The sequence below is a fragment of the Mesorhizobium silamurunense genome (genome assembly GCF_014843905.1).
GTDB lineage: Bacteria > Pseudomonadota > Alphaproteobacteria > Rhizobiales > Rhizobiaceae > Mesorhizobium > Mesorhizobium silamurunense.
In genome coordinates, this window is sequence record NZ_LPVS01000047.1 from 57084 (window position 1) to 106672 (window position 49589).

At 64.6% G+C, this 49589-nt stretch carries 51 protein-coding genes and 1 pseudogene (1 of these 52 only partly in view); 23 read left to right on the forward strand and 29 right to left on the reverse strand.

The window, feature by feature from the left end; all coding sequences use genetic code 11:
* From hppD to AU465_RS13180, 3 genes are all read left to right on the forward strand, one after another.
* Positions 1-697, forward strand: the 3' portion of a protein-coding gene (gene hppD, locus AU465_RS13170; protein WP_192247717.1) for a 4-hydroxyphenylpyruvate dioxygenase. The gene continues 419 nt to the left of window position 1, outside the view; 697 of the gene's 1116 nt are visible here — the last part of the coding sequence; its start codon lies off the left edge, out of view; it ends in the stop codon at positions 695-697.
* A gap of 70 nt (positions 698-767) precedes the next feature.
* Entirely contained in the window at positions 768-992 is a 225-nt protein-coding gene (locus tag AU465_RS13175; protein ID WP_023813589.1) for a type II toxin-antitoxin system Phd/YefM family antitoxin, read from the forward strand.
* Complete coding sequence (locus AU465_RS13180; protein ID WP_192247720.1) at positions 989-1366, forward strand: type II toxin-antitoxin system VapC family toxin; 378 nt, start codon at positions 989-991, stop codon at positions 1364-1366. The genes AU465_RS13175 and AU465_RS13180 overlap by 4 nt, the downstream gene beginning before the upstream one ends.
* Here AU465_RS13180 and AU465_RS13185 read toward each other — a convergent pair.
* From AU465_RS13185 to hmgA, 3 genes and pseudogenes are all read right to left on the reverse strand, one after another.
* Positions 1363-1904 (reverse strand): annotated as a pseudogene (locus AU465_RS13185) (DinB family protein). The gene AU465_RS13180 and the pseudogene AU465_RS13185 overlap by 4 nt on opposite strands.
* 28 nt (positions 1905-1932) lie before the next feature.
* Positions 1933-2946, reverse strand: coding sequence for a fumarylacetoacetate hydrolase family protein (locus tag AU465_RS13190; protein ID WP_192247723.1), 1014 nt, complete (start codon positions 2944-2946; stop codon positions 1933-1935).
* A 105-nt stretch (positions 2947-3051) separates the two neighbouring features.
* Positions 3052-4365, reverse strand: a complete 1314-nt coding sequence (hmgA, locus tag AU465_RS13195; RefSeq protein WP_192247726.1) for a homogentisate 1,2-dioxygenase — start codon at positions 4363-4365, stop codon at positions 3052-3054.
* A gap of 132 nt (positions 4366-4497) precedes the next feature.
* Here hmgA and AU465_RS13200 point away from each other — a divergent pair, with 132 nt between their 5' ends.
* Positions 4498-4953 (forward strand): MarR family winged helix-turn-helix transcriptional regulator, encoded by a 456-nt coding sequence (locus AU465_RS13200; RefSeq protein WP_192247729.1) that lies wholly within the window; start codon positions 4498-4500, stop codon positions 4951-4953.
* Between the two features lie 9 nt (positions 4954-4962).
* On the opposite strand, the gene AU465_RS13205 is transcribed toward AU465_RS13200, so the two are convergent.
* Genes AU465_RS13205 through AU465_RS13215 form a run of 3 tightly spaced genes read right to left on the reverse strand, consistent with a single transcriptional unit; the run spans position 4963 to position 7659 of the window.
* Complete coding sequence (locus AU465_RS13205; RefSeq protein ID WP_246506062.1) at positions 4963-5391, reverse strand: hypothetical protein; 429 nt, start codon at positions 5389-5391, stop codon at positions 4963-4965.
* Positions 5385-6419 carry an L-threonine 3-dehydrogenase gene (gene tdh / locus AU465_RS13210; protein WP_192247733.1) on the reverse strand — a complete coding sequence of 345 codons (1035 nt, stop codon included), beginning with the start codon at positions 6417-6419 and terminating at the stop codon, positions 5385-5387. The genes AU465_RS13205 and tdh overlap by 7 nt, the downstream gene beginning before the upstream one ends.
* A gap of 52 nt (positions 6420-6471) precedes the next feature.
* Complete coding sequence (locus AU465_RS13215) at positions 6472-7659, reverse strand: glycine C-acetyltransferase (RefSeq protein ID WP_192247736.1); 1188 nt, start codon at positions 7657-7659, stop codon at positions 6472-6474.
* A gap of 289 nt (positions 7660-7948) precedes the next feature.
* Between AU465_RS13215 and AU465_RS13220 the strand changes: the two genes are divergently transcribed.
* Entirely contained in the window at positions 7949-10018 is a 2070-nt protein-coding gene (locus tag AU465_RS13220) for a putative bifunctional diguanylate cyclase/phosphodiesterase (protein WP_192247739.1), read from the forward strand.
* A gap of 208 nt (positions 10019-10226) precedes the next feature.
* Positions 10227-10952 carry a polysaccharide deacetylase family protein gene (locus AU465_RS13225; RefSeq protein ID WP_192247743.1) on the forward strand — a complete coding sequence of 242 codons (726 nt, stop codon included), beginning with the start codon at positions 10227-10229 and terminating at the stop codon, positions 10950-10952.
* 6 nt (positions 10953-10958) lie between these two features.
* On the opposite strand, the gene AU465_RS13230 is transcribed toward AU465_RS13225, so the two are convergent.
* Positions 10959-11357, reverse strand: coding sequence for a MarR family winged helix-turn-helix transcriptional regulator (locus AU465_RS13230; RefSeq protein WP_246506064.1), 399 nt, complete (start codon positions 11355-11357; stop codon positions 10959-10961).
* Positions 11358-11531: 174 nt separating this feature from the next.
* On the opposite strand from AU465_RS13230, the gene AU465_RS13235 reads away from it, so the two are divergent.
* A complete protein-coding gene (locus AU465_RS13235; protein ID WP_192247746.1) occupies positions 11532-11939 on the forward strand; it encodes a hypothetical protein in 408 nt (135 codons plus the stop codon).
* 112 nt (positions 11940-12051) lie between these two features.
* On the opposite strand, the gene AU465_RS13240 is transcribed toward AU465_RS13235, so the two are convergent.
* Positions 12052-14097 carry an FAD-dependent oxidoreductase gene (locus AU465_RS13240; RefSeq protein WP_192247749.1) on the reverse strand — a complete coding sequence of 682 codons (2046 nt, stop codon included), beginning with the start codon at positions 14095-14097 and terminating at the stop codon, positions 12052-12054.
* A 141-nt stretch (positions 14098-14238) separates the two neighbouring features.
* Between AU465_RS13240 and queF the strand changes: the two genes are divergently transcribed.
* Positions 14239-14700, forward strand: a complete 462-nt coding sequence (gene queF / locus AU465_RS13245; RefSeq protein ID WP_192247753.1) for a preQ(1) synthase — start codon at positions 14239-14241, stop codon at positions 14698-14700.
* An 11-nt stretch (positions 14701-14711) separates the two neighbouring features.
* On the opposite strand, the gene AU465_RS13250 is transcribed toward queF, so the two are convergent.
* The 4 genes from AU465_RS13250 to AU465_RS13265 form a co-directional block, all read right to left on the reverse strand.
* A complete protein-coding gene (locus AU465_RS13250; protein WP_192247756.1) occupies positions 14712-15305 on the reverse strand; it encodes a YqhG/Tai3 family protein in 594 nt (197 codons plus the stop codon).
* Positions 15306-15309: 4 nt separating this feature from the next.
* Positions 15310-15783 (reverse strand): DUF3828 domain-containing protein, encoded by a 474-nt coding sequence (locus AU465_RS13255; RefSeq protein WP_192247759.1) that lies wholly within the window; start codon positions 15781-15783, stop codon positions 15310-15312.
* Between the two features lie 100 nt (positions 15784-15883).
* Entirely contained in the window at positions 15884-17533 is a 1650-nt protein-coding gene (locus AU465_RS13260) for an ABC transporter substrate-binding protein (RefSeq protein WP_192247762.1), read from the reverse strand.
* A gap of 44 nt (positions 17534-17577) precedes the next feature.
* Complete coding sequence (locus tag AU465_RS13265; RefSeq protein ID WP_192247765.1) at positions 17578-19128, reverse strand: trimethylamine methyltransferase family protein; 1551 nt, start codon at positions 19126-19128, stop codon at positions 17578-17580.
* A gap of 90 nt (positions 19129-19218) precedes the next feature.
* On the opposite strand from AU465_RS13265, the gene AU465_RS13270 reads away from it, so the two are divergent.
* On the forward strand, positions 19219-20121 hold the full coding sequence (locus AU465_RS13270; RefSeq protein ID WP_192247768.1) for a LysR substrate-binding domain-containing protein: 903 nt from the start codon (positions 19219-19221) through the stop codon (positions 20119-20121).
* A gap of 45 nt (positions 20122-20166) precedes the next feature.
* Positions 20167-22053 carry a DNA mismatch repair endonuclease MutL gene (gene mutL, locus AU465_RS13275; protein WP_192247770.1) on the forward strand — a complete coding sequence of 629 codons (1887 nt, stop codon included), beginning with the start codon at positions 20167-20169 and terminating at the stop codon, positions 22051-22053.
* Positions 22054-22709: 656 nt separating this feature from the next.
* Here mutL and AU465_RS13280 read toward each other — a convergent pair.
* Positions 22710-23603, reverse strand: coding sequence for a DMT family transporter (locus tag AU465_RS13280; protein ID WP_192247773.1), 894 nt, complete (start codon positions 23601-23603; stop codon positions 22710-22712).
* A 90-nt stretch (positions 23604-23693) separates the two neighbouring features.
* Between AU465_RS13280 and AU465_RS13285 the strand changes: the two genes are divergently transcribed.
* Positions 23694-24620: a LysR family transcriptional regulator gene (locus AU465_RS13285; RefSeq protein ID WP_246506066.1), complete on the forward strand. Its 927-nt coding sequence runs from the start codon at positions 23694-23696 to the stop codon at positions 24618-24620.
* Between the two features lie 73 nt (positions 24621-24693).
* Here AU465_RS13285 and AU465_RS13290 read toward each other — a convergent pair whose 3' ends face one another.
* Positions 24694-25287: a hypothetical protein gene (locus tag AU465_RS13290; protein ID WP_192247776.1), complete on the reverse strand. Its 594-nt coding sequence runs from the start codon at positions 25285-25287 to the stop codon at positions 24694-24696.
* A gap of 114 nt (positions 25288-25401) precedes the next feature.
* Here AU465_RS13290 and AU465_RS13295 point away from each other — a divergent pair, with 114 nt between their 5' ends.
* A complete protein-coding gene (locus tag AU465_RS13295; protein ID WP_192247779.1) occupies positions 25402-25632 on the forward strand; it encodes a DUF2093 domain-containing protein in 231 nt (76 codons plus the stop codon).
* Between the two features lie 15 nt (positions 25633-25647).
* On the opposite strand, the gene lpxK is transcribed toward AU465_RS13295, so the two are convergent.
* From lpxK to epmA, 7 genes are all read right to left on the reverse strand, one after another.
* A complete protein-coding gene (gene lpxK / locus AU465_RS13300; protein WP_192247782.1) occupies positions 25648-26676 on the reverse strand; it encodes a tetraacyldisaccharide 4'-kinase in 1029 nt (342 codons plus the stop codon).
* Positions 26677-26750: 74 nt separating this feature from the next.
* Positions 26751-28067, reverse strand: coding sequence for a lipid IV(A) 3-deoxy-D-manno-octulosonic acid transferase (waaA, locus tag AU465_RS13305; RefSeq protein WP_192247785.1), 1317 nt, complete (start codon positions 28065-28067; stop codon positions 26751-26753).
* Positions 28064-28873, reverse strand: a complete 810-nt coding sequence (locus AU465_RS13310; RefSeq protein WP_192247788.1) for a lysophospholipid acyltransferase family protein — start codon at positions 28871-28873, stop codon at positions 28064-28066. Before AU465_RS13310 ends, waaA begins: the two co-directional genes overlap by 4 nt.
* Before the next feature lie 5 nt (positions 28874-28878).
* Positions 28879-29124 (reverse strand): DUF4170 domain-containing protein, encoded by a 246-nt coding sequence (locus AU465_RS13315; protein ID WP_192247791.1) that lies wholly within the window; start codon positions 29122-29124, stop codon positions 28879-28881.
* Positions 29125-29199: 75 nt separating this feature from the next.
* Entirely contained in the window at positions 29200-30009 is an 810-nt protein-coding gene (locus tag AU465_RS13320; protein WP_210325089.1) for a 3'(2'),5'-bisphosphate nucleotidase CysQ, read from the reverse strand.
* The gene (locus AU465_RS13325; protein WP_192247795.1) at positions 29996-31339 is read right to left on the reverse strand and encodes a TldD/PmbA family protein; all 1344 of its coding nucleotides are present in this window, start codon (positions 31337-31339) and stop codon (positions 29996-29998) included. The genes AU465_RS13320 and AU465_RS13325 overlap by 14 nt, the downstream gene beginning before the upstream one ends.
* Positions 31340-31498: 159 nt before the next feature.
* Positions 31499-32542, reverse strand: a complete 1044-nt coding sequence (gene epmA, locus AU465_RS13330) for an EF-P lysine aminoacylase EpmA (RefSeq protein WP_192247798.1) — start codon at positions 32540-32542, stop codon at positions 31499-31501.
* Positions 32543-32671: 129 nt separating this feature from the next.
* On the opposite strand from epmA, the gene efp reads away from it, so the two are divergent.
* On the forward strand, positions 32672-33241 hold the full coding sequence (gene efp, locus AU465_RS13335) for an elongation factor P (RefSeq protein ID WP_192247801.1): 570 nt from the start codon (positions 32672-32674) through the stop codon (positions 33239-33241).
* Between the two features lie 152 nt (positions 33242-33393).
* Here the strand turns inward: efp and AU465_RS13340 are convergent, their stop codons facing one another.
* Both AU465_RS13340 and AU465_RS13345 read right to left on the reverse strand, forming a co-directional pair.
* Positions 33394-34395 carry an NADP-dependent oxidoreductase gene (locus tag AU465_RS13340; RefSeq protein WP_192247803.1) on the reverse strand — a complete coding sequence of 334 codons (1002 nt, stop codon included), beginning with the start codon at positions 34393-34395 and terminating at the stop codon, positions 33394-33396.
* 119 nt (positions 34396-34514) lie between these two features.
* Entirely contained in the window at positions 34515-35330 is an 816-nt protein-coding gene (locus AU465_RS13345) for an oxidoreductase (RefSeq protein ID WP_192247806.1), read from the reverse strand.
* A 102-nt stretch (positions 35331-35432) separates the two neighbouring features.
* On the opposite strand from AU465_RS13345, the gene AU465_RS13350 reads away from it, so the two are divergent.
* Complete coding sequence (locus AU465_RS13350; protein ID WP_192247809.1) at positions 35433-36017, forward strand: TetR/AcrR family transcriptional regulator; 585 nt, start codon at positions 35433-35435, stop codon at positions 36015-36017.
* A 116-nt stretch (positions 36018-36133) separates the two neighbouring features.
* Here the strand turns inward: AU465_RS13350 and AU465_RS13355 are convergent, their stop codons facing one another.
* Positions 36134-36799: an ArsR/SmtB family transcription factor gene (locus AU465_RS13355; protein ID WP_192247812.1), complete on the reverse strand. Its 666-nt coding sequence runs from the start codon at positions 36797-36799 to the stop codon at positions 36134-36136.
* Positions 36800-36909: 110 nt separating this feature from the next.
* Here AU465_RS13355 and AU465_RS13360 point away from each other — a divergent pair, with 110 nt between their 5' ends.
* The 3 genes from AU465_RS13360 to AU465_RS13370 all read left to right on the forward strand — a co-directional run bounded on the left by AU465_RS13360 (position 36910) and on the right by AU465_RS13370 (position 40085).
* Positions 36910-37641 carry an MBL fold metallo-hydrolase gene (locus AU465_RS13360; protein ID WP_192247815.1) on the forward strand — a complete coding sequence of 244 codons (732 nt, stop codon included), beginning with the start codon at positions 36910-36912 and terminating at the stop codon, positions 37639-37641.
* Positions 37638-38894 carry an MFS transporter gene (locus AU465_RS13365; protein ID WP_312891249.1) on the forward strand — a complete coding sequence of 419 codons (1257 nt, stop codon included), beginning with the start codon at positions 37638-37640 and terminating at the stop codon, positions 38892-38894. Before AU465_RS13360 ends, AU465_RS13365 begins: the two co-directional genes overlap by 4 nt.
* A 102-nt stretch (positions 38895-38996) precedes the next feature.
* Positions 38997-40085, forward strand: coding sequence for an acyltransferase family protein (locus tag AU465_RS13370; protein ID WP_192247818.1), 1089 nt, complete (start codon positions 38997-38999; stop codon positions 40083-40085).
* Between the two features lie 13 nt (positions 40086-40098).
* Here the strand turns inward: AU465_RS13370 and AU465_RS13375 are convergent, their stop codons facing one another.
* The 3 genes from AU465_RS13375 to AU465_RS13385 all read right to left on the reverse strand — a co-directional run bounded on the left by AU465_RS13375 (position 40099) and on the right by AU465_RS13385 (position 42347).
* Positions 40099-40287: a DUF1059 domain-containing protein gene (locus AU465_RS13375; protein WP_192247823.1), complete on the reverse strand. Its 189-nt coding sequence runs from the start codon at positions 40285-40287 to the stop codon at positions 40099-40101.
* Positions 40288-40442: 155 nt separating this feature from the next.
* Positions 40443-41096 carry a Vgb family protein gene (locus AU465_RS13380; RefSeq protein ID WP_192247827.1) on the reverse strand — a complete coding sequence of 218 codons (654 nt, stop codon included), beginning with the start codon at positions 41094-41096 and terminating at the stop codon, positions 40443-40445.
* A 30-nt stretch (positions 41097-41126) separates the two neighbouring features.
* Positions 41127-42347, reverse strand: a complete 1221-nt coding sequence (locus AU465_RS13385) for a helix-turn-helix domain-containing protein (RefSeq protein ID WP_192247830.1) — start codon at positions 42345-42347, stop codon at positions 41127-41129.
* 118 nt (positions 42348-42465) lie between these two features.
* Between AU465_RS13385 and AU465_RS13390 the strand changes: the two genes are divergently transcribed.
* Both AU465_RS13390 and AU465_RS13395 read left to right on the forward strand, forming a co-directional pair.
* A complete protein-coding gene (locus AU465_RS13390; protein WP_192247833.1) occupies positions 42466-43215 on the forward strand; it encodes a DUF899 domain-containing protein in 750 nt (249 codons plus the stop codon).
* 83 nt (positions 43216-43298) lie between these two features.
* Positions 43299-43547, forward strand: coding sequence for a hypothetical protein (locus tag AU465_RS13395; RefSeq protein WP_376774853.1), 249 nt, complete (start codon positions 43299-43301; stop codon positions 43545-43547).
* Positions 43548-43710: 163 nt separating this feature from the next.
* Here the strand turns inward: AU465_RS13395 and AU465_RS13400 are convergent, their stop codons facing one another.
* Entirely contained in the window at positions 43711-44433 is a 723-nt protein-coding gene (locus AU465_RS13400; RefSeq protein WP_192247836.1) for a winged helix-turn-helix transcriptional regulator, read from the reverse strand.
* A 77-nt stretch (positions 44434-44510) separates the two neighbouring features.
* Here AU465_RS13400 and AU465_RS13405 point away from each other — a divergent pair, with 77 nt between their 5' ends.
* From AU465_RS13405 to AU465_RS13415, 3 genes are all read left to right on the forward strand, one after another.
* Positions 44511-45953: an FAD-binding oxidoreductase gene (locus AU465_RS13405; protein ID WP_246506069.1), complete on the forward strand. Its 1443-nt coding sequence runs from the start codon at positions 44511-44513 to the stop codon at positions 45951-45953.
* Positions 45954-46253: 300 nt separating this feature from the next.
* Positions 46254-47714 (forward strand): phospholipase D-like domain-containing protein, encoded by a 1461-nt coding sequence (locus AU465_RS13410; protein WP_192247838.1) that lies wholly within the window; start codon positions 46254-46256, stop codon positions 47712-47714.
* A gap of 25 nt (positions 47715-47739) precedes the next feature.
* A complete protein-coding gene (locus AU465_RS13415; RefSeq protein WP_192247841.1) occupies positions 47740-48537 on the forward strand; it encodes an endonuclease/exonuclease/phosphatase family protein in 798 nt (265 codons plus the stop codon).
* A 5-nt stretch (positions 48538-48542) separates the two neighbouring features.
* Here the strand turns inward: AU465_RS13415 and AU465_RS13420 are convergent, their stop codons facing one another.
* Positions 48543-48968, reverse strand: a complete 426-nt coding sequence (locus AU465_RS13420; protein ID WP_192247844.1) for a cupin domain-containing protein — start codon at positions 48966-48968, stop codon at positions 48543-48545.
* On the opposite strand from AU465_RS13420, the gene AU465_RS13425 reads away from it, so the two are divergent.
* Positions 48967-49560: a TetR/AcrR family transcriptional regulator gene (locus tag AU465_RS13425; RefSeq protein ID WP_192247848.1), complete on the forward strand. Its 594-nt coding sequence runs from the start codon at positions 48967-48969 to the stop codon at positions 49558-49560. The two genes, AU465_RS13420 and AU465_RS13425, sit on opposite strands and share 2 nt — an antisense overlap.
* The last annotated feature ends 29 nt before the right edge of the window (positions 49561-49589 follow it).

The following is a 49589-nucleotide window of genomic DNA, read 5'->3' on the forward strand; positions in this document are numbered from 1 at the left end:
CGAGAAGGGCTCGGCCTATGACGCCGAGTTCGAATGGCTGGGCGAACGCAATCCGAAGCCCGAAGGCGTCGGCTTCTATTATCTCGACCACCTCACCCACAACGTCTATCGCGGCAACATGGACAAGTGGTGGGATTTCTATCGCGACCTGTTCGGCTTCAAGCAGATCCATTTCTTCGACATCGACGGCAAGATCACCGGACTGGTCAGCCGCGCCATCACCTCGCCCTGCGGGAAGATCCGCATTCCGCTGAACGAGTCCAAGGACGAGACCAGCCAGATCGCCGAATACCTGAAGAAGTACAATGGCGAGGGCATCCAGCACATCGCCGTCGGCACCGACGCGATCTACGATGCCACCGACAAGCTTGCCGCCAACGGGCTGAAATTCATGCCCGGCCCGCCCGACACCTATTACGAGATGTCGCACGACCGGGTAAACGGCCATGACGAGCCGATCGAGCGGATGAAGAAGCACGGCATCCTCATCGACGGCGAAGGCGTCGTCGACGGCGGCACGACCAAGATCCTGCTGCAGATATTCTCCAAGACGGTCATCGGCCCGATCTTCTTCGAGTTCATCCAGAGGAAAGGCGACGAAGGCTTTGGCGAGGGCAACTTCCGCGCCCTGTTCGAGTCGATCGAGCAGGACCAGATCAAGCGCGGCGTGATCAAGCTAGGCGGCAAGGCGGCGTAGCCGACCTGATACGGATATCTTGCGGCGCGACCAATTATGACCTAAATTATGGTCATAAAGGATCGAGCCCATGAATGTTTCCATCGCCGAGGCCAAGGCCAAATTGTCGGAACTTGTAAGCCGTGCGGAAGCCGGTGAGGAGATTGTGCTCACGCGCCACGGCAAGGTGGCCGCGCGAATCGTACCGCCTGCGGCGGCGGAACCCCTACCGCGTATCGGCGCCTTGAAGGGTAAGATCTGGATTGCGGACGACTTTGACGAACTCGGCCCCGAATGGGACGAGTACGTGAAATGACGGTCGGCCCGTTTCTCGCCGACACTCATATGATCCTTTGGTCTATTTCGGACGATCGACGTCTCAGCGAGCATCACCGCGCCATCCTAGCATCGGACGCAGTGGTGTTCGCGAGCGCAGCAAGTGTTTGGGAAATTGCCATCAAGCGTTCGATTGGAAAGCTTGAAGCTCCCGACGACCTACCGGCGCTACTTCCAAGAATGCGATTTCAACCGCTCACCGTCACCTTCCAGCACGCGCATGCGGTCGGCGACCTGCCGCATCACCATGGCGATCCGTTCGACCGGTTGCTGATTGCACAAGCGCAGATGGAAAACCTGACCATCCTGACATCGGACCCGCATTTTGCGCGCTACGATGTAACGCTTGCCTAGCTTCCCAGGTTCAGCCTCTCAACCTCCGCCTTCCTGAGCTTGATGTCGTAGTCGAGCAGGAATTCATCCAGCTGCGGTGGCTTAACCGAGGTGCCGGAGAGCATGGCATGCACCTGGCCGCGGTGATGGATGTCATGCAGGAAGACATGGGCGAGAATGTCGCCGATCCGCTCGGGGATCATGCCGTCCTCGCGCCTATCGGTGATGACACGACGGTCGAGATCGGCGTCCGTCAGGCCATCGCAGAAGGCGATGAGCCTGCGGTCGAAATCGGCCTGCGCCGCCGCCAGGCTTGCCGCATCGTCGAAGGGCACGAAGTCGTCGTAGGCCACGGCGCCCCGGCCGCCGTCCGTCAGGAAATCGAGATAGAGATGGTCGACCGCGAGAATGTGGTTGAGCGTTTCCCTGATCGAGGGAAAGAAGCTGGTGCGCCCGGCCTCGAGCTCGCCGGGCTGAAGCGCCAGCACGGCACGGTAGATGGGTCGTTCGACCATAGATTGTTGCGCGCCATGCGACGCAGGTGCTCGAGCAGCGTCACCGTTTCGGCCTCCTCCCCCAGCCCGCGCTTATTTGGCGTATTTCTCGACCTTCTGCTCGATCGCGCCGAAGATCGAGTGGCCGGCCTTGTCCTTCATCTCGATGCGCACCGTGTCGCCGAAACGCAGGAAAGGCGTCTTCGGCTCGCCGCTTTCGATGGTTTCGATCATACGCAGCTCGGCTATGCAGGAATAGCCGGCGCCGCCTGCCGCCACCGGCTTGCCCGGGCCGCCGTCGAGCTTGTTGGAGACGGTGCCGGAGCCGATGATGGTGCCGGCGGCGAGCGGCCGTGTCTTCGCGGCGTGCACGATCAGCGCCGGAAAATCGAAGGTCATGTCGACGCCGGCATTTGCCCGTCCGAACGGCTTGCCGTTGAGGTCGACGAGCAGCGCGAGGTTGACCTTGCCGCCGTCCCAGGCGTCGCCCAGCTCGTCCGGCGTCACCGCGACAGGCGAGAAGGCGGAAGACGGTTTCGACTGGAAGAAGCCGAACCCTTTTGCGAGTTCCGGTCCGGTGACGGCGCGCAGCGTCACGTCGTTGACCAGCATGACGAGGCGGATCGCTCCCCTCGCCTCGTCCAGACCGGCGCCCATCGGCACGTCGTCGACGATGACGGCGACTTCCGCCTCCATGTCGATGCCGAAGGTTTCGTCCGCCATCCTGATCGGATCGCGCGGCGCGATGAAGGAGTCCGAGCCGCCCTGGTAGATCAGTGGATCGGTCCAGAAACTCGCCGGCATCTCGGCGCCCCGCGCCTTCCGCACCAGCTCGACATGGTTCACATAGGCCGAGCCGTCCGCCCATTGATAGGCGCGCGGCAAAGGCGAATGGGCGTCATGCTCGTGGAAGCGCGCCGAGGGAACGGCATTGGTCTCAAGCGATTCCGCCATGGCCGCCAGATGCGGCGAAATCCGCCGCCAGTCGTCAAGCGCCGCCTGCAGCGTCGGCACCAGGAAGGAGGCATCGGTGAACCGCGTCAGATCGCGCGAGACCACGACCAGCTTTCCGTCGCGCGTCCCGTTCTTCAATGTGGCAAGCTTCATGCGGTTTCCTCTCCTCGCGCGGTCTTGTGCCGCTGATCCACAACAAGGCCGTTGCGAGCGATCGTCAAGCCACCTGCTCGAGTTTTCCCGCTAATGGCAGCCCGATCAGGACCAGTCGCCCTCGGGCGTGCCGTTGAAACGCTTCTTCAGGTCGGCCCAGCAGTCGATGTAGTTCTCCTGCAGTGTGTCGAGCTCGGCGGCGTAGCGCGTCAGCATCTGCGGAAAGCGGGTCTCGAACATGAAGGTCATGGTGTTGTCGAGCTTGACCGGCTTCAGGTCGGCATTCGTCGCCTTCTCGAAACCGGACGCGTCGGGTCCGTGGGCCAGCATCTGGTTGTGCAAGCTGATGCCGCCGGGAACAAAACCTTCCTCCTTGGCGTCGTACTGGCCGTGGATCAGGCCCATGAACTCGCTCATGATGTTGCGGTGGTACCATGGCGGACGGAAGGTGTTTTCCGCCACCAGCCAGCGCGGCGGGAAGATGACGAAGTCGACATTGGCCGTGCCTTCCTCGCCGCTCGGCGCCGTCAGCACCGTGAAGATCGACGGATCCGGATGATCGAACAGAATGGCGCCGACCGGCGAAAACGTCGCCAGATCATATTTATAGGGCGCGTAGTTCCCGTGCCACGCGACGACATCGAGCGGCGAATGGCCGAGCTCGGTGACGTGGAAAGTGCCGCACCATTTGACGATCAGCCGGCAGGGCGTCTCCTTCTCCTCGAACCAGGCGCAGGGCGTCTTGAAATCGCGCGGGTTGGCCAGGCAGTTGGCGCCGATCGGGCCGCGGTCTGGCATGGTGAACTTGGCGCCGTAGTTCTCGCAGACATAGCCGCGCGCCTCCTTGTCGGCCAACTCGACCTTGAAGACCAGGCCGCGCGGCAGCACCGCGATCTCGCCGGGCCGGAGTTCGATGACGCCCATCTCGGTGACGAAGCGCAGCGCGCCGACCTGGGGCACGATCAACAATTCGCCATCTGCGTTGAAGAAATGGTCGTCGACCATCGAGCGGTTGGCGATATAGACATGCGCCGCCATGCCGGACTGGCCGACCGCGTCGCCGGCCGTGGTCATGGTACGCATGCCGGAAATGAAGTCGGTCGGCTCGCTGGGCATCGGCATCGGGTTCCAGCGGTATTGGCCGAGCGCGAGTTCATGGTCGCCGATGTTTGGTCCAGTCTTCCACAAGGGATAGTTGGCCCCCTTGAAGCGGCCAGTGTGTTTTACGCTCGGGCGGATGCGGTAGAGCCAGGAGCGCTCATTGGTGCCGCGCGGCGCGGTGAAGGGCGAGCCCGACAGTTGCTCGGCATAGAGGCCATAGGCCGGTCGCTGCGGCGAGTTGCGTCCCTGTGGCAGCGAGCCGGGCAGCGTCTCGGTCTCGAAATCGTTGCCGAAACCCGGCATGTAGGAAAAGGCCATCCGATCCTCCATGATCCCGGTATCCAGGCCTCACGAAGCTTGGCTTGCCGGCAATGTTGACCAAATTTGTTTCATTTGTAACCATTGAAAATGTAACTATCAACGGCGAACGCTGCCCCGATGGTGGTCCTGATGGAACCGGAAATCCTAGAACTCGAAAGATTCCTGCCGTACCGCCTCTACCGGCTGGCCGACACGGTGAGCCGCGAATTTTCGAAGATCTACAAGGAGCGCCACGGCCTGACGCGGCCGGAATGGCGCACGCTGTCGGGCCTCGGCCAGCGCGGCACGATGACGGCGACGGAGCTCGGCGAGCAGTCGGCGATGCACAAGACCAAGGTGTCGCGGGCGGTGGCCGAGCTCGAGCGACGGCGCTGGCTGACGCGCAATCCGGACAGGAACGACCGCCGTATAGAGCATCTTGCGCTGACCAGGGCTGGGCTCGCGGCCTATCGGGAGATGGTGTCACTGGCCAACGCGTTTGAACGGGAGTTGCTGGCGAGGCTTAGCGCGGAGGAGCGCGCTGCAATCGTCAAGGGCGTTGCTGCGTTGGAGGGTCGATTGGGTGGAGCCTGGGCCAAGTACTGAACAAGAAGTCTAGCCAGCGCCTGGCATTTGTCGAGCAAGCGACCAGTCTTCGGCTACAACTTCAATCGTGTCATCTCGAAAATAAAACAAGAACTGCAGCGACTTAGGTCCATCGGGCGACAGAACTTCCCAGTCGTCCTCACCGATTGGCCGACTATCGCCGATCACCTCGTAGAACTCACCCCATTTGGGAGCCTGCTTGCTGTAAAGGCCCCTGCCTGCGAACCAGGCGTGATCGTTCGTGGAGTCCCATCGCCAACGACTGCAACCGATGAAACGAAGCGTCCCCGTCTCTGCTTTGCGGGCGTCGTAGGCCCACGAGTTCAACAGAAAGGTAAGCTGAACCGTATTGCCCTCGACAGTCAGCTTTACATCGGGAGCGTTGGGTTCTGCGTTCCAGTCCGGATTCAGGTGACGGAAGGATAACCGGCCTACCAATCCATCACCACCTTACCCGAACTGCCGCTCCGCATCGCATCGAATCCAATCTGGAAATCGTCGATGCCGATGCGATGGGTGATCAGCCCCGAAACATCGAGCGGGCCCTGCACCAGGGCGATCATCTTGTACCAGGTCTCGAACATCTCGCGGCCGTAAATGCCCTTCAGATGCAGCATCTTGAAGATCACCTTGTTCCAGTCGATCTCGAAGCCGGTCGGCGCGATGCCGAGGATGGCGATCTTGCCGCCATTGTTCATGGTGTCGATCATGTCGCGGAAGGCGGGTGCTGCGCCCGACATCTCCAGCCCGACGTCGAAGCCCTCTGTCATGCCGATCGAAGGCATCACGTCGCGCAGCTTCTCCTTCGAGGCGTCGACGACATGCTGGACGCCGAGCTTGCGCGCCAGGTCCAGGCGGACCGGGTTGATGTCGGTGATCACCACCTTTCGCGCGCCGACGCATTGCGCCACCAGCGCGCCCATGATGCCGATCGGCCCCGCGCCGGTGACCAGCACGTCCTCGCCGACCAGATCGAAGGACAATGCCGTGTGGACGGCGTTGCCTAATGGATCGAAGATGGCGGCGATCTCGTCCGGCACGTCGTCGGGGATCGGCACGACATTGTGCTGCGGGATCGCCATGTATTCGCCGAAGGCGCCCGGACGGTTGACGCCGACGCCGAGCGTGTTGCGACAGAGATGCCCTCGCCCAGCGCGGCAGTTGCGGCAGTGGCCGCAGACGATATGGCCCTCGCCCGAGACGCGCTGGCCGACCTTGTATTCGGTGACCGCGGCGCCGAAATCCGCGACCGTGCCGACGAATTCATGCCCCGTCACCATCGGCACGGGCACGGTCTTCTGCGCCCACTGGTCCCAGTTGTAGATGTGGACGTCGGTGCCGCAGATCGCGGTCTTCTTGACCTTGATCAGCACATCGTTGGGGCCGATCTCCGGCACCGGCACCTCTTCCATCCAGATGCCCGGCTCGGCCTTGGCCTTCACCAGCGCCTTCATCATGTTGGACATTCTTTTGTTCCTCGAATCTCTTGATCCGGAGCAGCTTTTCGATGTCGGCCGTTCAGGAAATCACGCCCAGTTCCTTGCCGATCGCGCCGAATGCCTCGACCGCGCGATCGATATCGGCGCTGGAATGGGCCGCCGACATCTGCGTGCGGATGCGCGCCTGGCCCTTCGGCACCACCGGGAAGGAAAAGCCGATGACATAGATGCCGCGCTTCAGCATGCGCTGCGCCATCTCCTGCGCCAGCGCCGCGTCGCCCAGCATCACCGGGATGATCGGATGATCTGCACCGGCAAGCGTAAAGCCCAGCTTACCCATTTGAGAGCGGAAACGCTCCGCATTGGCATATAGGCGCTCGCGCAGCGCGCCGCCATTGCGGATCAGCTCGAACACTTTCAGCGAGGCACCGGCGATCGCCGGCATCAGCGTGTTGGAGAAGAGATAGGGTCGCGAGCGCTGGCGCAGCCAGTCGACCACCTGTTTCTTCCCCGACGTATAGCCACCGGAAGCGCCGCCCAGTGCCTTGCCGAGCGTGCCGGTGATGACATCCACCCTGCCCTCGACGCCGCAATGCTCCGCCGAGCCACGGCCGTTCTTGCCGACGAAGCCGACCGCATGGCTGTCGTCGACCATCACCATCGCATCGTATTTCTCGGCGAGATCGCACACCCCTTGCAGGTTGGCGATGATGCCGTCCATCGAGAAGACTCCGTCGGTGGCGATCAGCCGGAAACGGCAGTCCTTCGCCTCCTTCAGCCGCGCTTCGAGATCGGCCATGTCGTTGTTGGCATAGCGGAAGCGCTTGGCCTTGGAGAGCCTGACGCCATCGATGATCGAGGCGTGGTTCAGCGCGTCCGAGATGACGGCGTCCTCCTCGCCGAGCAGCGTCTCGAATAGGCCGCCATTGGCGTCGAAGCAGGAGCCGTAGAGGATGGTGTCGTCCATGCCGAGGAAAGAGGAGATTGTGGCTTCCAGCGCCTTGTGCTCCTCTTGGGTGCCGCAGATGAAGCGAACCGAGGCCATGCCGTAGCCGTAGCGGTCGAGCGCCTGCTTCGCCGCCTCGCGCAATTCGGGGCTGTCGGCGAGGCCCAGATAGTTGTTGGCGCAGAAATTCAGCACCTTCTGGCCGGCAACCTCGATCTCGGCCGACTGCATCGAGGAGATGACCCGCTCGGACTTGTAGAGTCCGGCCGATTTCAGGCCCTGAAGCTCGTTGTCGATGTGAGAGAGAAACGCTGCGCTCATGGTCCGGTCCTGTTCGTTTGACGCGGACTGTCGCGCCGCGGGCAAGAAAAATCCATCGCAAAAACGACCGCTTCGGTGGCGTAGCGAAAGCTTCCTGCTCACCGTGGGAGAACGATGCGCTCAAATGCCGACAACGCCTGAAAGGACGCGATAACCATCTTGTCAGCTTTGTCACGCCGTCGGGGTGAGCGCCGCACCGGCTTGCCGACCTGTTAACCCTTTCACGTCAAGGGTCTTCCCGCCACGAAATCCAGGGCAGGAATCCGTCGACCGGAGGGGTCACCGAATTATGTCGCAGCAGCCAGTGCAGAACGTTTCGCGCAAGCTGATTCTGCTCATCAAAACCGGCTACTGGCTGGCGCTCACGATCATTGCCGCCATGGTGATGGCCTCCTTCATTCTGCTGCAGCAGCTGATGGCGCAGCAGCAGCACAATGATGCGCTTCTCGATATCGTTTCCACGCAGAAGGCACTGTCGCAGCGCATCGTCTTCCTGGCCAGCGCCACCGGTGCTGCCTCGCGCGACAAGCAGCCGGCGCTCGTCACCGCGCTCAAGCAGGCAACGGGCGAGTTCGAGACCAATTACGACCGGCTGCTCAAGGAGACCGGCGCCGATCCGCTATCGCCTGCCCGCAACGATCCGAAATCGATCGAATATGTGCTGTTCAGCAAGCCGTTCCATCTCGACTATTTCTCGGTCGGCCTTATCGCCAACGGCGACCGACTGGTTTCGTCATTCGCATCCCAGCTCGGCATGCAAAGCGACGGCTACAAGGGCGGCGGCGAGCGTGTCGGCCTCGACGCCTCCGTCGCCAATGCGACCTTGTCCGGCTATGCCGCGCTCGGCCAGCGCATCAGCGCCTTTGCCACCGAGCGGTCGGATGAAATGCTCGACCTGCACCGCACGCTGTTCTTCGCCACCATCGGCGTCATCGTGCTGGTGGCGCTGTTCATCTTCCGGCCGATGTCCAAGGCCATCCTGCGCAAGACACATGAGCTAGTCGACGCCCGCAATTCGATGGCCTTCATCGCGGTGCATGACGGCTTGACCGGCCTGCACAACCGCACCTTCCTCACCGATCATTTCGACACGCTGATCAAGGGCGCGCATCGCCGCCGCGAGCGGCTGGCGGTGATCCAGCTCGACCTCGACCGTTTCAAGCAGATCAACGACACGCTCGGCCACCCCGCCGGCGACTATGTGCTCGTCGTCACCGCCCAGCGCATGCGCGATTCCTGCCGCGCTTCGGATCTTTGCGCCCGTCTCGGCGGCGACGAATTCGTGATGATCCTCAACGGCGCCGGGACCACCGAGGACATCCATGCGCTGGCCAAGCGCATCCTGGGCGAGATCAACGAGCCGATCACCTTCCAGGGCGCGACCATCATGCCTGGCGCCAGCGCCGGCATCGCCGTCTACCCGGTCGATGCCGACAATGCGCAGGATCTGCTCGTTCATGCCGACCTCGCGCTCTATTCGGCCAAGAAGCTGGGCGGCGGCAGCTTCTCCTTCTTCTCCGAGGAGCTTCGGCGCGAGCTCGACTATCGCAAGCAGCTCGAACAGGACATCCGCACCGCGATCGCGGAAGAGACCTTCGAGGTCTATTTCCAGCCGCAGGTGTCGCTCACCAGCGGCAAGATCAGCGGCATCGAAGCGCTGGTGCGCTGGAAGCATGCCGTGCGCGGCATGATCTCGCCCGGCGAGTTCATCCCGGTGGCGGAAAAGTGCGGCTTCATGCCGGACATCGGCCGCATCGTCATCACCAAGGCGATCAATGAAGCCGCCGAATGGGACCGCGCCGGCATCGATTTCGGGCGCATCGCCGTCAATGTCTCGGGCACCGAGCTTCGCGAGTCGGATTTCGACAAGTTCCTGTTCGGAACGCTGGAGCGGGCCGGGCTCGCGCCGCAAAAGCTGTCGCTGGAAATCGTCGAATCCGTCATCCTCGACGACGAGAAGACCGGCATCGCCGCCAAGCTCAGGCACATCCGCTCCGCCGGCGTCCATCTCGAGCTCGACGATTTCGGCACCGGCTATGCTTCGCTCAGCCACGTCAACCCCAACGAGATCGACCGGCTGAAGATCGACCGCCGCTTCGTCCAGAACATCAACGAGAACGGCGACAACACCAAGATCGTGCGCGCCATCACCGAGCTTGCCCGCGGGCTCGGCATTTCGATCGTCGCAGAGGGCGCCGAAACCGAGGCCGAACTCGATTCACTGATGGCGATCGGCTGCGACCAGGTGCAGGGCTATTCGATCGCCTTCCCGATGCCGCAGGACAAGGCGCGCGAATGGCTGCAGGCGCGCAGCCCGAAGAAGGCGAAGCTCAAAGTGCTGCAGGGCAGCCTCGCCTGAGATGCGCAGATATTCAGGTGAGGCCGGCCTTGCAAACGGCGGCTTCCTGCGCTTCCGGTCTCACCTACGTTAAGTACGTTTCGCTCCGGTTCTCGGAATTCTCGACTCGGCCTGACCAGGACCCCAGCATATCTTTGGGTAGATAACGCCCAACTTGACAACTTCTGATAGCCATGGCGGCCTTGTGCGATCGCAATCGGGATTTCGGATGCCGCTTCGCCTTGCCCATTTGGTGTTGCTTCTTTTTGCGTCTCCGGCGCTCGCCGCCGACCGGACGATCTATCTCACTTTCGACGACGGTCCGCTGAACGGCACCGCCAACATCCTCGACGTGCTGCAGGCCGAGCAGGTGCCGGCAACATTGTTCATGGTCGGCATGCATGCCGAGGCCAATGCGACCAATCGGGCGCTGGTGCAGCGGGTGCCGCTGGTGACGATCGGCAACCACAGCTACAGCCATGCCTACAACCACTACCGGCATTTCTACGGCGACACCGAGGGCGTGGTCGCGGACATGCTGAAGGCCAACGCAGTGCTTGGCCTGAAGCCCGCCGTGCATGCGCGGCTGCCGGGGCGCGACGTGTTCCGGCTGCCGTCGATGTCGAAGGACGACAACTCGCTCGGGCTGGCGCAGGCCGGCCGCGAGGATCCCGACTACGAGTTCGTCGCCGCGTCCGGGTTCTGGCTCTACGGCTGGGACCATGAATGGGTGCATGAAGACAGCGGCAAGCCGGTGCAGAGCGTCGATCATCTGGTGAGCGAGATCGACCACCTATTCGGCTACGGCCATTTCGCCAAGCCGGGCAGGCTGATCCTGTTGATGCATGACGAGATGTTCCAGGATGCCTTCGATGGCAAGGCCAAGTTCACGGCGCTGATCGCCGCGCTCAAGCTGCGTCACCACGCCTTCGGCGCCATCGCGACCCATGACTAAGGCTGTTTAACCCCCGACATTCCCGCGAAGTGCTGCAAGCACTTCCGCGAACTCGGCCAGCTTCTCGTCGGGAATTCCGGCCCGCAGCCGCCTGTCGAAGGCGATCGCGGCCAGCCGCAGCTTCTCGAACATCGTCTCGCCGGCCTCCGTCAGTTCGACCTGATGCACGCGACGATTTTGCGGATCGCGGCGGCGCGTCAGCAACCCTTGCGCCTCCATGGTGTTGAGATGATGGGTCAGCGTGGCGCCCTGGATTCCGATCATGCCGGCAAGCTCGCGCTGGTTGGCCAACTCCTTCGACTTGACGGAGAGCAAAGTCACCCAGACTGGTAGCGTTCCGCCGGCCTCAACCAGCGCGGCGTCGAAGGCCTGCGCCACGATCTTGGAGGTACGGGCGAGATTCATGCCGACTGGCGGGCGATCAAATGGCGTCATGGCCGGACAGTAGAGCAAGCAGTTGATGGACGAAACCATATGCCATGCATTGACATCTAATCATTAGATATCTAACTTTGTCTTATTGATGGCGTCGCGTCATGCTGCGACGCGCGGCGGCGGGCGGTAGAGAGGAATTCGGTCATGCAATATGTCTACATCGTCGTCATCGGCCTTCACGTCATGGCCGGCGTGTTCTGGGCCGGCACGACCGTCGCGGTTGCCCGCGATCCGGAGATCAAGGCGGAGCGCTTCATCCGGCCGCAACTCGGCGCCTCCGGTGTGGTGTTTCTGACCGGCATATTGCTCTGGTATTTCTTCCATGAGGGTGTTTTTGGCTCGATGGAAAAGGTGCTGGCTCTGGGCATCCTGACGGCGCTGATCGCCGCCGGCGTGCAGGGCGCGCTTGTGGGCTCCGCCAGCAGGCAATTGGCCGGCGCCGATGCGGCGATGCAAACCCAGCTGCGCGCAAAAATGACCAGGGGCGAACGGATCGCCGGCGGGCTGCTGGTCATCACCGTGCTCTGCATGGCAACCGCCAGGATGTTTTGAGATATCGCACGTCGCCGGCACCAGTCCGGCGCCATGCGCGGCGCGCAACCGACCGAAGCAGCAGGTGGCTCTCCTTGCGGAGGCCGGCTGCGCGCCACCCGACAAGCAGTGGTCAGATCCTGATCCCGAACCTGATGCCGTCATAGATGGCGGCGTGGATGTTACGCGAGGCGACCGCGTCGCCGATGCGGAACACGACGAAGCCGCCTTCGGGATTGCGCGCCGGGAAGATGTCACCGCCGCTCACCAGCCGCTCATAGTCGACCGCGCCGCCATTCTTCGACAGCGGCTTCAGCGCAAGGTAGAGGTCGTCGAGGGGTGCCGTGCCGTGCTCGACCACCACCTGGTCGACACGCCGCTCGCCGCGCCAGTCGTCGGCGAAGTCGGAGGCAAGCTCGGCGATGAGCTGGTTGCCCTCGCGCCGCACCGAGCGCAGGCGGGTGTTGATGGTGACGATGACGCCTTTCTCGTGGAAGGCGCGCATATAGGGCACGTGGTTCAGGCCGCCCATTTCCGGCGCGAAGAAGCGTTCGGGCGAAACCAGCTCCAGCTTCGCGCCGCTGTTGGCGATCAATTCCGCCGCGCCCATGCCCTGATGGCCGCCATTGTCGTCATAGAGCAGCACATTCTCGGCCGGCTTGACGCTGCCGGCCATGATGTCCCAGCTCGAGGTGACGAGATTGTCGCCCGCCGTCAACGGCGGGTTCTGCGGCAAGCCACCGGTGGCAACGATCACCACGTCCGGCGAGAGCGCCAAAACGTCGTCCTTCTCGGCCCATGTGTCGTAGCGCACCTCGACGCCGAGGCGATCAAGCTCGGCGAGCCGCCAGTCGATGATGCCGATCAGTTCCTTGCGGCGCGGGTTCTGCGTCGCGAGCCGCACCTGGCCGCCAGCCTGGCTCGACGCTTCGAGCACCGTCACCTGATGGCCGCGTTCGGCGGCGACCCGAGCCGCTTCGAGCCCGCCGACCCCGGCCCCGACGACGACCACCCGCTTCTTCGGCCCTTCGCTTTTGGCGATGACATGTGGGATCGTCGCTTCGCGGCCGGTCGCGGCATTGTGGACGCAGAGCGCCTCGCCGCCCTCATAGATGCGGTCGAGGCAGTAGGTGGCGCCAACGCACGGCCTGATCTCGTGCTCGCGGCCCTCCATCACCTTCTTCACGATATAGGGATCGGCAATGTGGGCGCGCGTCATGCCGACCATGTCGAGCTTGCCGGTGGCAATCGCATGGCGTGCGGTAGCGACATCGGAAATGCGCGCCGCATGGAAGGTCGGGAACTTCGTCGCGGCCCTAATCTCGCCGGCGAAGTCGAGATGCGGCGACGAGCGCATGCCGGTCACCGGGATGACCTTGGTCAGCGCCGCGTCGGTCTCGATCGAGCCGCGGATGATGTTGAGGAAATCGACCTTACCGGATGAGGCCAGCCGCCGAGCGATCTCGACGCCTTCCTCCTTCGGGAGACCTTTTTCGAAATCCTCGTCGGCGACCATGCGGATGCCGACGACGAATTTTTCCCCGACCGTCGCGCGAACCGCATCCAGCACCATGTTGGTGAAGCGCAGCCGGTTGTCGAGCGAGCCGCCGAAATCATCGTCGCGCTGGTTGGTGGCCGGCGACCAGAAGCTGTCCATCAGGTGCCCATAGGCCTCGAACTCGATGCCGTCGAGGCCGGCCGCCTGGCAGCGCTGGGCGGCGGCAGCATAGTCGGCGACGATGCGCTCGATATCCCAGTCCTCGATGGTCTTCGGGAAGGCGCGATGCGCCGGCTCGCGCACCGGTGAGGCCGAAAGCACGGGCAGCCAGTCGGCCTTGTTCCAGCCGGTGCGGCGGCCGAGATGGGTGATCTGGATCATCACCTTGCAGTCATGCTCGTGGCAGGCGTCGGCAAGCTCGGCGAGCCAGGGAACGATGTGGTCGTCATAGACATGCAGGTTGCCGAAGGCGGCCGGGCTGTCGCGCGACACGATCGCCGAGCCCGCCGTCATGGTCAGCGCCATGCCGCCCTTGGCCTTCTCGGCATGATAGAGCCGGTAGCGCTCCTTCGGCATGCCATCCTCGGAATAGGCCGGCTCATGGCTGGTCGACATCACCCGGTTCTTCAGCATCAGGTGCTTGAGCTGGTAAGGTTGGAGAAGCGGGTCGTTGCTGGTCATCGTCTTCCTGCCGTTTCAAATTGTGCTAATGAGCGGTCAAACGCGCTGCGCCCGAGAGGACTGCAACGCTTCTTTCAACCTTCGTTTCGCGCCCGCCGCCGTTGAATTGCGCTTCCAGCGGCTGGGAGCAAGGAGCCGCCCATGACTGATTCAAAGAACCTCACCCAGCTCGGCAAGCACGTCGAGACGCCGCAAAGCCCCGAACAGGCGGTCCTGGAGACCGTACCGTTCACTCGCGGCGACGGACCGCCGGCGATCGTGCGCTTCACCTGCCCGGAATTCACCTCGCTCTGCCCGGTCACAGGCCAGCCCGATTTCGCCCACATCGTCATCGACTACGCGCCGGACACGACGCTGGTGGAATCGAAGTCGCTGAAGCTGTTCATGACCTCGTTCCGCAACCATGGCGCCTTCCATGAGGAATGCACCGTCATGATCGGCCGCCGCATCGTAGAGGCTACCAAGCCGCTCTGGCTGCGCGTCGGCGGCTACTGGTTCCCGCGCGGCGGCATCCCGATCGACGTCTTCTGGCAGACCGGCGCGCCGCCGAAGGACGCCTGGCTGCCCGACACCGGCGTCGCGCCATACCGTGGAAGGGGCTGAGCTGGTCACCGTCATTCGCACTGGTATTGACTGAGCGCCCATTCCCCCGTCACCGACAGAAGGTCGGAGATCTTCCAGGCGCCGCCGATCTTCTTCAGCTTCCATTCGAGGCGATGCTGATGGCCTTCGACGACGAAGGCCACCACCACCTTGGCCTCGTCGCCATTGACGGCCTCGATGGTCCTCAGGCTCCCGTCGATGGCGAGCTTGTCGTAGTCGGCGTTGTCGAGCGCCATGTTCGGATCGAGGCATTCGCCCTGCCCCGAAGCTCTGAGTGCATCGCTCTTGTCGAGCACGCTCTTCGCCGGATCGATGAAATTCTTGCGCTGGGCCGGGTCCAATTCCAGCCCGAGATGCTCGTAGAAGGGCTTCACCACCGCTGTCGGCGAGCCAGGCAAGACGGGCGCGGCTGGCTTGGTTTCCGGCGGCGTTGTGGCTGGCGGCGACTTGTCGACCGCAGGCGGCGACTTGTCGTCAGCCGGCGCGTTGTCGCCTGAGGAAGCGTTCGGCGGCGGCGAACCGAACAGCCCCTGCGCCGAGGCGCCGTTCAGCCCCGCGACCAGCATCGATGGTATCGACAGCGCCAGGACGAGACGACGAAGCACGGGATCACTCCGTCGAGGAGCCGCATCCCAGCGCGCTGAGCGTCCAGTCGCTGGTCTTGGAGGCGATGTCGGCGATCTTCCACTTGCCGTCCACTTTCTTCAGCGACCACACCATTTCACGTTTGGAGTCATCGCCTTCCGGGAAAAGATTGAAGTTTGCCGTCACCTCGGCGGTGTCGCCATTGACGGCCTCGGTGAGCTTTAACGTCTTCGACACGGTCTTCTGATCGAAATCCTGGGCGTCGAGGCCCGGGTCGAAATCGATGCAGGATACCTCGTCGGGCTTCTCCTTCTGCGCCTTGTCGTTGGCCGCGAAGAGCTTGGTGACCGGCTCGGTGAAGCGGTCGCGGTAATTCGCGTCCGCCTCGAACTTCACTGACGGCACGTAGAAGAACTTCACGGCCTTGGAAGCCGGCCCGGCGAGCGCCGCGGCGGGCAAGGCAATCGACATGGCAGCGGCCAGCACTATCGGTCTCATGCAGGATCTCCGGATGTTCGGCGGCGTGGTGGCAAGATCACCACCACGCATCCTGCATATCGGCTTTTTCGCGGCGCATGAAGTCCTTGCGCTGCCTGCCTCAGCTCTCCAGCCAGACGTTCTGGAAGTCCATCTTGTAGGTCTGGTGCATTGCGTAGTTCTTCACCTTCTTGTTCATGTGGCAGTAGAGCTTCTGCCAGAACGGCTGGATGATGACGCCGGAATCCTGCAGGATCTGCTCGACGTCCTTCATCACCTCCTTGCGCTTGGCGGGATCGGCCAGCGACAGCGCCTGCTTGAGCTTGGCGTCGAAATCCGGGTTGGAAAAGGCCGTTTCATTCCAGGCCTCGCCGCTGCGGTAGCCCAACGCCAGCACCTGGACGCCGAGCGGGCGCATGTACCAGATGGTCAAGGAATAGGGATATTTCGTCCAATCGTTCCAGAAGGTCGAGCCGGGCAGCACCGTGCGCTTCACTTTGATGCCGGCATCGCGCAACTGGCCGGCGATCGCGTCGCCGGTGTTCTTCTGCCACTCGTCCTCGACCGTGATCAGCTCGTGCTCGAAGTCGGCCTGTCCCGCGTCCGCCATCAGCTTCTTGGCGCCGGCGGCATCCCGGGTCTTTTTGGGCAGCGGATAGTATTCGGGATGGATCGGGCTGACGTGGTGGTTTTCGCCGACCGTGCCGCGGCCGGCGTAGCCGAGTTGCATGACGGCGTTGTTGTCGACGGCCATCTGCAGCGCGTTGCGGACCCGTTGGTCGTCATAGGGCTTGTGCGTGATGTTGGTGCGGGCAACCAGCGTGGTCGCCGTCGCGACCTCCGATTTCACCAGATCCATCTTGTCGAGGGCGTCGATAAAGTCGGCCGGCGTTTCGAAATCGAGGTCGATTTCGCCGGAATCGAAGGCATTCAGCGTGGCGTTGAAGTCGGTGCCGTAGTCGATGAACTCGACGCCGTCGAGCGGCGCTTCGCCACCCCACCACTTGCCGTTCTCGCGGCGCTTGACGACCGCTTTCTGGCCGACATCGTAGGAGACCAGTTCGAACGCTCCGGTCCCGATCGGCTTCTTGATCGGGTCGGCGCCATCCTTGTCGAAGTCGCGATGCACGACCAGCGCCGGATAGTCGGTGAAGCCCGGTATGATCGCGATATCGGGTTCGGACAGCTTCAGTTTGACCGTGTGGTCGTCGACCTTGGTGATAGCGCCGTCCTTCGCCTTACCGGTCTTTGGGTCGACCAGCGCGCCGACGCGTGCCGCCATGGAATTGCCGGAAGCCCCCTTCTCGCACCAGCGGTTCAGATTGGCGACCACGTCGTCGGCGTTGAAGGCATCGCCATTGTTCCAGGTGACGCCCTTGCGCAGATGCAGCGTGTATTCGGTGGCGTCGTCATTGACGTCCCAGCTCTCGAGCAGCACCGGTTCGAAAGTGAACTGGTGGGTGTAACGCACGAGCGGCTCCAGCCAACTGCGGGTGACGTTTGCCATCTCTGTCCAGTCATAGGTGCGCGGATCCTTCTGCGCCTTGACCGACATGGAGACATGCAGCGTTCCACCCTTTTTCGGCTCCTCGGCCAGGGCTTTTGTCGGCGCGGCAAGGCCGATCATGCCATAGGCGAAAGCCGTCGATGCGCCGAAGGTGCTCGCCAACGCCAGGAATTCACGCCGGTCCATGCGGCCCGCGCGCGTCTCTTGCGCCATCGCCTCGATGGTGGCGGGGACTCGATCACCGTTGCTTCTGAAAAGTGTCATTTTCTTTCTCCCATTGGTTCGGCGGGTTCTTCGCCCGCTCTCTGTTAACTAACGCTGTCAGGCAGCTTTTCCTCGCGCCGCGCGATCAAATCCTTGAGACCTTCGGCGACGCCCTCGTCGAGCTTCGGCTCCTGATAGTCCGCAAGCATGTTGCGCGCCTTCTCCCGACCCCGCGTGTCGTGGTCCTTCGCCCCTTCGGCGCTCCACTGCTCGAAGGAGTTGAAGTCCATTATACTCGGCATGAAGAAAGCGCGCTCGAAATGCTCGAGCGTGTGCTGCGTGCCGAGGAAATGCCCTTGCGGACCGACCTCGCGGATCGCGGCAAGAGCGTCCTTGAAATCGTCGAACGAGACGCCGCCGGCATATTTGTACCAGCCGATGAGCTGCTCGCAGTCGGTGGCGAATTTCGAGTAGCCGCAGGTAAGGCCGGCCTCGAGCCAGCCGGCGGAGTGCCAGATGTAATTGGCGCCGGCGAGGATCGCAGCATGCATCAGCATGTTCGCCTCGTATCCGGCCTGGGCGTCGTTGAGCTTGGAGCCGACATGGAAGCCGGAGGTGCGCCACGGCAGTTTGTATTTTCTCGCCAGCGCGCCCATCAGATACATCATCTGGGCGGCTTCCGGCGTGCCGCCCATCGGGGCGCCGGTCTTCATGTCGACCGTCACCATGAACTGGCCGTAGATCTGCGGCGAACCGGGACGGATGAGCTGGGTGAAGGCGACGCCCGCAAGCGCCTCGGCGTTGACCTGCGCGACCGCGCCGACGGCGGAAGCCGAGGTCGAGGCGCCGCACAGCGCGAAGGGCGCCAGGATGAGCGGCTGGTTGTGACGCGCATAGACCCGCATGGCGTCGAGCATAGTGGCGTCCCACACCAGCGGCGAATTGCAGTTGGTGATCGCCACCAGCACCGGATTGTCGCGGACGAAGTCCTCACCGAAGACGATGCCCGCCATCGCCATCGTATCCTCGGCCCGCTCCTTCGACGTCACGATGCCCATGAACGGCTTGTCGGAGTGCCTGAGCGCCGAATGGATGATGTGGAGGTGCCGCTTCGGCACCGGGATCTCCATCGGCTCGCAGATGATCGAGCTCGAGGAATGCAGCGCCGGCGCCATGTAGGCGAGCTTATGGAAATTGTTGAGGTCGGCAAGCGTGCCGTAGCGCCGCTTGTTGTCGAGGTCGCGCACATAGGGCGCGCCATACATCGGCACGAAGATCGAGTTCTTGCCGCCGACGCGAACTGTGCGCTCGGGGTTGCGCGCGTTGAGCGTGAACTCCGGCGGGACCTTCGAGACGAGCTCCATCAGGAGCGCGCGGTCGATACGGACACGCGTTTCCTTGACATCGGCGCCCGCCGCCTTCCAGAGCGTGATCGCCTCGTCGTCACGGAATTCGCAACCCACCTCCTCGAGGATCTTGAGCGATTCCTGATGGATCAGTTCCACTGCTTCGTCGGGGACGATCTCGTAGGCGGGAATCTGCCGGACAAGGGTCGGAAACGATGCGACCGGCGCGCTTCTCAGCGCCTTGCGCCCAAGGCGGCCGCCGCCGCGACGGTGGGTCGGTTCAGTCAATTCAGCGGCCGGTGCGTTCATGGAGCCTCCTTCTTCCCGCTATGGCAAGTTAGCGAGACAAAATATGGCTGTGACGCTGGAAAATCCTGATCTCTTGTATAAGCTCTCCTTATGCGAAGCCTACGCCACCTCCTGCCCTCGGCCGGCAGCCTGATCGTCTTCGAGGCGGCGGGCCGACTGTCGAGCTTCACCGCCGCCGGGCGAGAGCTCGGCATGACGCAGGCGGCCGTCTCCTACGCGGTGCGCGGGCTGGAGGAACAGCTCGGCGCCAAACTCTTCCAGCGCCGCCACCGCCAGGTGATCCTGACGGAGGCAGGCGAGCGCTTCCATGCCGATGTCTCGCTGGGCCTGTCGCATATCCGCAAGTCGGCCGAAGACCTTCGCCTGCAGGCAACCGGCGGCCATGTGACGCTTGCCGCCTCGACCGCCTTCGGCTCGTTCTGGATGATGCCGCGCCTGCAGCAGTTCCGCGACGAGCTGCCTGGCATCGATCTGCGCATCCAGACCGCCGACCGCGACCTCGACATCATCGCCGAAGGCATCCCGCTCGGCGTGCGGGGCGGCGAGCCGCGGGGGTGGATGGACTATCACTCGCTGCCCTTGGCCGACGAGGAGATCTTCCCGGTCGCCGGCCCCAGCTATCTGGCCAAGTTCGGCATGCCGAGGACCGTCGCGGAACTGGCCACGCACCGGCTCATCCACCTCGAGGAGCCTTATCGCGAGGCCGCGAACTGGGACGAGTGGTTCGCGTCCGCCGGAACCAATCTTCGCAACGCCGAGCGCGGGCTGCGCATCAACGATTACGCCCTGGTGATCCAGGCGGTCATGGAGGGACAAGGCATCGCGCTCGGCTGGCGCCATCTCGTCGAGCGCCTCGTGGCCTCCGGCCTGCTGGTGCCGGTGACCGACCATGTGCTGAGGACCGGCATCGTGTTCTATGTGATTTGGCCGAAGAACCGCGAGCTCAGCGACAACGCGCGCAAGGTCAGGGACTGGCTGGTGGCGCAGGCGTGAAGTAGCCCCTCCCCCGCTGCACTCGAATCCGCCTATAATCGCCCAATGCCCATCCGCCAGCTTTCCGAAACAATGATCAACCAGATCGCCGCCGGCGAGGTGATCGAGCGTCCGGCGAGCGTGGTGAAGGAGCTGGTGGAGAACGCGCTGGATGCCGGCGCAAGCAGAGTCGAGATCGTCACCGCCGGCGGCGGGCTTTCGCTTATTCGCGTCACCGACGACGGTTCCGGCATTCCCGAGCGGGAACTGGCGCTGGCGGTTGCCCGCCACTGCACCTCGAAGCTCTCCGACGACATACACGACATCCGCTCGCTGGGGTTCCGCGGCGAGGCGCTGCCGTCGATCGGCTCGGTGGCGCGGCTGTCGATCCGCTCGCGCACGGCCGCCGGCGACAGCGCGGCCGAGATCGGTATCGAGGGCGGCCGCGTGTCGGCCGTAAAGCCGGCGGCGGCGAACCGTGGCACGACGGTCGAGGTGCGCGACCTCTTCTTTGCCACGCCGGCGCGGCTCAAATTCATGAAGGGCGAGCGCGCCGAGAGCTCGGCGACCAGCGACGTGGTGAAGCGCATCGCCATCGCCTTCCCGGCCGTGCGCTTCACGCTCGCCGGCTCCGACCGCTCGACGCTCGAATTGCCGGCGACCGGCGACACGCCGGAAGGCCGCCTCGCCCGCGTCGCGCAAGTGATGGGCAAGGATTTTCCCGACAATGCGATTCCCATCGATGCCGTGCGCGACGGCGTGCATCTTGCCGGCCACGTCTCGATCCCGTCCTACACGCGGGCCAATGCGCTGCAGCAATATGCCTATGTCAACGGCCGGCCGGTGCGCGACAAGCTGATCGCCGGCGCGATCCGTGGCGCCTTCGCCGACGTGCTGCCGCGCGACCGGCATGCGGTCACGGTGCTTTTCCTTTCGCTCGATCCGGCGACCGTCGACGTCAATGTCCACCCAGCCAAGGCCGATGTGCGCTTCCGCGATCCGGGCTTGGTGCGCGGGCTGATCGTCGGCGCCATCCGCGAGGCGCTGGCCGGCGCCGGCATCCGCGCCGCGACCACCGGAGCCGCCGGCATGATGGCGGCGTTCCGGCCCGGCGCGGCACCCTATTCGCATCCGGGGCCGGCCAATGGCCATCGCAGCTACGAGGCGGCCTATCGCGCCTCCGGCTCCAGCGGCTTCGACCATGGTTCGAATTTGGCGCGCTCGCCGCAGCGGCCGCTCGACATGAGCTACGGCGAGGCAATGCCGCGACCGAACGGTTTCGCGGAAAACGACCAGGCGGCCTTCGAAACCGGACCGCTGGCCAGTGCCGATGCCCGCGCCGGTACCGCGGAGCCGGCCGAAGCGCTGCTCGGCATGGCGCTGGGCGCCGCGCGCGCGCAGGTGCACGAGAACTACATCGTCGCCCAGACAAGGGATTCGCTTGTCATCGTCGACCAGCATGCCGCGCATGAGCGGCTAGTCTATGAGGCGCTGAAGAACGCGCTCAATTCGCGCGCCGTGCCATCGCAGATGCTGCTCTTGCCCGAGATCGTCGACCTGCCGGAAGAGGATGCCGAGCGGCTGGCGATGCATTCCGACACGCTGGCCAAATTCGGCCTCGGGCTGGAGCGCTTCGGGCCGGGCGCGGTTGCGGTGCGCGAGACGCCGTCGATGCTTGGCGAAACCAATGTGCAACAGTTGGTGCGCGATCTGGCCGACGAGATCGCCGACAACGATACGGTCGAAACCCTGAAGGAGCGGCTGGACAAAATTGCCGCGACCATGGCCTGCCACGGTTCGGTGCGCTCCGGCCGCCTGCTCAAGGCCGAGGAGATGAACGCGCTGCTGCGCCAGATGGAGGCGACGCCAGGATCCGGCACCTGCAACCACGGCCGCCCGACCTATATCGAGCTCAAGCTCGCCGACATCGAAAGGCTGTTCGGGCGGCGGTGAAGGCTTCTGGCTATGCCCCCTCACCGGTCGCTTCGCGGCCTCGTTTCACAGGAACGAGGAACCCAAGCTTTTTGAGGTCGCCTTGTGCAACGGATCGTAATTCTTGGAAATGCCGGAAGCGGCAATTCAACCCTTGCAAGGAAAGTGGGCGAACGGCTGAAATTGCCGATCGTGCATTTAGACGGATTGTTTTGGGGACCTGGTTGGAGCAAACCTCAATATGAGGTTTTCCGCGCCCGCGTCAGCGAGGCCATCTCGGGTTGCGGCTGGGTGTGCGAAGGAAACTATTATCAGCAGACATTCGATCTAAGGCTTCCCCGGGCGGATCTCGTTGTCTGGCTCGACACCCCTCGCATGACATGTCTGAGCCGGGTCTTATTGCGTAGCGCATTGAACCAGCCTCGGCCTGACCTTCCGGCAGGATGCATCGAGAGGCTGGATAAGGAGTTTTATCGTTTCTGCGCTACATCTGGAATTTCGATCGTAACAGTCGACCGCTCATCGAGCAGGAGCGTCTGGTGAGGGGACCGCACGTGCCGGTGATGAGATTGCGTGGCACCCGTCAGATTTCAGACTTCATAAGTTCGCTTGCTGGCTAACCAACGCGCTGGACCGGGTGGCCGCCTTGTTTCAAGAAAACCTTCCAACCCTCTGATTCAGCGTTTCAAATTCACCACGATGACACCCCCCAGCGCCAGCGCGCCACCGACGATGCCGAGCAGGCTCGGCACTTCGCCCAGCCAGAAGAAGCCGATCAGGGCGGAAGTCGGCGAGACCAGGTAGAGGAAGTTCGAGGCGCGCGCGGCCGGCAGGCGGGAAAGCGCGGTTGCCCAGGCCGCATAGGCGATCATCGAGGGCACGATGCCGAGATAGATGGCGGCGCCGAGGCCGGCGGTATCGGCGATGGCGGCCTGCCTGAACGCTTCCGGCAGGAAGGGCGACAGGCACAGCGCGCCGAGCACCATGTTGGAAGCGGCGATCGTCAGCGGATGATGGCGGGCAAAGAGCGGCTTCTGGACGATGGTGTTGACCGCCGAACACAACGCGGAGCCCAGCACAAGCAGCGCGCCGGCGTTGAAACGCAGGCCATGCCCGTCGGCCACCGCGATGATGCCGATACCGGTGAAGGAGATCACCGTGCCGAACCAGGCAAGACGCGAGAACCGCTCGCCGAGCAGCGCCATCGCCATGATTGCCGTGAAGATGGGGCTGACATTGATGATGAAGCCGGCGGCACCCGCCGACACGGTCAGCTCGCCGAAATTGAGCATGGCGGTGTAGAGCGCCACGAAGATCGCGCCGCCGAAGCCGAAGCGCCACAGCTCATCGACCCTGGGGAGCGCCGGGCGCTTGACGGCCAGGAAGATCGCCGCCGGCACGGCGGCGATGGCAAAGCGCAGCGCGCCGAGTTCCAGCGGCTGGAAGGCGGCGAGGCCGGCACGGATCGCCGGGAAGGCAGACGCCCAGCCGAGCACCGTCAGCGCCACCGCGATCGCCGCGGTGGTGTCCATGCGCTGTGTCTCATTCAACGTGCCGGTGTAAGCGCTCATTGCCGAATCCTCGTCTTTCAGTGTCATGGAGGGAGAAAACGCTATTGCCGGCCGATTGACAAACGAGCAATTCGAGGGTCAGCTGTGAACATGGATCACAGCTCGAACCAGATGCTGCCGCTGGAAACCTTGCGCGCCTTCGACGCGGCGGCGCGCACCGGGAGCTTTTCCGCCGCGGCCGAAAAGCTCAACCTCACGCATGGAGCGGTAAGCCGCCAGATCGCCAAGCTGGAGGACTGGCTGGGGCTCAAGGTGTTCGAGCGCAACGCGCGTGGCGTGACGCTGACCAACGAGGGCAACCGGCTGCATCTTCGCACCACAGAGGCCTTCGCGCTGATCTCGGTCAATTCCGACCGCTGGGTGGAGCCACGCGGCACCGCCGTGGTGCGGCTTGCCTCGATCCCCTCGGTCAGCGGCCTCTGGCTGATGCCGCGCATGGCGGCGCTGGAAAACAACCCGACCCGGCTGCGCATCGTGCTCGACGTCGACAACCGCCAGGCCGATCTCGCCGACGAAGGCATCGACCTTTCGGTGCGGTGCGGGCGCGGCCGCATTCCGGGTCGCGTCTCGGTGCAGCTTTTCGAAGAGCACATTTTCCCGATCGCGTCGCCGGAGCTGGCGAAGGAGATTGGGCGAGGCGACCCGGCACGGCTGCTCAAATTCCCGCTGATCAACGATTCCGACGCCTCCGGCTGGCGCGCCTGGTTCGCGGCGCAGGACGTGGACTACCGCCCGCGCCCGCAGGACCGGCGCTTCGAGGATTACAATCTTGTGCTCGACGCGGCGGCGCACGGGCTGGGCGTCGCACTGGCGCGGCCGCCGCTGACGCAGGACCAGTTGAAGTCGGGCCGGATCGTCGGCGTTGACGAGCGGGTCGCGCTCAATCCGGTGTCCTACTGGCTCGATCGCCCGGTCGGGCGGCCACGCGCCGCCGCCGCCGATCTCGCCCGACGCATCGCGGAACAGGCGAGGCTGGCGCCGGAGAAGCTCGAAGCCTTCCTGCAAGACGACGACTAGAGCTTTGTTTTTACGCAATTCCGGACGGAAAACCGTTGCCCACTTTTCCTGGAATTGCTTTAGATCGGCCGGATCAGCGCAGCAGCATCAGCACGATTGTGGTGGTCGCAGCCGAGACGATTGCTGTCACAATGGATATCGTCCACAGCGACACCTGGCCGGGTTCGGATCGCGGGGCATGACCCGCCGGCCGGGCCGCCGTACGTCCCGGTTGCGGCGCGTTGGCGTTGGCCGCGGCCAGTACCGATGAAGCAAGAGCCGGCGAGAACGAAGAGGGCGGCGGAGTTGGCGCTACCCTCGCCGTGTTGTCGGCGGCTGGCGGCTGTGTCTGGGTCGCCGAATGCTGATCGGCACCGGCTGTCGGCGTACGAGCCTGGGCCCTCGCCGATGCGTCATCAGTGCCGGCATCCGGCTCCATGACGGCTTTGTAGGCGTTCTCGATTTCCGCGGACGACAAGCGCTGCGACGATTGAGCGGGCGGCTTGGCCAGGGAGCTGTTCAGCGCCTGCGCGGCGAACTGCGCCGATTGCGCCATAGCGGGCGCCGGCGGCTGGACGAGCACCTTGACCAGCGCGGCGGTCGCCGGATCGACCTTGGCCGAGGGCACCGGCTGCGGGGTGAGCACCTCCTTCAGCAGCGACGTCATGCTGGCATTGGTGATGTCCATGGCGCTTCCTGACAACCATCGTGCCACACGGCAATATTACATGAGCATTGCGCCAAGCTTGACCTTGTCCGCGATTTGTGGCGATTGAACCCCGATGAACTTAAGCGCCATTTCATGATGAACCGTTTTGAAGGCCCCGGCGGCAAGGAAGCGCGCATCCGCTATCTCGACGGCGACTTCCAGGTGACGAGCCCCGGCTCGTTCGTGCGCTGCGCCGTGACCGGCGAGAGCATTCCGCTGGACGAGCTCAAATATTGGAGCGTCGCCAGGCAGGAGCCTTATGTGAACGCGACAGCATCGCTGCGCCGCGAAATCGAGATGCATCCGGAATTACGCAGCCGGTAATAGGCCCTCCGTTCGTTACCCGCGCATCTTGCGCTGGCGCCAGGCGTCGAGCGTCTCGTTGATGATGCGCTCCGGCACGTGGTCTAGCTCGAACACGGCGTCGATCTCAAGCACGTCGAGCTGCTCGATGAACCCGGCGGGTGCGGCGGCGTGGCGGAGCCGCGCGGCGTCCTTGGCGGTGGTGACGAGGCGCAGCCCCTCGCGCCGCGCAAGCGCTGCCAGATCGGCGAGCTCGTCCGCGGCGTAGACATGATGGTCCGGGAAGGCGCGCGACAGCGCGACCTCGCCGCCGGCAGCGCGCACCGTGTCGAAGAATTTTTCCGGATGGCCGATGCCGGCAAAGGCAAGGAAGCGGCCGCCGGTAAAGCGCGCCGGGTTCGCAGGCTCGACATGCGCCAGGAAGATCGGACGACCGGCGCGTGCCGCCTGACGCACCACCTTATCGGCGGCACTCCCCTCGCCCATCTTGAGCAGGCCGCTGGTGAAGACCAACTGGTCGACGACCTTGGCCCTGAGCGGCCCGCCGGGAATGACGCGGCCGTTGCCGATGCCGAAGCGCGCGTCGACCACGACCAGCGCGTAGTCGATATGGATGCGCGCCGACTGGAAGCCGTCGTCCATGATCAGGAAGTCGCAGCCGTGCTGTTCCATCAGCAGCCTCGCGCCGGCGGCGCGGTTGGCCGTCACCGCCACCGGCGCATGTTCGGCGAGCAGCAGCGGCTCGTCGCCGACATGCTTGGCGGCATCGTAATGCGCATCGACGACATGCGGCTTGGCGAAGGAGCCGCCATGGCCGCGCGACAGGAAGCCCGGCGTAAGCTGCATGCGCTTTGCCTGTTCCGCCAGCGCGATGGCGACCGGCGTCTTGCCGCTGCCGCCGACGGTGAAATTGCCGACGCAGAGCACAGGTGCGGCGACCTTCTCGCGCGGCGCATGCCGCATGCGGCGGCCGGCCACCATCCCGTAGACCGCCGACGCCGGCGACAGCGCCAGCACGCGCCAGTCCGGCTTTTCCCACCAGAAGGGCGGCGCTTCGCTGGTCATGGCGCTGGTTCCGCGCAATTTGCGTTCGCGCCTGATCCTCTCCCAAAATCGATTCCGATTTTTGGAGCCATGCGCTAGCGCCCGTTGGCGCCTTTCAGGCGCGACTTGACGACCAGTGGCTGGATGTAGGGCTCGAGCGACTTCAGCGTGCGGGCGAGCGCACCGCGCATCTCGTCGACGGTCGCGGCGCCCGCCGCCATCATCTCGTGGCGCGCCGCCTCGTTAGTCAAAAGGAAATTGACGGCTCCGGCCAACATGTCGCGGTCGCGCACCAGCTTGGCGCCGCCACGGTCGAGCAGGCGCTGATAGGCCTCGCGGAAATTCTGCACGTTGCGGCCGGCAAGCACCGCCGTGTCGAGCATCGCCGGCTCCAGCGGATTCTGCCCGCCCTCGGAGGTCAGCGAACGGCCGACGAAAGCGATCTCTGTCAGCCTGAGATACAGACCCATCTCGCCGATCGTGTCGCCGAGCAGTATATCGGTGTCGGGCGAGATCCGGTCACCCTTGCTGCGGCGCGCCACGTTGAGCCCCATCCCGGAGATCTGCGCGGCAAGCGCATCGGCGCGGTCGGGATGCCGCGGCACGACGATAGTCAACAGACTGGGATGCCGCCTGTGCAGGGTCGCATGGACTTCCGCCGCGACGACCTCCTCGCCATCATGGGTCGAGATCGCCGCCCAGGTCGGGCGCCCGCCGATCTGGCGCTGCAACGTCGCCAGCGCACGCTCGTCGACCGGGGGCGGATTGGTGTCCACCTTGAGATTGCCGGAGACGGTGACCGGCCGGGCGCCCAGCACGCGGAACCGCTCGCCGTCGACATCCGACTGGGCGACGACATGGGCAAGGTTCTCGAACAGCGCCTCGGCGACGCTCGCGCGTTTCTTCCACGACCTGAAGGAGCGGTCCGACAGCCGCCCGTTGACCAGGACCTGCGGCACGTTGCGCGCCCCGAGCTCCAGGATGGTCATCGGCCAGATCTCCGATTCGGCTATGATGGCCAGCTCCGGCCGCCAGTGATCGAGGAAGCGGCTCACCGCGGGCTTGAGGTCGAGCGGTACATATTGGTGGATGATGCGGCTGCCAAGCCGCTCGTCGGCGACTTTGGCCGAGGTCACGGTGCCGGTGGTCAGCACGACGTTGACGCCATAGTCGAGTATGCATTCGACCAACGGCACGACGGCGATCGTCTCGCCGACGCTCGCGGCGTGGATCCAGATCACAGGGCCTTCCGGCCGAGGCCGGCCGGCGACGCCGTAGCGCTCGCGGCGGCGAACGCGGTCTTCCTTGCCGCGCGAGGCGCGCCAGGCGACATAGGGTCCGATCAGCGGATAGGCGACGGCCCCCGCATAACGGTAGGCCGTCAGCGCTGCGCGCGCCCAGCGCTCGCTCATTTCGCGCCGTCCACGAGGCGATAGGCCTCGGCCGTTGCGGCGTTGAGCGAGGCGGTGACCTCCTGGCGCTTGCGCTCCATCTCGGCGTCGTCGGCATCGGCGGGCACGAAGACGGGCGTGCCGACGATGACCGCGGAGCGGCCGAAGGGCAGATTGATGGTGGTTTTGTCCCAGCTCCTTTCCAGCACCTTGCGGCGGCTGGTGGCGATCGCCGAGGGCAGGATCGGCCTGCCGGAAAGCCTGGCCGAGGGCAGGATCGGCCTGCCGGAAAGCCTGGCCAGGAGCACGATGCCCAGGCCAGCGTCGCGCGGCGTGCCATGCGGGATGTCGGCGATCATGGCGACATTCTTGCCCGCGACCAGCGCTTTCTTGAGCGCGATCAAGGCCTTGGCACCGCCTTTGTCGAGATGCTTCGAACTGTCGCGGCCACCCGATCCGCGCACCGCCTCGATGCCGAATTTCTCGATCATCAGCGCGTTTAGCTCGGCATCGGCGCTGCGCGAGACCATGGCAACCAGCGGCCGACCCTTGGGATAGTAGGCAGGCGTGAGCAGATGCTGGCCGTGCCACAGCGCGATGATGCCCGGCTCGAGATGCGCATAGGCGCCGCCGGCGACCTGGGTCGAGCCTTTGACCAGCGGGCTGGTGATGCGAATCAGGCGCACGAACCAGGCGAACAGGCCGGCGATGAAATTCTTGACGAATCGCGACTGGGCGAGCGGCTCGCGGATGCGGCGCCACAGCGTGCGCGTCCCGCCCCGCCCGGCGGCGCGCCCCGTCGCCCCTTTCACCGCTTCATGCTCCATCGATGTCAACCGGCTACCTTTGTTTCCGGGTCGAGCAACCGGTGCAGGTGAACGACGAAATAACGCATATGGGCATTATCGACGCTGGCCTGCGCCTTTGCCTTCCAGGCGGCGTGCGCCGATTGATAGTCGGGGTAGATGCCGACGATGTCGAGCGCGTCCAGGTCACGGAACTCGGTTCCACCCAGTTTTTTCAGCTCGCCGCCGAACACCAGGTGCAAAAGCTGTTTCTTTCCGTCTTCCACGGCCATGCCGATCCTTCGTAGATTCATGAGTTTTGTGACAGGTCTAGACCAAAGCAGCCGTTTTTGGAACTATCGACCGGCTCACCCTTCGTCAGCTCCGGCGATGACGCCGGCAAGAATGCCCAGCAGTTCGCCGCTGCCGGCGGCGAGCGCGCCGTGGTTGATCACCTCGCCGGCATAGCGTGGCCGCTCCCCGCCGCGGTCGAGCAAGGCGCCGCCGGCTTCGTTGAGGATCAGGTCGGCGGCGGCGATGTCCCAGTCATGTGCGCGCGGCTTGACGAAGGTCGCGTCGATCTTGCCATTGGCGATCATCGCCAGCCGGTATGCGAGCGAAGGGATATAAGGCGTGCGCCGCAGCCTCCCTTGCCAGGCTTCCGGCATGCGGTCGACCAATGGCTTCGGCCCGCCGATCTCGACAGTGTCACCGAGCGGGCGAACATGGATGCGCTTGCCGTTGAGAAAAGCGCCCTCGCCGGGCAGCGCCCAGTAGGTCTCATGCTTTGCCGGGCATTCAAGCACGCCGGCCAGCGCGCGGCCGTCCTCGACCACGGCGACGCTGACGCACCAGGAATGCAGTCCTTCGAGAAAGCCCCTCGTTCCGTCGATCGGATCGACGACGAAGGTGCGGCGGGCCGAAAGCCTCGCATGATCGTCGGCGGTCTCCTCCGACAGCCAGCCGTAATCCGGGCGCTCCTTTAGCAAGGTCTCGCGCAGATAGCCGTCCGCGGCATGGTCTGCCTCGCTAACCGGAGAGGTGCCGCCCTTCATCCACACCTGCGGGTTGTTGCCGAAATAGCGCATGGCGATGGCGCCGGCCTCGCGGGCGGCGTCACGAAGCAGGGCGAGGTCCCCGCGTGCCCCGGTTGAGATGACCGCGTCAGGCACCGGCAAGGGTCATCCCCTCGATCAGCAGCGTGGGCGCGGCGGTGCCGAAATTGCGGTCGAGGTCGCTTGCCGGCACCATGTTGAGGAACATGGTCTTCAGGTTCGAGGCGATCGTCACCTCGGCCACCGGATAGGCGAGCGCGCCGTTCTCAATCCAGAAGCCGGAAGCGCCGCGGCTGTATTCGCCGGTCACCATGTCGACGCCCTGGCCGAACACCTCGGTGACGTAGAAGCCGCGCTTCAGCGAGGCGATGAGCTCCTCCGGCGCGCGTTCGCCGGGCTCGATGGCGAGATTGGTCGAGGACGGCGAAACCGAAGAAGCGCTGCGCGAGCCGCGACCGTTGGTGACGAGACCGAGCTCGCGCGCAGCCGAGGTGGACAGGAACCAGTGGTTGAGCACGCCCCTATCGACCATCAAAAGCTTCTCGCCCTCGACGCCTTCGCCGTCGAAGGGACGCGAGGCCTGCCCACGACGCCGCAGCGGCTCGTCGGTGACGGTGATCGCCGTCGAGGCCACCTGCTTGCCCATCATGTCGCGCAGGAAGCTTGTCTTGCGCGCCACAGCGGCGCCGTTGATGGCGCCGGCGAGATGGCCGGCGATGCCGCGCGCCACGCGCGGATCGAACACGACATCGATCGGGCCGGTCGCGGCTTTGCGGGCGCCGAGGCGGCGCACGGCGCGCTCACCGGCCTTGCGGCCGATATCTTCCGGCGCGTCGAGATCGGCGAAATGCTGGCGCGAGGAGAATTCATAGTCGCGCTCCATCGCCGTGCCCTCGCCGGCAATGACGCTGGTCGAGCGCGAGAAGCGCGAGGCGACATATTGGCCGAGGAAGCCATGCGAGGTGGCGAGCACAAGGCCGCCAAGCCCGGCGCTGGCGCCGCTGCCGGCCGAATTGGTGACGCCCTTGACGGCAAGAGCCGCCGCTTCCGCCGCTAGCGCCGCTGCCTTCAACTGGTCGGCCGACACCTCGGTCGGATCGAAGAGATCGAGATCGCGAGAATTGCGGGCGAGCAGCGCCGGGTCGGCGAGGCCTTGATACGGATCCTCGGGCGAGACTTTCGCCATGGCGACGGCGCGCTCGGCAAGCGCCTTCGGATCGGAGGCGGCGGTGGCCGAGACGCTCGCCACGCGCTGGCCGACGAAGACGCGAAGCGAGACATCCTCGCTCTCGGACGATTCGGTGCCCTCGACTTTGCCCAGCCGCACTGACACGCCGGCCGAACGGCCACGCACCGCGACCGCGTCGGCGGCGTCCGCTCCGGCGCGCTTGGCCGCCTCGACGAGCGCTGCGACGCGGTCGGTCAGTTTCGCTGCGTCGAGCGTGTCGGTCATGCGGTTGGTCCTGTTTGTTCAAGCTGTCCGGAGGGCGGATGCTGCCCGCACCATCTATTGTTCCACTGCCGCTTGTGCAATGGCGGATGCGGCAATCTCAAGGCAATCGCCGTGTTCGTGCGGGAAGCTTTGCCGAAGCGGCATCAAATCGACGAGAGGCTAGCCTGCCACCGGCGCCCAGATTACATCCTCAACCTTCTGTGCTCCCGTCGCCAGCATCACCAGCCGGTCGAAGCCGAGCGCCGAGCCGCTGGCTTGCGGCATGATGGCCAATGCCGAGAGGAAATCCTCGTCCAGCGGATAGCGCTCGCCATAGACGCGCTCCTTCTCGTCCATCTCGGCGACGAAGCGGCGGCGCTGCTCGGCCGGATCGGTGAGTTCACCAAAGGCATTCGCAAGCTCGACGCCGCAGCAATAAAGCTCGAAGCGCTCGGCGACGCGCGGATCCTCCGCGCTCGGCCGGGCAAGGGCTGCCTCCGACACCGGATAGCCGCAGAGGATGGTGGCCCGGCCCTGCCCCAGCGCCGGCTCGACCTTTTCGACCATCACCCGGCTGAACAAGTCGGCCCAACTGTCGTCGGGCGCGGTGCGCAGGCCGGCGCGAACCAGCGCCGCGTGGAGCGCCTCGCGGTCGGTGCTGCCGTCGACGGCGACAGTCGCCAGCAGGTCGATGCCGGCATGGCGCATGAAGGCTTCCGCCACGCTCAATCGCTCCGGTTCGGCGAAAGGATCGGCCTCGCGGCCGCGGAAGCGGAAGCTTTTGGCGCCGGCCCTTTCGGCGGCGAGCGCCAGGAATTCGACGCAGTCGGCCATCAGGCGCTCATAAGTTTCGCCGACGCGGTACCATTCGAGCATGGTGAATTCGGGATGGTGGAGCGGCCCGCGCTCGCGGTTGCGGTAAACAGCGCCCAGGCTGAAGATGCGCTTCTCGCCGGCGGCAAGCAGCTTCTTGCAGGCGAATTCCGGCGATGTATGGAGATAGAGCGGCTGTCCTATCCCATCCGGTCCGATTGCCTCGGTGGCAAAAGCGGCAAGATGCGCCTCGTTGCCGGGCGAGACCTGCAGCGCGGCCGTCGTCACCTCGACGAAGTCACGGTCGGCGAACCAGCCGCGCAAGGCGGCGGCGATGGCATTGCGCGCCATGAGCCTTGGCCGGCGGTCGGCATGAATATGCGGCGTCCACCAGGGCGAAGCGCCGGTCATGAGCGGGAAAATCGCCGAGAAGACTGGCGGTTCGGCGCAAGATGCGCTAGGGCGCACGCGAAGGCCGCCGTCGCCGCTTCGCGGCAATCGACGCTTGCAGGCCGAAAAACTCGATTGGGATTGAATATCGTGGTCAAGGTCATCGCCAGTTCCTTACGCAAAGGCAACGTCGTCGATAAGGACGGCAAGCTCTATGTCATCCTCTTTGCCGAAAACATCCACCCTGGCAAGGGCACGCCGGTGACCCAGCTCGACATGCGCCGCATCGGCGACGGGGTGAAGGTTTCGGAGCGGTACCGCACGACCGAGATGGTCGAGCGCGCTTATGTCGAGGAGCGCGAGCACACCTTCCTCTATTCCGACGGCGAAGGCTTCCATTTCATGAACCCGGAAAGCTACGACCAGGTCGTGGCTACGGAAGGCGTGGTCGGCGACATGGCTCCCTATCTCCAGGAAGGCATGGCAGTGCAGCTGGCGCAGTTCAACGGCGTGCCGATCTCGCTGGTGCTGCCACAACGCGCCACTTTCGAGGTCGTGGAGACAGAGCCGGTCACCAAGGGCCAGACCGCGTCTTCCTCCTACAAGCCGGCCGTGCTTTCCAACGGCGTGCGCACCGCCGTGCCGCCGCATATCAGCGCCGGCACGCGCGTGGTGGTGATGACAGCCGACGGCTCCTATGTCGAGCGCGCCAAGGACTGACGTTTCCGCAGCGCTCCAGCTGCCACGGCTCGCCTGCGACCAGGCGGGCCGACCAACGGCATGTTTTGCCGGTCTGCTTTGCGGCTAACTTCGGCCGTATGGATCAGCTTTGGCGTTGCCTGAATGCTGATGTGAAGCAAAACCAGGAGTTGCTACCTGACCTTGACGACGACCTTGCCCTTGGCGCGCCCTGTTTCGACATAAGCCAGAGCCTCGTTGGCCGCTTCGAATGGAAAAACCCGATCGACAACCGGGTGGATCGCTCCGGATTCGATGAGAGCAGTGATCTTGCTCAGTTGATCACCCTGCGCCCACATGAAAAGGAACGAAAAACTCACGCCACGGCGCCTGGCTTTGGCCCGGATACCCCGGCTTAACAGGCGCAGTAACAGCCTCAGCACCGGGTTCAGTCCCTTCGCTCGGGCAAATTCGGGGTCAGGCGGACCGGAGATGGATATGAGCTTCCCACCCGGTTTCAGCACGTTCAGGGATTTTTCGAGCGTCTTGGCGTCCTGACTGTTTAGGACGACGTCGTAGCCCGACAGGACTTTGTCGAAATCGTCTTTCCTGTAGTCGACGACGACATCGGCGCCGAGCCCCTTGACCAGATCGGCACTCGCCGCGCTCGCAGTTGTTGCAACGGCCGCGCCGAGGTGCTTTGCCAGTTGGATGGCGAACGTCCCCACGCCGCCGGAGCCGGCCTGAATGAAGACCTTCTGCCCCTTCCTTAAACCTGCCCTTTCAACGAGCGTCTGCCAGGCGGTCAGGCCGACCAGCGGGATTGAGGCCGCCTCTTCCATGCTGAGGTTCTTGGGCTTCAAAGCCACGTCGGCTTCATCCATGGCAATGAACTCGGCGAATGTGCCAACCCGTCCATCGCGCGGCCGCGCGTAGACATCGTCGCCGGGTTTGAACTTGCGGACTTTCGATCCCACGCGGATAACCGTCCCAGCCACGTCGTGGCCCAGGATGAAGGGCCGGCGATAAGGCAGGATCAGCTTGAACTCTCCGGTTCTGACCTTGGAATCCAGAAGGTTCACGGCTGCTGCATGGATCTCGACCAGGACATCATTATCCCCGACGTTCGGCACTGGCATCTCGGCCAATCGCAAAATGCCCTCCTTGTTATATTTATCGACGACGAATGCTTTCATGGCAGTGACTTTCTGAAAAGTGTTTCTTGAAACAGTCGGCTCGGGAGAAGGCGTCAGGCATGGCGGAACGCCTTGGTTGCCAGTCGCATGTGCGTAAAATCCTTGGCCGAATTTGTTGTTCAGACCGGAAGGCGGAACTGCTTGCGCAAGCTCTTGTCGAATATGTCCGCAGGGGCAAAGCGGCGCAGCAGGCTGACCTGGCGCGCTGCCTTGCCGGCGGTGTAGCGCCGTCGCGGACGGGCATCGGTCGCTGCCTTGACGACCACCTTGGCCACTACTTCCGGCCGATCGGCTACAGGCATCACGTCGCGGAGGAGCGCTTCGAGCCCGGCTCTAGCCCGATCGTATTCCTTCAACAGGGAGTCCGGCTGGATTCCGTTCTGGTCGAAGACGGTGCGCACGAACGCCGGTTCGATGACCGAGACGCGGACATTGAAGGCACGAACCTCGTGGTCGAGCGATTCCGAATAGCCTTCGAGCGCGTGCTTGACCGCCGAGTAATGCGCTGAATACGGCGCCGGCACGAGTCCCAGCACTGAGCCGATGTTGACGATGCGCCCTTCGCCGCGCCGCCGCATCGACGGCAACACCGCATTGGTCATGCGGATGACACCGAACAGATTAACGTCGAACAGGGCCTGCACCTGTGGAACCGAGAATTCCTCGGCGCCTCCAAGCAGGCCGACGCCCGCATTGTTGACCAGGAGATCGATCCGGCCGGTTTGCGACAGCACCGTCGAAACGAGCGCGGTAACGGCCTCACCATCGGTCACGTCGCATGCCAGCATCGTCACCCCGTCCGGGCCATTGCCGGCTTTGCGGCGGCTTGTCCCGAAGACAGTAAACCCCGCCCGCGCCAATGCCTCGGCGCTGGCGCGGCCGATGCCCGAGGAGGCTCCGGTCACGATTGCAGTTCTTCCGGAATTCGCATTCATTTCGTTCTCCAAAATCATGAGGGCTAGCATTTTCACGTCGGTTGAATTACACTCATAATATCCAATTATGATCATAATGCAATAGCGAAAGGAATGGCTGCCATGCGCTACGAAAAGGGCCGGAAGGATGCCTCACGCGGCCGGATCATGGAGGTCGCCGCCGACCGCTTTCGTAGCGACGGCATCGCGGCGTCCGGCCTTGCGACCATCATGAGCGAGGCCGGGCTGACGAACGGGGCCTTCTATCCGCACTTTCAGTCCAAGGCGGAGCTCGTCCGTGAAAGCGTGGCGGCGGCCCTGGACGCGCAGTCGCATCAATTGCAGGAAGCACTGGCCACTGGCGGCCCGGAAATGGCCATAGATGCGTATCTATCGGCTGACCACCGGGACAATCCTGGAAAGGGCTGCGCTTCTGCCGCGCTGTTGCCGGAAATTGCACGGCAGCCGGCTGAAACGCGGGCCCTTTATGCCGAGCGCGTTCAATCCTTGATGCGACAGATAGCTGAAGCTCTGCCGCCGACGGAGGATCCGGAGGCCGTTGCGCTGGGCGTGTTTTCGACCCTCATCGGCGCGCTTCAACTGGCCCGCGCCATGGAAGGAACGGAATTGTCGGACCGCATCCTTTCGGCAGGGAAAGCTGCGGCACGGACGCTGATCCAACCGCTTCAGGAACAACTGGCGCCTTGAAGGTGGTGAGCCGGGCCAGTCATAGATCTGCTTTGGGCGCAAAGCGGTCCGCATCGCAGTGGCGGCTCAGTGGCCTTCCGCTCGCGGGCATCCACGCAGTCTAATTGGCCACACCATCAGGCGGCCATCTCCACCGGCAGGCCGGCGGCCTTCCATTCCGGCATGCCGTCCTCGAGACGGCGCGCGGAATGGCCGAGCGAGCGCAGCGCGGACACTGCTTCGAAGGACATCACGCACCATGGACCGCGGCAGTAGGCGACGACTTCGCGGTCGGCAGCGGCTCCCACAGACCAGACCTTGATTTCGCTGAGCGGGACATTGATCGCGCCGGGCACATGGCCGAGCGCGAATTCATCCGGCGGACGGACGTCGATCAGTGTCACCAGCCCGTCGCGCATGAGGGCCTGAAGTTCGTCCCGGCTTACGGGCAGCATCTGGTCTCGCGCGTCGAAATAGCCGCGCACGATACGGTCGACCTCGGCAACGTGCCGCTCGGCAACGGCACGCACCGACGCGAAGGCATCGAGCACGCTCTCATCCGCGAGCGCGTAGTGCACGAATTTGCCATCCCGCTCGGCCGAGACAATACCGGCACGGCGCAGCGCCTGCAGATGCTGTGAGATGTTGGCGACGGGTTGGCCGAGCTTTGCGGCAAGCGCTTCGACGCTGCGCGCGCCTTGCGCGAGGTGCTCGATCATCTCCAGGCGCAGCGGATGGCCGAGCGCCTTGGCGACGATCGCGAACTGCTCGTAAAGCGCCTGCTTCGGATTGCGGATTGACATCGACCTTTCAGCGACGCATCGTCATTCAATGAAATGATTGAATGACAGTTTCGACTTGCTGTCAAGCCGCGCGGCTCGCCCGCCGCGGCCGGCAGTGCGGAGGAAAAGCGATGATTCTCAGGCAGTTCCTGCATACCGATCCGGTCGCCGCCTCCTATCTGTTCGGCTGCGGCGGCAAGGCTTGCGCGGCCGTCGTCGATCCGGTCGGCGACATCGCGCCCTATGTCGAGGCGGCGCGCGCGACCGGCATGCGCATCCTCTATGTCGTCGACACACATATCCATGCCGACCATGTCTCGGCTGGACGGGCGCTCGCCGAGGCGACCGGCGCCGAATACGTGCTGTTCGAGGGCGCCGAGGCAGGCTTCCCGTTCCGTCGGGTGAAGGACGGCGAGGTGCTGGAGCTCGGCAACGTCACGGCCACCGTGATGCATACGCCGGGCCACACGCCGGAGCATTTGAGCCTGCTCGTCACTGACCGGACGCGGTCGGCCGAGCCCTGGTTCGTGCTCACCGGGCACACGCTGATGGTCGGCGATCTCGGCCGCACCGAGCTCGCCTCGAGCGCCGAGGACGGTGCCCGCGCGCTTTATGCCAGCGTGCGGCGCCTCAAGGAGCTGGCCGATCACATCGAGGTGCTGCCGGGCGCCTATTCCGGCTCGGTCTGCGGCCGCTCGCTGAGCGGCAAGCCGACATCGACGATCGGCTTCGAGCGGCGCTTCAACAAGGCCTTCCGTATCGAGGACGAGGACCAGTTCGTCGCCGCGATGACCGCCGACATCCCTCCCCCGCCGCGGGATGCCGCCCGCACCCGGGCCGCGAACGCTGGAGCCAAATCGTGAGCGCAGCGGCGCCGGCCGTTGCGCTCGGCCTCAAGGCCAACTGGAAGCAGTTCGCGCTCTTGGTGCTGATCAACGCCTTCGTCGGCGGCATGGTCGGCATCGAGCGGACCGTGGTGCCGCTGATCGGCGCGGAGGAATTCGGCGTCGCTTCCACCACGCTCGTCGTCTCCTTCATCGTCAGCTTCGGCGTGGTCAAGGCCTGCGCCAATCTCGTCTCCGGCCAGCTCGCCGACACATGGGGCCGCAAGCGCGTGCTGGTCCTCGGCTGGCTGTTCGGCCTGCCGGTGCCCTTCATCATCATCTGGGCGCCAAGCTGGGGCTGGATCGTCGCCGCCAACGCGCTTCTCGGCATCAACCAGGGGCTTGCCTGGTCGATGACGGTCATCATGAAGGTCGACCTCGTCGGGCCGAAATCACGCGGCCTCGCTGTCGGTCTCAACGAGTTCGCCGGCTATCTCGCGGTCGGCGTCACCGCCTTCCTCACCGGTTATCTGGCCAGCCGCTACGGGCTGCGCCCGGTGCCGATCTATCTCGGCGTCGGCTACGCGATGCTCGGGGCCGCGCTGTCGATCCTGCTCGTGCGCGACACGCGCGCGCATGTGCGGCTGGAACTCGCCAACGACGCGAAACAGGCATCTCCGCTCAGCTTCCGCGAGATCTTCATGCTGACCTCGCTCCGTGACCGCAATTTGTTCGCCGCCTCGCAGGCGGGCCTGGTGAACAATCTGAACGACGGCATGAGCTGGGGGCTTTTTCCGCTCTTCTTCGCCGCCAACGGGCTCGGCGTCGAGCGGATCGGCATCCTCAAGGCAGTTTATCCTGCCGTCTGGGGCGTCTTCCAGGTCGCGACCGGGCCGCTCAGCGACCGGTGGGGCCGCAAGGGCCTGATCGTCACCGGCATGTGGGTGCAGGCCGCAGGGCTTCTCACTACCGCCATGACGCGCGATTTCGGCTGGTGGCTGCTGGCGAGCCTGCTGCTCGGCCTCGGCACGGCGATGGTCTATCCGAGCCTGATCGCGGCGGTATCGGACGCCTCGCATCCCTCCTGGCGGGCGCGCTCGCTCAGCGTCTACCGTTTCTGGCGCGATCTCGGCTATGCGGTGGGCGCGCTGTCGGCAGGTCTCATCGCCGACTTCTTCGGCTTCGTCGCGGCGATCGGATCAATCGCGGCGCTTACCTTCCTGTCGGGCGTGATCGTGGCGGTGGCGATGCAACAGACGACAGCGCTAACGCCGGCACGAAGCGACGGCTAGCCGCTGCAAGAAAACCCGCGTTTACGATATCCGAAGCTTCATGCTGCTAGGGGTGAGCCTGTCCGGTACTATGGGGCAGGTGAATTTTCCTCGAGATCGTTCATGAGCAGCCCGATGCGCATGCCGTGGGTGGACACGGCAAAAGGTCTTTCCATCATCCTGGTGGTGATGATGTATTCCGCCTACAACACCGGTGAATATACTGGCGGCGTCGGCTTTCTCAACTATGTCATCGGCTTCGCGACGCCGTTCCGCATGCCGGAATTCTTTCTCATCTCTGGCCTGTTCCTGTCGCAGGTGATCGACCGGCCGTGGCGGCGCTATATCGACCGGCGCGTCGTCCACTATCTCTATTTCTACGTGTTGTGGGCAATCATCTCGATCGGGCTGAAGATCGGCATCTTCAGCCGCGATCCTGCCGGTATGCTGCATGATCTCGCAATGGCTGTCGTCCAACCCTACGGCGTGCTGTGGTTCATCTACATGCTGGCGGTGTTCGGCCTCGTCGCGCGCGTCTTGCGCGAGCTTAACACGCCGCACTGGATTGTCATCCCGGCCGCCGCGGCGCTCCAGATGTGGGCGCCGCATTCGGACAGCTATGCCCTCACGCAATTCGCCGCCTATTTCGTGTTCTTCTATCTCGGCTTCGTCATGGCGCCGCTGGTGTTCCGGCTCGTGGCATGGACGCAAGACCGTCCGGCGATCGCCGTTGCGGGCCTGGTCGGGTGGGCGGTCGTCAACGGCCTGCTCGTCTATTCACCGGGCTATGCCGTCGAGCCCGTCGGCATGCAGATGGGCCTGGCGGCATGGCCGCCGCTGCATCTTACGCTGGCCGTCGCGGGCGCGGTGGCGCTCTGCGTCGCCGGCGGCTTCCTGTCGAAATTCGCCTCGATGGAATTGCTGCGGTGGCTCGGCGAGCATTCGCTTGTCGTCTATGTCGCCTTCACCATCCCGATGTCGATCTTCCGCGGTGCAGCACTTGCAAGCGGCCTTCTGACCGATACCGGCATGCTCAGCCTCGCGGTGCTGCTCGTCTCGGTCGTCAGCCCGGTCATTCTCTATTTCATCGTCAAGCGCACCGGCTTCGGCACGTTCCTGTTCGAGCGGCCGGCCTGGGCGCATATCGACAGACCGAATGCCGGCCAGATCTCAAACAAGAGCGTTGCCCGGCCGGCGCGCGAGGCGGCCTGATCCAGAAGTAGGCCTAGCTTGCGATCATCATAGCCTGTAGCTGTTTCCGGTCCTCTTGGGACCATTGGCTGGGGTCTTCACCATGCGCGGACCTGGCGTGAAGCTCAACGTGCTTCATCACCTCTTCCGCGTTTTCTGCCGTGAAGCTCCCGGGACAGGCTTCCATTCCCGGATAGTCCTTGCACCGATACGTGTACGCCATCGCTGCCTCCCTTTTTAGGAAGACCTAATGGAGCGACGGGGCGCGACCTTTGTCAATGGAACTGAGGCGGTGTCATTCTAACCGTCATAGGGCCGAGATCCCGCTTGGTGAGCGTAACTTCCCGTCAGCGCCGGATTGGCAGCTCGGCCTACCGGCTATTTGCTGACGGTCGAGTCCTGGTTGTATCCGGGACGGCGCACGGCCTTGATCTTGCCGCTGCTGCCGCCTCCGCAGAAGAAGCAGCCGCCACCATCGGATTCCAGTCCCGACACGCCAGACGGCATCGTCACCTCCTGCAGCACGTCGCCTGTCTCGGGATCAATGCGCAGCAGATCGCCCTCCTCGCCTTCCCAAGTGGCATGCCAGAGCTCGCCATCGACCCAGGTGACGCCGGTGACGACGCGTTTCGACTCGATGGTGCGGATCACCTTGCCCGTTTCAGGATCGATCTGATGGATCTTGTGCGCCCTGTATTCGCCGACCCAGAGCGAACCTTCGGCCCAGGCCATGCCCGAGTCACCGCCATTGCCGGGGGCCGGAATGGTGGCGACGACCTTGCCGGTCTTCGGGTCGACCTTGTGGATGCGATCCTCAGCGATCTGGTAGAGGTGCTCGCCGTCGAAGGCGGTCCCGGCATGCGAGGCGACGTCGATCGATCGCACGATCGCGCCGCTCTCCGGGTCAAGCGCCTTCAGCTTGTCGCCGGTGGCGAACCAGACATTCTTGCCGTCATAGGTGACGCCATTGACGCGCTCGGCGTCCGGAAAGGGTCCATATTCCCGTAGGATCTCAGCAGCGGCTCGTTTCATTTTGATCTCCATTTGAACAATGGCCGCAGACTAGTCGCTCGGCAGCGGCCCCGGGAGTAACAAGACGGTCGGGAATCCAGTCATCGGTGGCGTCATCCAGCGGCGCGCCCTGCCGCGCCCGACCGCTTGCACCTTGTCCTGCGTGGAGAGCTCCTCCAGCGCCCGCTGCACGGTGCGCGCGCTGGCGCCGAGCGCGATCGCCAGCGCCGAGCTCGACCAGGACTCGCCGTCGGCCAGGAAGGCGAGCACCGCGCCGTGCTCCTCCTCGACAGGCGGCGCCAGCACCACCACCTCGGCGGCATTCAGCGGGGTGATCGCAAAGCCGGCCGCCGTTGCGTTGATTTCGGCCAACGCGCTCAATTCGGCGCGCAGCCGCCCCATCTCGACCCTGAGTCGCGCCCGATGCGATTCATCGGCGTGCCTGGCGCGGAAGGCGCGCCTCAGCAGCACCTCCCGCGACGCATCGGCCGACCAGGCTTCGGCCAGCGTGCGCGCCAGCGCGAACAGCACCGGCCGCGTCGCCAGCGAGACGACCGTGTCGGCTTTGCGCACGACATTGCGGCAGGCATCGACGACGAGCGCGCCGGATGCGAGCAGCGCCTCGACCTCGTCGAGCTGGAGCGGCGTCTCCAAGCCGTTCGCCACGAGCCTAGCGACGGGCGTATTCAGCACCAGCGACGCGCTTTCGACTTCGGCCTTCAGCGCAGGAATGTTGGCTTCGTAGGCCGCGAGCGCCGCCCGGCCAAGCGCCGCGCGCGCAGCCTTCGTCCGCAGCCGCCTGACCGCGATGCCCGCCGCCGCGAGCTCATGCGCGACGCGCGCGACCGGCGGCAGAGGCGCCGGATCGAAACCGGCGAGCAGGCGCTCGGCCTCATCGAGGCGGCCGATCAAGATCAACCGACGGGCCTCGAGGCTGCCGGCATAGGCGGCATTGACCCGATCGCCATGCGCTCGAAGCGTAGCTCGGGCGGCTCGCAACGCCTTCTCCGGCCAGCCGAGATCGCGCGAGACCAGCGCGATCTCGGCCTCGGCGACGACACAGCGAGCACGCGCCACCGCCTCTTTCGGGCTGAAGGCGCGGGCGGCACTTTTCAACAGTGTCTTGGCCTTGGCGAAATCGCCGAGCTGCGCCATGGCAATGCCGCGCAGCGCCAGTGCCGGCGCGTCGTCGCGCAGCGCGACGCGTTTCAGGGCGCCGAGCGGGTCTCCCGACGCCAACGCCCGGCCGGCGGCATTAATCAGCGAGTCCATGCAATGCCTGCTTCTGGGGCCGCCGGATCAAATCGCGTCACACTTGTAACTCTCACCATCGCGCCGTCCGGTCCTATGTCTGTTCGCGTCACCCTCAACCAAACCGAAAGAATGAGCAATGACCCAGCAAATGCACACACCACCGGTCGTTTCGCCAGAAGCCTGGGAAGGCGCATACGAAGAGATGCTCGTGAAAGAAAAAGCCCTCACCCGCGCCCGCGACGCGCTCGCCGCGGAACGGCGCCGCATGCCATGGATGCTTGTCGAGAAGGACTATGTGTTCGAAGGCCCGAACGGCAAGGCGAGCTTGCTCGACCTGTTCGAGGGCCGCCGGCAGCTGGTCATCTACCGTGCCTTCTTCGAGCCAGGCGTCTATGGCTGGCCGGAGCACGCCTGCCGCGGCTGCTCGCTTGGCGCCGACCAGGTCGGCAACCTCGCCCATCTCAATGCCCGCGACACCACGCTTGCCTATGCCTCGCGCGCGCCCCAGGCCGATATTCAGCGGCTGAAAGAGCGGATGGACTGGAAGATGCCCTGGTACACCATCACCGACAGCTGGGATAAGGATTTCGGCGTCGACGAATGGCACGGCCACAACGTCTTCATCCACGACGGCGACCGCATCTTCCGGACCTATTTCGTCAACAACCGCGGCGACGAGGCGTTCGGCACGGTCTGGAGCTATCTCGACGTCACGCCGCTCGGCCGCCAGGAAGTCTGGGAGGATTCGCCCAAGGGCTATCCGCAAACCCAGACCTACAAGTGGTGGAACTGGCACGACAGCTATGAGGAAGGCGCCGCCCCCGACCAGAGATGGGTCGAGGTGTCGGACGCCGGCGAAGCGGCGTTCCGCAACAAGAACGCCTGAGCGTGAAGCGACTCTGGCGGCATCGACCGCGCCGCCAGAGCCGATCTTTCCCGAGAGCCTGACCAGTTTGGAAGGTGGAGATCATGAGCATCGACAATCCCGCCCCTCGCCCGGCCGGCCTGAGCGGCTTCGGCGTCGCCGACTGGCTCTGTCTCGCGGCGGCCCCCACCTTCGCGATCATGGCGCTGCTGACGGCTGCCTATGGCGGCCAGGACATGACGTGCATGTCCGGCCCCGCGGCCTCCGTGCTCAGCGGCATGGTGCCGATGTATCTGTTGATGGCCGCCTTCCACCTTGGGCCGTGGCTGCGGTTGGTGGCGAGGCGAGCGTAGGATTTGGCACCGCAGCGAATGACGACCGCACAGGCCTAAATGCCCGCTATATGCCAGGAGCGGTCACCTGCCACACCCAAATGCCCGGGGAGATGCGGCCGACGCATTAACACTTGCGTCGTTCGCGGCGCTCCTCTTTCTCATGGCCTCGCGCGATAATCGCTCAAGCGAAGCTACGCTGCCGTATGTCAGCCTGCGGGGTCGTGGCGGCGCGGGAGACCGGCCTGATGTGGGCGAACGTACTGCGGGCGTTCCAAGCTGGAAATGCTCTTATGAGCGCCGGGGAGCCATCGAGCCGGATGCGATCCTCGCGGGTGGCTTGGGCCCAGCTGAGTTGGCCGGCGTGCCATTTGACGAAGGCTTCGGCGTCCGCCGTGATGTAGAGGTCCTCGTCGAAGCCGGGGTTTCTTTTGCAGATTTCCGTGTCTCCGAGCTCGATGAGTAGCCAGTAGCGCTCACGGTACGGTCGGCCGGTGAAGTCGAAGCGGATGACGACACGTCGATCCGGGAGTCGGTCTCGGCGGAGCGCGTTGCTCATCGACCACAGGGCCACAAAGGGGTCGAGGTGCTCGGGCGCGATCTCGAGCCAACGCGCACCCCACTCGCCAAGCGACTGGCAGACCGCGAAGAGGTCGTGGCCCGCCGAAGTGAGCTCGTAGTGATGTCCGCGCCCGTCGGGCTTAGGCCCCGACTCGACGACACCGAGCCGTTCCAGCTGCTTGAGCCGCTGTGAGAGCAGGGTACGGGAGAGTCCCGGGGCGCCCTCCAAGATCTCGCTGAAGTTTCCGCAGCCAAGTTGCAGGTTGCGGATGATAAGCGGCGTCCAGCGCTCGGCGAAGATCTCGGCACCGCGAGCGATGGGGCAATACTGGCCGTATGTCCTCATGACGCCAGTGTCGCGCGCCCGCCTTCGATTGTGAAGTCCAGATTTTTGACTGTTCGGCCGCGCTCCGCGGTGGTTCGATGGCCGCCGAGAAAAAGGAGGACACGATGACGACACCGACGATTGCGGAAGTCGGCCGCAGGAGCAAGGAGTCAACCGTCGTGGAAATCGACGGGTTCCGAGGTCGGCTGATCAGTGCCGACCATGCCGACTATGATATCGCCCGTGCAATCTGGAACGGTGCCATCGACCGGCGCCCGCGCCTGATCGCCCGGTGCATTGGGACTGCCGACGTGGTCGCGGCCGTGCGTTTCGCACGCGACCACGATCTGGAGATCGCAATACGCGGCGGGGGCCACAACGTGGCGGGCACCGCCGTTTGCGAAGGCGGGATCGTCATCGACCTCTCGGCCATGAGGGCCGTGCGGGTCGATCCCGCCTGCAACAGGGCCTGGGCGCAGGGTGGCGCGCTGTGGGGCGACGTCGATCACGAAACGCAGGCGTACGGTCTGGCCACCACCGGCGGTATCGTGAGCCACACCGGAGTTGCCGGGCTCACCCTGGGCGGTGGCGTCGGCTGGCTGATGCGCAAACACGGCCTCACGGTCGACAACCTTCTCGCCGTCGACGTCGTGACGGCCGATGGCGAGTTGCTGCAGGCATCCGAGCACGAGAACCCCGACCTGTTCTGGGCGTTGCGAGGCGGCGGCGGCAACTTCGGCGTGGTCACTTCGTTCGAGTTCCGCCTCCACCCCGTCGGGCCCATCGTCCTGGCGGGACCGATCCTCTGGGATACAAACGACGCGGGCGAGGTCCTCCGCTTCTACCGCGACTTCCTCCATGACGCTCCCGACGAGCTCGGCACGGTCGTGAGGTTCGGCGCCGCGCCACCATTACCGGTCATCCCCGAGGATCTGCACTGGCGCCTGGTGATGATGATCGGTACCTGTTTCGCCGGGCCGATCGCAGACGGTGAGAGGGCGCTACGCCCGCTCCGCACATTCCGGACTCCCCTCCTCGACCTGGTCGGGCCCGCGCCGTATGTGGGACTCCAGAGCGCGCTCGACTCGACTGTCGTCCACGGTTGGAACTACTATTGGAAGTCTACCCACCTCCCCGAACTCCGCGACGACCTCATCGACGTGATCAACGAGCATGCGTTCTCCTGCTCGTCGCCACGGTCGTACGTGGCGATGTTCCATCTGCAGGGGGCGGTGAGCCGAGTCGCCGACGGCGCGACGGCGTTTGGGAATCGGCAGGCGTCGCACGCGATCACCCTCGATGGTGTTTGGCAGCCCGGCGAGGACTTCGGAGACCACGATACCGCTTGGGCGAGAAGGTTCTTCGCCGCCCTCGGCCGCTTCCGCGAAGGCGTCTACGTCAACTTCCTCGGCGACGACGAAGACCCTGACCGGGTCCGCGAGGCGTATGGCGACTCCGTCTACGACCGGCTAGCGGAGGTCAAGACCATGTACGACCCCGACAACGTCTTCCATCGCAACCAGAATATCCGCCCGGGTTGAAAATGGGAGGTCCGACGGCGCCGGCGACGCTTGAACGGTGCTGCGTGCTGGATGAGGTGCAACGTCGCCGGATGCGCTTGGGTGGGGTGCATATCGGACGCTGGCGCCGCGCGGTGCTCTGACGGTTCGGCGCTCGGTCTTGGCTGGGCGGATTCAGGGCGGGTGACGCGACCCGATTGGCGCGACCAGGACAACAGCTTGGCTACCAATCCAGCCTCCGATCACCCGCCAAGAGCTTTCCCCGTCTTGCACTGACCACCCGGATTGCCTTCCGCTCGTCCTCGCTCAATATTCGGGCCGATGTTGCAGGCGATAGCGAGTCACTGGTCTACACTTATCCTTCTCCTGTCGTTGGCGATGGCGGCCGTCGGTATCGTCCACGCCATCATGACGAAGGAGGACGTGCGCGCCGCCACCGGCTGGGTCGGCGTGATGCTGCTGTCTCCCTTCCTCGGCGCGATCATCTACGCCATCGCGGGCATCAATCGCATCCGCCGCGCGACGATCAGCGCCATGCGGCCCGTCACCGGCGAGGCCGCCGAGGCAGGGCATGACCGCGACGTGGCCATGGAGGCGTTGATCAGCGCTCAATATGGCCAGCGCTTCATCGGGCTGAAGACGCTCGGCGACAGGGTGGCGCGGCGGCCGCTGACTTCCGGAAACTCGATCGGCGTGCTCAACACCGGCGACGAGGCCTATGCGGCGATGTGCCGGGCCATCGACGGCGCGCAAAAAAGCGTGCTTCTCGAGACCTATATTTTCGACAATGACGCCGTCGGCCAGCTTTTTGTCCAGTCGCTTGCCGGCGCGGTCAAACGCGGCGTCGCGGTGCGCGTTCTGATCGACGCCGTCGGCGTGCGCTATTCCGTGCCCAGCATTCTCCATCAGCTGAGGGAAGCCTACGTCGCCGTCGACCTCTTCAACGGCAACATCGTCATGGGACTGAGACTTCCCTATGCGAACCTCAGAACCCACAGGAAGATCCTGGTCGTCGACGGCATGGTGGCGTTCACGGGAGGCATGAACATCCGCAAGGGATTCTCGGCCGAATTCGCCGGCTCCGACAGTTCCAGGGACACGCATTTCGAAGTCACCGGGCCGGTGGTAGCCGACCTGTTTTCGGTCGCCGCCGAGGACTGGCGCTTCGCCGGCAACGAGGCGCTGAAGGGCGACATCTGGCAAGTCGAACGAGCCGCGCCCCCGCCCGGCCAGCCGATGCTGGTTAGAGCCGTGGCGACGGGTCCGGATGCCTCGAACGAAACCAACCACAAGCTGCTGATGGGCGCCTTTTCGGTCGCCCGCAAGTCGATCCGCATCATGTCACCCTATTTCCTGCCGGACCGGGAGCTGATCAGCGCGCTGACCACCGCCGGCCGGCGCGGCGTCGAGATCGACATCGTCGTGCCGGCGGTGAACAACCTCTTCCTTGTCGACCATGCGATGACGGCGCAGTTCGACCAGGTGCTGAAGCATTATTGCCGCGTCTGGCGCCACGAAGGCCCGTTCGACCACTCCAAGCTGATGGCGATCGACGGCGTATGGGCCTATATCGGCTCGTCAAATCTCGATGCCCGCTCGCTGCGGCTGAACTTCGAGATCGACATGGAGATTCTGGATGCCAACTTCGCCGCCGAGATCGAGGCCCGTATCGGCGCCGCGATCGCGTCCGCCCAGCCGGTGACGCTGCAGACGCTGAAGGCCCGGCCTTTCGTCATTCGCGTTTTCGACCGATTGCTGTGGCTGGGATCGCCCTATCTATAGGCAAGGAAGACGAGCAGCAGGAACCATGGAGAGAAACGGACGCAGCCTTCCGGAGACCGTGCTTCTGTCGATCCGCGGCAGAAAGATGCGCAAGGCGAAAGCGACGCCGCCCAAACGGGTCGGCGGCGCCGAGATGGTGGTCGCCTCCTACAATGTCCACAAATGCATCGGCACCGACCGCAAATTCGACCCCGAGCGGACCGCGCGCGTCATCCGCGAAATCAGCCCCGACGTGATCGCGCTGCAGGAGGCCGACAACCGCTTCGGCGACCGCGCCGGCCTGCTCGACCTCAACCGTCTCGAAATCGAAACGGGGCTGGTGCCGGTACCGGTCACCGGAAACGGCAAGGCACATGGCTGGCGCGGCAACGTGCTTCTGTTCAAACGCGGCACCGTGCGCGACGTTCACCAGATCAAGCTGCCGGGCCTTGAGCCGCGCGGGGCGCTGGTCGCCGAGATCGACCTCGACGAGAACCGGGCGTTGCGGGTGATCGCGGCCCATCTCGGCCTGTTGCGCCGCTCGCGCTCGGAACAGGCGCGCGTGGTGCTCGATATCATGAGCAGCGCCGATGAAAGGCCGACGCTCTTGCTCGGCGACCTCAACGAATGGCGGCTGGGCAACCGCTCGGCGCTCAACACGCTGCACTCCACCTTCGGTCCGCCGCCGGCGGTGCCCACCTTTCCGTCGGGCTTACCCGTGCTGGCGCTCGACCGGATCATGGGCAACCGGCACGGCATGGTTTCCGCCGTGGAAGCGTATGACACGCCGCTGTCGCGGGTCGCCTCCGATCATTTGCCGCTCACGGCTTACGTGCATCTGTAGCGGAGCTAAGCGCTGGCCGCCGGCGCCATTGGCGGCCCGACGATTTCGGCCTCATAGCGGGCGCTGACGCGCTTCAGGGCTTCGATGTCCGGCGGGCTCGCGGGCGGCAGCCCTTCCGCCTTCGCCGGCCGTCCGCCGTGAATGAAAACACCCTCGCCGCCACCCGGCGTCAGCAGCGTCAGCATCCGCGCCGGCTTGTCGCCCTCGACCACGAAAGTGTGGGGAACGTTTCTCGGCAGGAAGACGAATGAACCCGCAGTGGCCCGAAAAGTGCGATCGCCGCATTTCATCGTCAATTCCCCTTCCAGCACGTAGAAGGACTCGTCCTCGCGGCGATGGACGTGGAGCGGCGGCGAGAAGCCCGGCGCAATCAGGGATTCCAGCAGGCCGAAGCCGCCTCCGGTGCTGGCCTCGGTGGCTTTCACCGTCATGCGGTTTTACGCGGCGATCGCGCTGCTTGCCCGAGGCGAGACGCCGACCGTCAACGACGTGGCCGCCGCGGCCGACGTCTCGCGCCGAACCGTCTATCTTTATTTCCCGAGCTTCGATCAGCTGCTGCTCGATGCAACCGTTGGCGCGCTCAGCCAGGCGTCGGTCGATCGCGCCATCGAACAGGCGAGCGACGACGGCGAAGCGCGCGTGGAGCATCTTGTCCGCGCGCTACACCACGTCAGCCCTGAGGTCGAGCGTCTCGGGCGTTCGCTGATCCGGCTGACCGTCGACACGAATGGCGCCCCGGCCGAGAAAGGCGTGCCGCGTCGCGGCTACCGCCGGATCGAATGGATCGAGTCGGCGTTGTCGCCGTTGCGGGACCGGCTGGACCCGGACCGCTGGACCCGGCTTGTGCAGGCGCTGGCCATGGTGATCGGTTGGGAAGCGCTGATCGTCCAGCGCGACGTCTGCGGCCTCGGCGCGACGGAGGGCGAGGCACTTTCGGTATGGGCGGCGAATGCGCTGGTGAAGGCGGCGCTGGAGGATGAGCGCAATGCTGGCGCTCCAGAGCTAGAGCGGTTCAAGATTTGACGGAATCGGAGGGGATTCCCGATTTGTCG

Coding starts and splice junctions, on each gene's coding strand:
- tdh (WP_192247733.1), bottom strand. CDS start 6,419: ATGTCCAACATGATGAAGGCGCTGGTGAAGGCCAAGGCCGAGCCGGGC.
- AU465_RS13225 (WP_192247743.1), top strand. CDS start 10,227: ATGCCGCTTCGCCTTGCCCATTTGGTGTTGCTTCTTTTTGCGTCTCCG.
- AU465_RS13410 (WP_192247838.1), top strand. CDS start 46,254: ATGTTGCAGGCGATAGCGAGTCACTGGTCTACACTTATCCTTCTCCTG.
- AU465_RS13310 (WP_192247788.1), bottom strand. CDS start 28,873: ATGGAGCATGAAGCGGTGAAAGGGGCGACGGGGCGCGCCGCCGGGCGG.
- AU465_RS13290 (WP_192247776.1), bottom strand. CDS start 25,287: ATGGACATCACCAATGCCAGCATGACGTCGCTGCTGAAGGAGGTGCTC.
- AU465_RS13360 (WP_192247815.1), top strand. CDS start 36,910: ATGATTCTCAGGCAGTTCCTGCATACCGATCCGGTCGCCGCCTCCTAT.
- AU465_RS13215 (WP_192247736.1), bottom strand. CDS start 7,659: ATGAGCGCAGCGTTTCTCTCTCACATCGACAACGAGCTTCAGGGCCTG.
- AU465_RS13240 (WP_192247749.1), bottom strand. CDS start 14,097: ATGACCAGCAACGACCCGCTTCTCCAACCTTACCAGCTCAAGCACCTG.
- AU465_RS13340 (WP_192247803.1), bottom strand. CDS start 34,395: ATGAAAGCATTCGTCGTCGATAAATATAACAAGGAGGGCATTTTGCGA.
- AU465_RS13200 (WP_192247729.1), top strand. CDS start 4,498: ATGGAACCGGAAATCCTAGAACTCGAAAGATTCCTGCCGTACCGCCTC.
- epmA (WP_192247798.1), bottom strand. CDS start 32,542: ATGACCGGCGCTTCGCCCTGGTGGACGCCGCATATTCATGCCGACCGC.
- AU465_RS13285 (WP_246506066.1), top strand. CDS start 23,694: ATGGATCACAGCTCGAACCAGATGCTGCCGCTGGAAACCTTGCGCGCC.
- AU465_RS13190 (WP_192247723.1), bottom strand. CDS start 2,946: ATGAAGCTTGCCACATTGAAGAACGGGACGCGCGACGGAAAGCTGGTC.
- AU465_RS13235 (WP_192247746.1), top strand. CDS start 11,532: ATGCAATATGTCTACATCGTCGTCATCGGCCTTCACGTCATGGCCGGC.
- AU465_RS13390 (WP_192247833.1), top strand. CDS start 42,466: ATGACCCAGCAAATGCACACACCACCGGTCGTTTCGCCAGAAGCCTGG.
- AU465_RS13180 (WP_192247720.1), top strand. CDS start 989: ATGACGGTCGGCCCGTTTCTCGCCGACACTCATATGATCCTTTGGTCT.
- AU465_RS13260 (WP_192247762.1), bottom strand. CDS start 17,533: ATGACACTTTTCAGAAGCAACGGTGATCGAGTCCCCGCCACCATCGAG.
- queF (WP_192247753.1), top strand. CDS start 14,239: ATGACTGATTCAAAGAACCTCACCCAGCTCGGCAAGCACGTCGAGACG.
- AU465_RS13370 (WP_192247818.1), top strand. CDS start 38,997: ATGAGCAGCCCGATGCGCATGCCGTGGGTGGACACGGCAAAAGGTCTT.
- AU465_RS13400 (WP_192247836.1), bottom strand. CDS start 44,433: ATGAGGACATACGGCCAGTATTGCCCCATCGCTCGCGGTGCCGAGATC.
- AU465_RS13380 (WP_192247827.1), bottom strand. CDS start 41,096: ATGAAACGAGCCGCTGCTGAGATCCTACGGGAATATGGACCCTTTCCG.
- AU465_RS13425 (WP_192247848.1), top strand. CDS start 48,967: ATGCGGTTTTACGCGGCGATCGCGCTGCTTGCCCGAGGCGAGACGCCG.
- AU465_RS13375 (WP_192247823.1), bottom strand. CDS start 40,287: ATGGCGTACACGTATCGGTGCAAGGACTATCCGGGAATGGAAGCCTGT.
- AU465_RS13355 (WP_192247812.1), bottom strand. CDS start 36,799: ATGTCAATCCGCAATCCGAAGCAGGCGCTTTACGAGCAGTTCGCGATC.
- AU465_RS13230 (WP_246506064.1), bottom strand. CDS start 11,357: ATGAATCTCGCCCGTACCTCCAAGATCGTGGCGCAGGCCTTCGACGCC.
- AU465_RS13420 (WP_192247844.1), bottom strand. CDS start 48,968: ATGACGGTGAAAGCCACCGAGGCCAGCACCGGAGGCGGCTTCGGCCTG.
- AU465_RS13270 (WP_192247768.1), top strand. CDS start 19,219: ATGCGAAGCCTACGCCACCTCCTGCCCTCGGCCGGCAGCCTGATCGTC.
- AU465_RS13255 (WP_192247759.1), bottom strand. CDS start 15,783: ATGAGACCGATAGTGCTGGCCGCTGCCATGTCGATTGCCTTGCCCGCC.
- mutL (WP_192247770.1), top strand. CDS start 20,167: ATGCCCATCCGCCAGCTTTCCGAAACAATGATCAACCAGATCGCCGCC.
- lpxK (WP_192247782.1), bottom strand. CDS start 26,676: ATGACCAGCGAAGCGCCGCCCTTCTGGTGGGAAAAGCCGGACTGGCGC.
- AU465_RS13345 (WP_192247806.1), bottom strand. CDS start 35,330: ATGAATGCGAATTCCGGAAGAACTGCAATCGTGACCGGAGCCTCCTCG.
- AU465_RS13325 (WP_192247795.1), bottom strand. CDS start 31,339: ATGACCGACACGCTCGACGCAGCGAAACTGACCGACCGCGTCGCAGCG.
- AU465_RS13315 (WP_192247791.1), bottom strand. CDS start 29,124: ATGGCCGTGGAAGACGGAAAGAAACAGCTTTTGCACCTGGTGTTCGGC.
- AU465_RS13350 (WP_192247809.1), top strand. CDS start 35,433: ATGCGCTACGAAAAGGGCCGGAAGGATGCCTCACGCGGCCGGATCATG.
- AU465_RS13175 (WP_023813589.1), top strand. CDS start 768: ATGAATGTTTCCATCGCCGAGGCCAAGGCCAAATTGTCGGAACTTGTA.
- AU465_RS13385 (WP_192247830.1), bottom strand. CDS start 42,347: ATGGACTCGCTGATTAATGCCGCCGGCCGGGCGTTGGCGTCGGGAGAC.
- AU465_RS13265 (WP_192247765.1), bottom strand. CDS start 19,128: ATGAACGCACCGGCCGCTGAATTGACTGAACCGACCCACCGTCGCGGC.
- AU465_RS13280 (WP_192247773.1), bottom strand. CDS start 23,603: ATGAGCGCTTACACCGGCACGTTGAATGAGACACAGCGCATGGACACC.
- AU465_RS13415 (WP_192247841.1), top strand. CDS start 47,740: ATGGAGAGAAACGGACGCAGCCTTCCGGAGACCGTGCTTCTGTCGATC.
- AU465_RS13405 (WP_246506069.1), top strand. CDS start 44,511: ATGGCCGCCGAGAAAAAGGAGGACACGATGACGACACCGACGATTGCG.
- waaA (WP_192247785.1), bottom strand. CDS start 28,067: ATGAGCGAGCGCTGGGCGCGCGCAGCGCTGACGGCCTACCGTTATGCG.
- AU465_RS13295 (WP_192247779.1), top strand. CDS start 25,402: ATGATGAACCGTTTTGAAGGCCCCGGCGGCAAGGAAGCGCGCATCCGC.
- AU465_RS13220 (WP_192247739.1), top strand. CDS start 7,949: ATGTCGCAGCAGCCAGTGCAGAACGTTTCGCGCAAGCTGATTCTGCTC.
- hmgA (WP_192247726.1), bottom strand. CDS start 4,365: ATGGCCTTTTCCTACATGCCGGGTTTCGGCAACGATTTCGAGACCGAG.
- AU465_RS13395 (WP_376774853.1), top strand. CDS start 43,299: ATGAGCATCGACAATCCCGCCCCTCGCCCGGCCGGCCTGAGCGGCTTC.